Origin of the sequence: Croceicoccus sp. Ery5, from assembly GCF_020985325.1 — a bacterium.
Lineage (GTDB): Bacteria > Pseudomonadota > Alphaproteobacteria > Sphingomonadales > Sphingomonadaceae > Croceicoccus.
In genome coordinates this window covers 1690773-1747408 of the sequence record NZ_CP087587.1, presented here as the reverse complement: position 1 = coordinate 1747408, position 56636 = coordinate 1690773, and the positions used below count along the sequence as shown (strand labels likewise).

General features: G+C 62.6%; 52 protein-coding genes and 1 tRNA gene (2 of these 53 cut by a window edge). 27 read left to right on the top strand and 26 right to left on the bottom strand.

Annotated features, from left to right (window positions below; all coding sequences use genetic code 11):
- Positions 1-519 carry the 5' portion of an alpha/beta fold hydrolase gene (locus LOZ74_RS08085; RefSeq protein WP_230293627.1) on the bottom strand. 318 nt of this gene lie to the left of the window's left edge, so only the first 519 of its 837 coding nucleotides appear in the window; its start codon is at positions 517-519; the stop codon falls past the left edge of the window.
- A gap of 203 nt (positions 520-722) precedes the next feature.
- Between LOZ74_RS08085 and LOZ74_RS08080 the strand changes: the two genes are divergently transcribed.
- Genes LOZ74_RS08080 through LOZ74_RS08065 form a run of 4 tightly spaced genes read left to right on the top strand, consistent with a single transcriptional unit; the run spans position 723 to position 4480 of the window.
- On the top strand, positions 723-1364 hold the full coding sequence (locus LOZ74_RS08080; RefSeq protein ID WP_230293626.1) for a cysteine hydrolase family protein: 642 nt from the start codon (positions 723-725) through the stop codon (positions 1362-1364).
- Complete coding sequence (locus LOZ74_RS08075) at positions 1361-2800, top strand: MmgE/PrpD family protein (protein WP_230293625.1); 1440 nt, start codon at positions 1361-1363, stop codon at positions 2798-2800. The genes LOZ74_RS08080 and LOZ74_RS08075 overlap by 4 nt, the downstream gene beginning before the upstream one ends.
- Positions 2797-3570 carry an SDR family oxidoreductase gene (locus tag LOZ74_RS08070; protein ID WP_230293624.1) on the top strand — a complete coding sequence of 258 codons (774 nt, stop codon included), beginning with the start codon at positions 2797-2799 and terminating at the stop codon, positions 3568-3570. The genes LOZ74_RS08075 and LOZ74_RS08070 overlap by 4 nt, the downstream gene beginning before the upstream one ends.
- Before the next feature lie 4 nt (positions 3571-3574).
- Positions 3575-4480: a polysaccharide deacetylase family protein gene (locus LOZ74_RS08065; RefSeq protein WP_230293623.1), complete on the top strand. Its 906-nt coding sequence runs from the start codon at positions 3575-3577 to the stop codon at positions 4478-4480.
- Here the strand turns inward: LOZ74_RS08065 and LOZ74_RS08060 are convergent.
- On the bottom strand, positions 4477-5817 hold the full coding sequence (locus LOZ74_RS08060; protein WP_230293622.1) for an LLM class flavin-dependent oxidoreductase: 1341 nt from the start codon (positions 5815-5817) through the stop codon (positions 4477-4479). The two genes, LOZ74_RS08065 and LOZ74_RS08060, sit on opposite strands and share 4 nt — an antisense overlap.
- 193 nt (positions 5818-6010) lie before the next feature.
- Here LOZ74_RS08060 and LOZ74_RS08055 point away from each other — a divergent pair, with 193 nt between their 5' ends.
- Together LOZ74_RS08055 and LOZ74_RS08050 are read left to right on the top strand one after the other, a co-directional pair.
- Positions 6011-6856 (top strand): phytanoyl-CoA dioxygenase family protein, encoded by an 846-nt coding sequence (locus tag LOZ74_RS08055; protein WP_230293621.1) that lies wholly within the window; start codon positions 6011-6013, stop codon positions 6854-6856.
- A gap of 44 nt (positions 6857-6900) precedes the next feature.
- Positions 6901-8628 carry a thiamine pyrophosphate-binding protein gene (locus LOZ74_RS08050; RefSeq protein WP_230293620.1) on the top strand — a complete coding sequence of 576 codons (1728 nt, stop codon included), beginning with the start codon at positions 6901-6903 and terminating at the stop codon, positions 8626-8628.
- A 190-nt stretch (positions 8629-8818) separates the two neighbouring features.
- On the opposite strand, the gene LOZ74_RS08045 is transcribed toward LOZ74_RS08050, so the two are convergent.
- A complete protein-coding gene (locus LOZ74_RS08045; protein ID WP_230293619.1) occupies positions 8819-11248 on the bottom strand; it encodes a TonB-dependent receptor in 2430 nt (809 codons plus the stop codon).
- A gap of 399 nt (positions 11249-11647) precedes the next feature.
- Between LOZ74_RS08045 and LOZ74_RS08040 the strand changes: the two genes are divergently transcribed.
- The 8 genes from LOZ74_RS08040 to LOZ74_RS08005 all read left to right on the top strand — a co-directional run bounded on the left by LOZ74_RS08040 (position 11648) and on the right by LOZ74_RS08005 (position 19267).
- The gene (locus tag LOZ74_RS08040; RefSeq protein WP_230293618.1) at positions 11648-12511 is read left to right on the top strand and encodes an alpha/beta fold hydrolase; all 864 of its coding nucleotides are present in this window, start codon (positions 11648-11650) and stop codon (positions 12509-12511) included.
- Positions 12508-13032 carry a carboxymuconolactone decarboxylase family protein gene (locus tag LOZ74_RS08035; RefSeq protein ID WP_230293617.1) on the top strand — a complete coding sequence of 175 codons (525 nt, stop codon included), beginning with the start codon at positions 12508-12510 and terminating at the stop codon, positions 13030-13032. The genes LOZ74_RS08040 and LOZ74_RS08035 overlap by 4 nt, the downstream gene beginning before the upstream one ends.
- Before the next feature lie 118 nt (positions 13033-13150).
- A complete protein-coding gene (locus LOZ74_RS08030) occupies positions 13151-13894 on the top strand; it encodes an arylmalonate decarboxylase (protein WP_230293616.1) in 744 nt (247 codons plus the stop codon).
- Positions 13895-13940: 46 nt separating this feature from the next.
- Complete coding sequence (locus LOZ74_RS08025; RefSeq protein WP_230293615.1) at positions 13941-15089, top strand: NAD(P)/FAD-dependent oxidoreductase; 1149 nt, start codon at positions 13941-13943, stop codon at positions 15087-15089.
- Positions 15086-15934, top strand: a complete 849-nt coding sequence (locus LOZ74_RS08020; RefSeq protein ID WP_230293614.1) for a phytanoyl-CoA dioxygenase family protein — start codon at positions 15086-15088, stop codon at positions 15932-15934. The genes LOZ74_RS08025 and LOZ74_RS08020 overlap by 4 nt, the downstream gene beginning before the upstream one ends.
- Positions 15935-15937: 3 nt before the next feature.
- Complete coding sequence (locus LOZ74_RS08015) at positions 15938-16606, top strand: LLM class flavin-dependent oxidoreductase (RefSeq protein WP_230293613.1); 669 nt, start codon at positions 15938-15940, stop codon at positions 16604-16606.
- On the top strand, positions 16603-17808 hold the full coding sequence (locus LOZ74_RS08010) for an LLM class flavin-dependent oxidoreductase (RefSeq protein WP_230293612.1): 1206 nt from the start codon (positions 16603-16605) through the stop codon (positions 17806-17808). Before LOZ74_RS08015 ends, LOZ74_RS08010 begins: the two co-directional genes overlap by 4 nt.
- 16 nt (positions 17809-17824) lie before the next feature.
- The gene (locus LOZ74_RS08005) at positions 17825-19267 is read left to right on the top strand and encodes an aldehyde dehydrogenase family protein (RefSeq protein WP_230293611.1); all 1443 of its coding nucleotides are present in this window, start codon (positions 17825-17827) and stop codon (positions 19265-19267) included.
- Here LOZ74_RS08005 and LOZ74_RS08000 read toward each other — a convergent pair.
- The gene (locus LOZ74_RS08000; RefSeq protein ID WP_230293610.1) at positions 19257-20054 is read right to left on the bottom strand and encodes an IclR family transcriptional regulator; all 798 of its coding nucleotides are present in this window, start codon (positions 20052-20054) and stop codon (positions 19257-19259) included. The two genes, LOZ74_RS08005 and LOZ74_RS08000, sit on opposite strands and share 11 nt — an antisense overlap.
- 474 nt (positions 20055-20528) lie before the next feature.
- Between LOZ74_RS08000 and LOZ74_RS07995 the strand changes: the two genes are divergently transcribed.
- Positions 20529-21116 (top strand): nitroreductase family protein, encoded by a 588-nt coding sequence (locus LOZ74_RS07995; protein WP_230293609.1) that lies wholly within the window; start codon positions 20529-20531, stop codon positions 21114-21116.
- Positions 21117-21134: 18 nt separating this feature from the next.
- On the opposite strand, the gene LOZ74_RS07990 is transcribed toward LOZ74_RS07995, so the two are convergent.
- Positions 21135-22544: an MFS transporter gene (locus LOZ74_RS07990; protein WP_230293608.1), complete on the bottom strand. Its 1410-nt coding sequence runs from the start codon at positions 22542-22544 to the stop codon at positions 21135-21137.
- On the opposite strand from LOZ74_RS07990, the gene LOZ74_RS07985 reads away from it, so the two are divergent.
- Positions 22486-24240 carry an MFS transporter gene (locus LOZ74_RS07985; RefSeq protein WP_230293607.1) on the top strand — a complete coding sequence of 585 codons (1755 nt, stop codon included), beginning with the start codon at positions 22486-22488 and terminating at the stop codon, positions 24238-24240. The genes LOZ74_RS07990 and LOZ74_RS07985 overlap by 59 nt on opposite strands.
- A 9-nt stretch (positions 24241-24249) precedes the next feature.
- Here the strand turns inward: LOZ74_RS07985 and LOZ74_RS07980 are convergent, their stop codons facing one another.
- Together LOZ74_RS07980 and LOZ74_RS07975 are read right to left on the bottom strand one after the other, a co-directional pair.
- Positions 24250-25068, bottom strand: a complete 819-nt coding sequence (locus tag LOZ74_RS07980) for an alpha/beta fold hydrolase (RefSeq protein ID WP_230293606.1) — start codon at positions 25066-25068, stop codon at positions 24250-24252.
- The gene (locus LOZ74_RS07975; RefSeq protein WP_230293605.1) at positions 25061-26347 is read right to left on the bottom strand and encodes a M24 family metallopeptidase; all 1287 of its coding nucleotides are present in this window, start codon (positions 26345-26347) and stop codon (positions 25061-25063) included. Before LOZ74_RS07975 ends, LOZ74_RS07980 begins: the two co-directional genes overlap by 8 nt.
- Before the next feature lie 159 nt (positions 26348-26506).
- On the opposite strand from LOZ74_RS07975, the gene LOZ74_RS07970 reads away from it, so the two are divergent.
- Positions 26507-27886 carry an LLM class flavin-dependent oxidoreductase gene (locus LOZ74_RS07970; RefSeq protein WP_230293604.1) on the top strand — a complete coding sequence of 460 codons (1380 nt, stop codon included), beginning with the start codon at positions 26507-26509 and terminating at the stop codon, positions 27884-27886.
- 30 nt (positions 27887-27916) lie between these two features.
- Here LOZ74_RS07970 and LOZ74_RS07965 read toward each other — a convergent pair whose 3' ends face one another.
- Genes LOZ74_RS07965 through LOZ74_RS07950 form a run of 4 tightly spaced genes read right to left on the bottom strand, consistent with a single transcriptional unit; the run spans position 27917 to position 31579 of the window.
- Complete coding sequence (locus LOZ74_RS07965) at positions 27917-28789, bottom strand: alpha/beta fold hydrolase (RefSeq protein WP_230293603.1); 873 nt, start codon at positions 28787-28789, stop codon at positions 27917-27919.
- Positions 28756-29880: a class I SAM-dependent methyltransferase gene (locus tag LOZ74_RS07960; protein WP_230293602.1), complete on the bottom strand. Its 1125-nt coding sequence runs from the start codon at positions 29878-29880 to the stop codon at positions 28756-28758. Before LOZ74_RS07960 ends, LOZ74_RS07965 begins: the two co-directional genes overlap by 34 nt.
- A complete protein-coding gene (locus LOZ74_RS07955; RefSeq protein ID WP_230293601.1) occupies positions 29877-30197 on the bottom strand; it encodes a hypothetical protein in 321 nt (106 codons plus the stop codon). The genes LOZ74_RS07960 and LOZ74_RS07955 overlap by 4 nt, the downstream gene beginning before the upstream one ends.
- Positions 30198-30205: 8 nt before the next feature.
- On the bottom strand, positions 30206-31579 hold the full coding sequence (locus tag LOZ74_RS07950; RefSeq protein ID WP_230293600.1) for an MFS transporter: 1374 nt from the start codon (positions 31577-31579) through the stop codon (positions 30206-30208).
- Positions 31580-31844: 265 nt separating this feature from the next.
- On the opposite strand from LOZ74_RS07950, the gene LOZ74_RS07945 reads away from it, so the two are divergent.
- Both LOZ74_RS07945 and LOZ74_RS07940 read left to right on the top strand, forming a co-directional pair.
- Complete coding sequence (locus LOZ74_RS07945; protein WP_230293599.1) at positions 31845-33101, top strand: Xaa-Pro peptidase family protein; 1257 nt, start codon at positions 31845-31847, stop codon at positions 33099-33101.
- 158 nt (positions 33102-33259) lie between these two features.
- On the top strand, positions 33260-35662 hold the full coding sequence (locus LOZ74_RS07940) for a TonB-dependent receptor (protein ID WP_230293598.1): 2403 nt from the start codon (positions 33260-33262) through the stop codon (positions 35660-35662).
- 135 nt (positions 35663-35797) lie between these two features.
- Here the strand turns inward: LOZ74_RS07940 and LOZ74_RS07935 are convergent, their stop codons facing one another.
- The gene (locus LOZ74_RS07935; protein ID WP_230293597.1) at positions 35798-36379 is read right to left on the bottom strand and encodes a hydrolase; all 582 of its coding nucleotides are present in this window, start codon (positions 36377-36379) and stop codon (positions 35798-35800) included.
- 259 nt (positions 36380-36638) lie between these two features.
- On the opposite strand from LOZ74_RS07935, the gene LOZ74_RS07930 reads away from it, so the two are divergent.
- Genes LOZ74_RS07930 through leuD form a run of 3 tightly spaced genes read left to right on the top strand, consistent with a single transcriptional unit; the run spans position 36639 to position 39817 of the window.
- Complete coding sequence (locus LOZ74_RS07930) at positions 36639-37808, top strand: CaiB/BaiF CoA transferase family protein (RefSeq protein ID WP_370638888.1); 1170 nt, start codon at positions 36639-36641, stop codon at positions 37806-37808.
- Between the two features lie 3 nt (positions 37809-37811).
- A complete protein-coding gene (locus tag LOZ74_RS07925) occupies positions 37812-39215 on the top strand; it encodes a 3-isopropylmalate dehydratase large subunit (protein ID WP_230293596.1) in 1404 nt (467 codons plus the stop codon).
- A complete protein-coding gene (gene leuD, locus LOZ74_RS07920; protein ID WP_230293595.1) occupies positions 39212-39817 on the top strand; it encodes a 3-isopropylmalate dehydratase small subunit in 606 nt (201 codons plus the stop codon). Before LOZ74_RS07925 ends, leuD begins: the two co-directional genes overlap by 4 nt.
- Here leuD and LOZ74_RS07915 read toward each other — a convergent pair.
- The 5 genes from LOZ74_RS07915 to LOZ74_RS07895 form a co-directional block, all read right to left on the bottom strand.
- On the bottom strand, positions 39814-40446 hold the full coding sequence (locus LOZ74_RS07915; protein WP_230293594.1) for an isochorismatase family protein: 633 nt from the start codon (positions 40444-40446) through the stop codon (positions 39814-39816). The two genes, leuD and LOZ74_RS07915, sit on opposite strands and share 4 nt — an antisense overlap.
- Positions 40433-41311, bottom strand: coding sequence for an oxaloacetate decarboxylase (locus tag LOZ74_RS07910; protein ID WP_230293593.1), 879 nt, complete (start codon positions 41309-41311; stop codon positions 40433-40435). Before LOZ74_RS07910 ends, LOZ74_RS07915 begins: the two co-directional genes overlap by 14 nt.
- Before the next feature lie 2 nt (positions 41312-41313).
- Positions 41314-42228 carry a polysaccharide deacetylase family protein gene (locus LOZ74_RS07905; RefSeq protein WP_230293592.1) on the bottom strand — a complete coding sequence of 305 codons (915 nt, stop codon included), beginning with the start codon at positions 42226-42228 and terminating at the stop codon, positions 41314-41316.
- A 147-nt stretch (positions 42229-42375) separates the two neighbouring features.
- Positions 42376-42684: a hypothetical protein gene (locus tag LOZ74_RS07900; RefSeq protein ID WP_230293591.1), complete on the bottom strand. Its 309-nt coding sequence runs from the start codon at positions 42682-42684 to the stop codon at positions 42376-42378.
- Positions 42681-43751 carry a class I SAM-dependent methyltransferase gene (locus tag LOZ74_RS07895; RefSeq protein WP_230293590.1) on the bottom strand — a complete coding sequence of 357 codons (1071 nt, stop codon included), beginning with the start codon at positions 43749-43751 and terminating at the stop codon, positions 42681-42683. The genes LOZ74_RS07900 and LOZ74_RS07895 overlap by 4 nt, the downstream gene beginning before the upstream one ends.
- Before the next feature lie 232 nt (positions 43752-43983).
- On the opposite strand from LOZ74_RS07895, the gene LOZ74_RS07890 reads away from it, so the two are divergent.
- Both LOZ74_RS07890 and LOZ74_RS07885 read left to right on the top strand, forming a co-directional pair.
- The gene (locus tag LOZ74_RS07890) at positions 43984-44757 is read left to right on the top strand and encodes an arylmalonate decarboxylase (protein ID WP_230293589.1); all 774 of its coding nucleotides are present in this window, start codon (positions 43984-43986) and stop codon (positions 44755-44757) included.
- Between the two features lie 42 nt (positions 44758-44799).
- On the top strand, positions 44800-46002 hold the full coding sequence (locus LOZ74_RS07885) for an NAD(P)/FAD-dependent oxidoreductase (protein ID WP_230293588.1): 1203 nt from the start codon (positions 44800-44802) through the stop codon (positions 46000-46002).
- An 85-nt stretch (positions 46003-46087) separates the two neighbouring features.
- On the opposite strand, the gene LOZ74_RS07880 is transcribed toward LOZ74_RS07885, so the two are convergent.
- From LOZ74_RS07880 to LOZ74_RS07855, 6 genes are all read right to left on the bottom strand, one after another.
- Positions 46088-46990 (bottom strand): polysaccharide deacetylase family protein, encoded by a 903-nt coding sequence (locus LOZ74_RS07880; RefSeq protein ID WP_230293587.1) that lies wholly within the window; start codon positions 46988-46990, stop codon positions 46088-46090.
- Positions 46987-47907 (bottom strand): polysaccharide deacetylase family protein, encoded by a 921-nt coding sequence (locus LOZ74_RS07875; protein WP_230293586.1) that lies wholly within the window; start codon positions 47905-47907, stop codon positions 46987-46989. Before LOZ74_RS07875 ends, LOZ74_RS07880 begins: the two co-directional genes overlap by 4 nt.
- Positions 47904-48602 (bottom strand): isochorismatase family protein, encoded by a 699-nt coding sequence (locus LOZ74_RS07870; RefSeq protein WP_230293585.1) that lies wholly within the window; start codon positions 48600-48602, stop codon positions 47904-47906. Before LOZ74_RS07870 ends, LOZ74_RS07875 begins: the two co-directional genes overlap by 4 nt.
- Positions 48599-49552, bottom strand: a complete 954-nt coding sequence (locus LOZ74_RS07865; RefSeq protein ID WP_230293584.1) for a hydroxymethylglutaryl-CoA lyase — start codon at positions 49550-49552, stop codon at positions 48599-48601. Before LOZ74_RS07865 ends, LOZ74_RS07870 begins: the two co-directional genes overlap by 4 nt.
- 86 nt (positions 49553-49638) lie before the next feature.
- Positions 49639-50820 (bottom strand): MFS transporter, encoded by a 1182-nt coding sequence (locus tag LOZ74_RS07860; RefSeq protein ID WP_230293583.1) that lies wholly within the window; start codon positions 50818-50820, stop codon positions 49639-49641.
- Positions 50821-50954: 134 nt separating this feature from the next.
- Positions 50955-51758, bottom strand: a complete 804-nt coding sequence (locus LOZ74_RS07855; RefSeq protein WP_230293582.1) for a GntR family transcriptional regulator — start codon at positions 51756-51758, stop codon at positions 50955-50957.
- A gap of 21 nt (positions 51759-51779) precedes the next feature.
- Here LOZ74_RS07855 and LOZ74_RS07850 point away from each other — a divergent pair, with 21 nt between their 5' ends.
- From LOZ74_RS07850 to LOZ74_RS07840, 3 genes are all read left to right on the top strand, one after another.
- Positions 51780-52001 carry a hypothetical protein gene (locus LOZ74_RS07850; RefSeq protein ID WP_230293581.1) on the top strand — a complete coding sequence of 74 codons (222 nt, stop codon included), beginning with the start codon at positions 51780-51782 and terminating at the stop codon, positions 51999-52001.
- On the top strand, positions 51991-53367 hold the full coding sequence (locus LOZ74_RS07845; protein WP_230293580.1) for an FAD-dependent oxidoreductase: 1377 nt from the start codon (positions 51991-51993) through the stop codon (positions 53365-53367). The genes LOZ74_RS07850 and LOZ74_RS07845 overlap by 11 nt, the downstream gene beginning before the upstream one ends.
- Before the next feature lie 177 nt (positions 53368-53544).
- Positions 53545-54414: a helix-turn-helix domain-containing protein gene (locus tag LOZ74_RS07840; protein ID WP_230293579.1), complete on the top strand. Its 870-nt coding sequence runs from the start codon at positions 53545-53547 to the stop codon at positions 54412-54414.
- Between the two features lie 123 nt (positions 54415-54537).
- On the opposite strand, the gene LOZ74_RS07835 is transcribed toward LOZ74_RS07840, so the two are convergent.
- The 3 genes from LOZ74_RS07835 to LOZ74_RS07825 form a co-directional block, all read right to left on the bottom strand.
- Positions 54538-54628, bottom strand: a tRNA-Ser gene (locus LOZ74_RS07835).
- Positions 54629-54725: 97 nt separating this feature from the next.
- Complete coding sequence (locus tag LOZ74_RS07830; protein ID WP_230293578.1) at positions 54726-55724, bottom strand: MarR family transcriptional regulator; 999 nt, start codon at positions 55722-55724, stop codon at positions 54726-54728.
- An 81-nt stretch (positions 55725-55805) separates the two neighbouring features.
- A protein-coding gene (locus LOZ74_RS07825; protein WP_230293844.1) for an adenylosuccinate synthase crosses the window boundary here: on the bottom strand, positions 55806-56636 show its 3' portion. It continues 459 nt past the right edge of the window; the window shows 831 of its 1290 coding nt (coding positions 460-1290); its start codon lies beyond the right edge, outside the window; the stop codon is at positions 55806-55808.

The following is a 56636-nucleotide window of genomic DNA, read 5'->3' as shown; positions in this document are numbered from 1 at the left end:
GAGCGAGGCATTATCCGATGCATCGGGTGCAAGCTGCGCCGCAAGATCGCTCGCCGCGCGCCGTGCCAATGCCCCCCGGTCGAGGGCTTCATATTCTGCCTGCCGTTCGGCCAGAGCGGCGGCATTCACCCGTTTCGCCGGATCGGGCGCGCCTAGCAGCACCAGCGCATCATACCGCTGCGCATCGCGGGCGGCGGCATTGATGGCAACCGAACAGCCCAGCGACCACCCCAGCAGCGTTGCGGACCCGATGCCCAGCGCATCGAGCACTGCCGGCACGTCGCGCGCCCAATGTTCGTGATCGACAGGCGCGTCGTCGGGAACCTGCGTGCCGCCGAAACCGCGCTGGTCATAGGCGATGCAGCGGAACGATCCCGACAGGTTTTCGATCAAGGGCATGAAATGTGCCGCGCGCGATCCGCCGCCATGCAGCATCAGCAGAACCGACCCCTCCCCCGCCTCGATCGCGGGGAAAGTCAGGCCATTGGCGGTGATGCTTCGGCTCTGGATCGTACCCATTCGCCAATGACTACAGCAATGAAACCCCTGACGGGCAAGCGGGCATGCATATTGGTCGGCAGGCGGTCAGCACCGGTTTCCACCCGAAGCGCAGGCCGCCTGTTCGCTATGCGAGCAGAGCCGATTGAGCAGTGCCGCAAACCGCGCGGACTTGCTTTGGATCGGGAAACGCAGCTGCGGCTGCCCGAACGGAGCCTTGGCCCATGCGCCCCTTTCTGACGACGCTGGAACAGCAAGTGGCGCCGCAACATACCGCCTTGCTGGTCATCGACATGCAAAAGGATTTCTGCACCCCCGGTTTCGGGGCGGAAAAGGCCGGGCGCGATCTGGCGCCCGCGCGCCGCGCCACCCCGCAGATCCGCCGCCTGCTGGATGCCGCGCGCGTGGCCGGTGTTACTGTCGCGCATGTCGGTTTCTGGACCCTGCCCGACAATGGCAGCGATTCCGACAGCTGGCTGTGGAAACGGCAGGGAGCGACCGTTTCGTCGCCCACGCTTTGCATCGCAGGCAGCGAAGGCGCCGAATTCATTGGGGAACTGGCCCCCGTTCCCGGCGAGCTGGAAATCCGCAAGCACCGTTACAGCGCCTTTACCGCCACCAACCTCGACCTGCTGCTGCGCGCCCGTGACATTCGCACGCTTGTGGTGACCGGCGTGTCGACCAATGCCTGTGTCGAGACGACGTTCCGCGCAGGCTTTGAACTTGGCTACGGCGTGGTCGTCCCCCCCGAAACCTGCGCTTCATGGAGCCACGAGCTGCACGAAGCATCCCTTGCCAATGTCCGCCACCGGTTCGGCGTCACGCCGCCGGTGGACGAAATCATCGATATCTGGAACCCAAAATGAGCGATACGAAAACGCTGACCTCGGCGATTACCAAATTCATCACCACGACCGGCGAGGATGCGCTGGAGGGCGAACATCTGCGCCTTGCGCGGCGCTGCGTCCTTGACGGGTTGGCAGTATCGCTGGGCGGCAGCCAGCAGCCGGGAATGGCGCCGCTGGGCCGCTATATCCTTACGCTGGGCGGCGCGAAGCAGGGGCGTCCGCTGGGCGCTGCCGGACACAGCCTGCCCGCGCATCTGGCCGCATTGTGGACCGGCACGGCGGGGCACGCGATGGATTGGGACGACACCCAGCTCGCCGAAGGGCCCGGCCGCCCCTATGGCCTGCTGATGCACCCGACCATGCCGCCGCTGGCCGCATCGCTGGCGCTGGTCGATCTGGTCGCGCAGGAAACCGGCAAGCCCGTCAGCGGCGCGCAATTCCTGTCCGCTTTTGCGACCGGATTCGAAGTCGGTTGCAAGATCGCGGAGGCCATCAACCCCGATCACTATATGCGCGGCTTTCACACCAGCGGCACGATCGGTGCCTTTGCGGCAACCGCTGCGGCAGCCAAAATGCTGGGACTGGACGAGGAACAGACTGCCCGCGCCATCGGCATTGCGGCATCGTGTTCGGCAGGCATCCGCGCCAATTTCGGCACGATGACCAAACCGTTCCATGTCGGCCGTGCAGCCGAAAACGGCGTGACCGCCGCGTTGATGGCGCGCGTGGGGTTCTCTGCCAATACCGAGGCGCTCGACGGCAAATGGGGCTATCTCACCATTGCAGGCCCGGGCGGAGAGCCCGAGCTGGTCCGGGACCGGATCGGCGCGCCCTTTACGATGGTGACACCCGGCGTTTCGATCAAACCCTATCCCTCGGGCGTGCTGACGCACCCGTCGATGGATGCGATGAAGTTCCTGATGGAAGAAAAGGGCATTAAGCCGGAGGATATCGAAAGCGTGCTGCTTTCGGCCGGTTCGAACGTGCTTGGCCCGATCCGCTTCCGCATCGCGCGCACCGAGCTTGAGGGCAAGTTCTCATTCGCCTTCCTGCTTGCGGCCATCGCGCTGAAGGGGCGCTGCGGCAAGGACGAGTTCACCGACGAATTCGTCTCCTCGCCCGAAAGCATCGCGATGCAGGAACGGATCGAGACCGAATTCAGCCAGGAGATCGAGGATATGGGCTGGGACCGCATCCGTTCGCGCATTCGCATCACTACCAGCGACGGGACGGTGCACGAACGCTGGGCCGACGAAGCCTATCGCGGAAGCCCGCATAATCCGCTCAGCGATGCCGAGCTTGAGGGCAAGTTTGCCGACAATGCATCGGGCCTGTTGTCGGCCGAGCGTCAGCAGGCGGTATTCGATTTCGTCTGGTCGCTCGAAAAGGCGGAGGATGCCTCGGTCCTGCATGAATTGCTCGACTGGAACGCACTCGATCAGGTGGGAGCATGAACCTCGGCCTAGGTGGACGGACCGCGCTGGTCTTTGGCGGCAGCCGCGGGATCGGCGCCGCCACCGCGCGCGTGCTGCATGACGAAGGTGCCATCGTCGGCATCACCGGCAGCACGGCCGCGTCGGCCGCGCGCCTTGCCGAAACGCTGCCCGGCGCTCTGCCACTCGCTGCGGATCTGACGCAGGAAGGCGATGCGGAAAAGGCCGTGGCTGCGTTTCTGGAGCGCCATGGCCGCATCGATCTTGCGCTGATTTCCGCCGGAGCCGCTCAGGGCGGTGCGTTTTCCGATCTGGAGGACACGGTCTGGCGCAATGCGCTCGACCTGAAATTCATGGGCATGATCCGCGCCATCCGCGCGCTTCTGCCCGCGATGCGGACGCAGCAATCGGGCCGCATACTGGTCGTTGTCGGCAATAACGGAAAGCAGCCCAGCGGGGCGATGCTGCCCGGTTCGGCGGCCAATGCCGCCTGTCTGGCGGTCATCCGCGGGCTGGCCGATCAGGTCGCGGGCGACGGCATTCGCATCAACGCGCTGAACCCCGGCCCAACCCGCACCGACCGTTGGGATGGGCTGGTCGCGCGCATGGCCGCAGCTTCGGGCCGTACAGAGGCCGATGTCGAACGCGAATTGCTGGCCGCGCAGCCGCTGGGCCGGATCGGCACCGCCGACGAAATGGGCAGGCTGGCAGCAATGATGCTGTCCGACGCCGCCGACATGCTGGTCGGCACTTCGATCACCGCCGATGGCGGCGCAACCAAAGGGCTTTGATATCATGTCCACCAATCCGCGCGTTCCGTTCATGCTGTCGTCGGCCCGCAAGCCGCTGGCCGCGCCCGAATGCGGGCGGCTGATCGTGCATGTGGTGGTCAATATCGAGAACTGGCGGTTCGACCACGGCATGCCGCGCAAGCTGTTGCCGGGGCCGCATGGCGTGGAAACCGTGCCCGACATCCCGAATTTCAGCTGGGCCGAATATGGCATGCGTTGCGGCATGCCGCGCCTGTTCGAAACGCTGGGCCGACGCGGCCTGCCGGTCACCTGCGCGTTCAATGCCAGCGTGATCGACAATTACCCCGATCTGGCGGACGCCGTCGCCGAAGCGGGATGGGAATTCATGGGCCACGGCATGCATCAGCGTGCGCTGACGGCCGATGACGGAGAGGCCGAATTGCTGGAAGCGGCCATTGGCAAGATCGCGGATTTCACCGGCAAGCCCGTTGCGGGCTGGCTGGGCCCGGGCCTGCGGCAAAGCGCCGATACGCTCGATCTGCTGGCGGACAACGGCATCCGATATTGCTGCGACTGGGTGCTTGACGATCTGCCTGTCTGGATGAAGACGCATCGGGGCGCGATGGTCGGCGTGCCCTACTCGCTTGAGATCAACGACAGCGTTATCTATGCCGTCGAAAAGCACAGATCTTCGGAAATGCACGACCGGCTCGTCGAAACGCTGACGACCTATGATGCCGAGCTGGAGCGCGGGCCGCGCATTGTGACGCTGGGCCTTCATCCGCATCTGATTGCCGTGCCCCACCGCTTCAGCTGGTTCGAACGCATGCTCGACCTGTTGCAACAGCGCAGCGACACGGTGTTCATGACCGGCAGCGGCATCGCCGACTGGTTCGAGGCGGCAAGCGACCCCGCCGAACGGGACGCTGCCGCCGCCTATACCGTTTAGGCCGCTGCGGGATCGATCCGCGCGGGCCGGTTCAGGCCCAGACGGTCACGCAAGGTGTTACCCTGATATTCGGTGCGAAACAGCCCGCGCCGCTGCAATTCGGGCACGACCAGACGGGCGAAATCGCCCAGCGATCCGGGCAGCATGGCCGAGGATATCGCGAACCCGTCCGCCGCATTTTCGTGAAATGCTTCCTCGATCACATCGGCGACCTGCGTGGCCGAACCGATCACGCGCCAGTGACCGAAACCCGCCGCATAGCGCAGGTACAATTCGCGCAGGCTAAGCCCTTCGTCGCGCGCCTCGGCCAGCAGATTGGCCTGAAACGTCTTCATGCCCTCTGTCTCAGGAATTTCGGGCACCGGCGCGTCGATGTCATAGATCGACAGATCGACATTACCACCCAGAACCGCCGTCAGGATTTGCAGGCCCACCCTGGGGTCGACCAGCGCCTGCAGCGCATCGAATTTGGCCTGCGCCTCGCTTTCGGTTTCGGCAACGAAGGGCACCATGCCGGGCAGGACGCGCACCTGATCGGGATCGCGTCCCGCATCGGCGACGGCGGCCTTGATCGTGGCGTAGAATTCCTTCGCGCCGGGAATGCCGCGCTGCTGGGTAAACACGCAATCTGCCGAACGCGCCGCCAACGCGATGCCCGCGCCCGAAGAACCCGCCTGAAAGATCACCGGATGCCCTTGCGGCGAACGGGCCTCGTTCAGCGGCCCCCTGACCGAAAAATGCTCGCCCTTGTGATGGATGGCGGCAACGCCATCGGGTTGGAAATAGCGTCCGCTCTCCTTGTCGGCAATCAGCGCGCCATCGTCCCAGCTGTCCCATAACTTGCGCACCACATCGACGAATTCGCCGCCGCGCGCATAGCGCATCGCATGATCGTCCTGCGCATCGCGGTTGAAATTCAACGCTTCGGCCGGATTGGCCGAGGTGACGAGGTTCCACCCCGCGCGTCCGCCGCTGATATGATCGAGAGAGGCCATCATGCGCGCGACATGGAATGGCTCGCAATAGGTCGTCGACATGGTGGCGACGAGGCCGATGTCGTTCGTCATCATCGCCATGGCCGACAATGCCGTCATCGGTTCCAGCAGGGCGATCGAATTGGATGTACGCGACAGCTCTTCATTGCTGGCCAGTTTCAGCGCGTAATTATCGGCCAGAAAACACAGATCGAACTTCGCCGCCTCGGCGATTTGCGCCGCCTCGATATATCGCCGGATATTGTAACCGCCGTCCGCGGGGCAATCGGGATGCCGCCAGCCCGCGATATGGCTGCCGGTGGCAGACAGAATGGCTGCAAGGGACAATTGGCGATCGGACATTGGTCAGCTCCTTGGCGCGGCGTTCAATCTGTGCCGCGCCCTGTTTTTCAAACCTTGGCCGCCGGTTGGACAGTCTTCGCACGCTCGTGCTCGCATGCCGGATAGGCTAGAGCAAGCCATGGGCTGGGCGCGGCTTTTCGTCGATTGCAGCGATCCAGTGAATAGCGTCCATGGGTTGCAAGGAGAGCAAACAATGATCGAAGAAACCAGCCGGGGTCCGGTCAGCCTGGTCGATACCGACTGGAGCACGCTCGATCTGGAAGCGCAGGACCTGCATCTGGCGCTGGAAGGCTATGTCGTCGTGCCCGGCCTGCTGAACGGACAGCAGATCGAACAGATCCGCGGCGAGCTGGCCGATCTGCCCATGAACACCGCGCCCTATAGCGAGCATCAGAAATTCGCCAAGACACCGCCCCAGTGGCACAGCGCCGAATTCGCCCGCCAGATCGGCAATCCGCGCCTTGTCCCTTTACTGCAACGGGCGCTTGGCGACGACATCGTGTTCATGCTGGGCCATTACATCACCAGCGGTCCCGGCGTCCCCGGCCTTGCGTTGCATTCCGATTACCAACCCTATGGTTCCAAGCCAAAGGGATGGGAGGAAAGCTCGCCCGCGACATTGCGCGTGCTGATCTATATGGACGATCTGACGCTGGACCGCGCGCCGTTCACCATCGTGCCGCGTTCGCATATCTCGGTCCACGGGGCTGCCAATCCCTATGTCCGCTATGACCATCATGCCGATATGAAAACGATCACGCTGAAGGCGGGCGATGCCATCGTCTTCAACGTCAAGGCCTTTCACGGCACCCATCCCCATCTGGGGAACGAACCGCGCGGCATGCTGGAATATGCCTATCGCGCCGGATGGGCGCGCTGTGCGGGCCCCGTGAACGAGTGGGACGAGGCCGATGTCGCCAATGCCCCTGCCGAGGCGAAGCCGTTTCTGAAACCGCGTAACGGCGGCGATGCCGAAGCCATGCTAGGCACCACGCTGGATGCGCGCGAAGGCGATTATGCCGGTCTGATGCCGGGCTGATCCGCCCTTCCCCCTTTTCTACCGACCAACAAAAAGAGAATGCGATGACCCAGAGCCCGACCGGCGGCGAAGTAATGATCGAGGTGTTCCGCCAATACGGGCTACGCACCGTTTTCTGCCTCGCCGGCGCAGCCCATGCGCCGCTGCTGCGCGATCTTGAACAGACCGATTTCCACATCATCCCCAGCCGACACGAGGCATCGACCGTGGCCGCAGCCGATGGCTTTGCACGCGTCACCGGCCTTCCCGGCGTGGCGATGATCGCGGGGCATCAGGGCATGCCCAATGCGCTGGGCGGCATTCGCACGGCGCAGCTGGCCTGTTCGCCGGTGGTCCTGCTTGCCTCGGTCTCTGAAAGTGCCGAGGAATCCATGGGCGAAGAGACCAATGACGGGCTCGACATGGTGAAGCCCTTCGTCAAATGGGCGCGCACCGTTCACGATGCGAACCGGCTGGAAGAATTCCTGAACGCCGCATTCCATCAGGCACTGTCGGGCCGCCCCGGTGTCGCGGTGCTGGGTATCCCCACCCATCTGGAGGGCGAGGCCGTCGATCTGGCCAAGCGCATTCCCAGCAGGAAGCTGCCCGTCGCGGCCCCGCAGCCTGCCGGCGAAATGATCGCCGGTCTGGCCGATGCGCTGGCCAAGGCAAAACGCCCGTTGATCCTTGCCGGAACCGGTGCTGCGCTGTCCGGCGCGGGGGCGGCATTGCGCGAACTGGCGCATGCTTGCGACATTCCGGTATTCGGCCATGCGTTGGGGCGCGGTCTGGTGCCCGAGGACATGGTCCATGGCTTCCCGTGGGCGCTGTCTCAGGTCGCCGCGCAAAAGGCCGATCTGGTCATCGCCGTCGGTATCCGCCTGCAACAACGGATCGGCTTCGGCATGGCGCCCCGCTTTGCCGAGGACGCCGTTTTCGCCCAGATCGACATCGACGCGGGCGAGATTGGCCGGACGCGGACCGTGGAATTGCCCATTCAGGGCGATGCCAAAGCGGGCGTCGAAATGCTGAATGCCGAATTGGCGCGTCGCGGCGCGCCTTCGTTCGGGACCGGCTGGGTCAATGACGCACTGGCCGAACGGCTGGAGCGCGTGGCGGGTCTGGGTCGCGACAATTCGCGCCCGCTGCATCCCTTTGCCATTGCGCGGACCCTAATGGACAAGATCCCCGAAGACACGATCTTTGTCGCGGATGGTGCCGATGTCTATAACTGGATGTCCGCCGAAATGCGCATGCGTTCGGAACGCTGCTATCTCGACCATTATCCGCTGGGTTCGATGGGTATCGGTACGCCGCTGGCCATTGGCGCAGCGGCAGGCGCGCGCCAGCAGGCAGAGGACAGCGGCAACGCCCGGCGCAAGGTCGTGCTGGTCACGGGTGACGGGTCTTTCGGATTCTATCCGGCAGAGTTCAATTCGGCCGTGATCGCGGGTCTGGAACTGACCTGCATCATTTCGAACGACGGCAATTGGGGAACCGAGCGCAATGCCCTGCTGACACGTCTGGGCACCACGGTGAACTGCGTTATCGGCCAATGCGACTATCACCTTGTCGCACAGGGCTTTGGCGCAGTGGGCGAAAAAGTCGAAACGGCGCAGGAACTGGCCGATGCAGTCGATCGCGCGCTGGCGCACAAGGGGGCCACGGTCCTCAACGTCATCACCGATCCCGACGCGGGCGAGGAACGCAAGACCGATCCACGCCTGCGCATGGTGACGTTCGAGGATTTGAAATCCAGCCTCAACGCCCATCATTCGATGGATCTTCGCTAAAACACGGCCCGCCACTCGGCGGGCCTTCATCAAACCAGACGAAAGCCGGCTCCCCCACATGGGTGGAGCCGGCTTTTTCGTGCCGCAAACCGGTCCGTGCTGCGGCCCCGCGAATACACAACCAAAGGAAAAGGCCCCTCCTGCCGCTATGGCAGGAAGGGCCCGTTCCCGTGATGCGGAGATGTCCGGATCAGAAGTTGAACATCAACCTTGCACCCAGTTCGCGGGCGATCGTCGGGGGCGTAAAGATCTTGCGCCCGTTCGGACCCGAGGTCGTGAACGCAATCGGATCGAGCTGGCGATTATCGGTGATGTTCTTGCCGTAGAGCTCGAACGTCAGGCCCTCGGCCAAGTCGGTACCGGCACGCAGGTTGATCTTGAGCGCGCCGTCGATCTTGTTGAACTCCTGGTTCTCGGCGTAGAACGAGCCGCGATACAGGAAGTCGCTGCGGACATAGCTTTCGTGGCCCGCCACGTCGCCATGCACCGTCAGGTTCAGGTTACCGCTCCATTCCGACACGCCTTTGGGGCGATAGCCGTCGGAAACGACCGCCAGAGTGCCCGACCCCAGCACCGCAGATTCGAACGAGCTGCGCGCCGCGTAGTCAAGCAGTTCGGCATCCACCCACAACAGGCCGGCACCGATGTTCAGCCAGTCGGTGGGCGTGGCAAAGCCCTCGAACTCGATACCCTTGTACTCGGACGCGCCGGGCAATGCGTAGGAGGTGGTCTGCGTACCGGCCAGAACCGTCGTCCGGAAAACCTGATTGTCCCACTTCATGTAGAAACCGGCCAGCGAGAAGGTTGCCCAGTCAAGCTGCTGCTTCCACCCGAGTTCATAGGACGTGTTGGTCTGCGGCGGGGTAAAATCGCCGAAAGCGTCGGGATCGGGGATCAATTCGGGATCCAGCCCGTGCACGACGGCGGCATTGGTCTGTTCCCCGATCAGCGCACTGCGCGACCAGCTAGCATAGATCGTGGTATCGAGCGCGGGCTTCCACGTGACGATCGCGCGGGGCATGAATTTCTTCATCGAATTGCCCGACTGATAGGTCACCGACGGGCTGTCGGTCGGCAGCGTCGGGTCGCCATTGATGTCCACGAACAGCTTGTCATGCACCCAGCGGCCTTCGCCCGAAATCGTCAGCGTATCGGTCAGGTCCAGATCGACCGCGCCGAACAGCGAGAACGATTTGGTGTCCTGGAAGTTGACCGTCAGCACAGGGCCGGTCGCGCCATTGCGATAGTCCTGCTTGTAATGCGTCGCGCCGAACATATAGCGGAACGCCTGCTCCTGCGGCGACGCAAAGCGTGCCTCGGCATAGGTTTCCTTGATCCAGGTCTGGTAACCGCGCGGCAGCACGCTGCCATCGGCGCTAAGCCCGAAATACTGGTCGAAGGAATAGCTCGATCCGAACATGGTGCGCGATGCGATCCACGACACCGAATGGCCGCTGTCGAACGTATAGTCGCCGTTCATCTGGCCGCGCCACGTCTTGTGGTGGCCACCGAAACGGCCCGGCATATCGGGCAAAAGGCTCAGCCCGTCCATCAGCGCATTGCCTTCATAGCTGGCGCTGGGATCGCCGCCGACCGAATTTTCGGCCGTGGGATAGAGCGAGATCGGGGTCAGGATGTTGGAATCCTTGCCCTCCGGAAAATGGCCGCAGAACGATCCATAGGGAAGCTGCGACAGATCGGTGGTGAACGGGGTGCGTTCGCCCGTGGCCGTATTGATATATTCGCCGCTGACCGTGCGATCGCATTCGCCCGCCGGAACGGTCGAATCGATGCTGACATTCAGATAGGTGTCGGTCGCATCGACGTAATAGCCGCTGAACTTCAGGTTCAGATTATCGACCGGCTCGACCGTGAAGGTCGCGCCGACCTGCGTCTTGTCCTGACGGTTCAGTGCTTCGCCGTCGCCATATTCGAAATCGCCGCCCGAACGCGCGCGGACGAAGTTGAAGCGCAAACCTGCACGGTCGCCCAGCGGCGTTCCGGCAGCCAGCGCGATCTTGAAGCTGTCGTCATCCGAAGGCGAATACATCAGCTCGCCGTTCATTTCGGTATAATCGCTGGCCTGCGCGGGGATGTAGTTCACCGCACCCGCGAAAGTGTTGCGACCGAAGTAAGCCGTCTGCGGCCCCTTGATCACTTCGACCCGCTCCAGATCTTCCAGCGTCAGAATGCCCGCGCCCGCGCCCAGAAATGATCCGTCATAGAAGATCGCGCCGACCTGGTTCGATGCGCTGCTCAGCTGCTGGCGGATGCCGCGGAAGGTGATGTTGGGGTTGGAACCCGGGCTGTCCGTGCCGGCCGCTGCCTGCTGGAAGTCGAGTCCGGGAACATAGTTCGACAATTCGACCGGATTGGCGATATCGGCCTGCTGCAACGATTCCTGGCTGAATGCCGAGACCGCGACCGGAATATCGATCAGCTTTTCCTCACGCGCACGGGCCGTGACGATGATGTCGCCTGCCGAAGCCGTGCCTGCCTGTTCGTCAGCCGCCTCTGCATCCTGTGCATAGGCCGGAGCGGCTGCCCCCATGACGAGCCCCAGCACCGAAGCAGCCGCAAGGGCCTTGCTTTTCGCGTTGCTATTCCTGTGAAACTTCATGTCCAAAGATCCCCGCTTCTAAACGGCCGTTCGCCCGATCCCGCTGATCGCCAGAACGACGGTATGTGTATCTCCCTGGCCCGGACGGTCACTCGGCAAGAGTGCCCCCGGTCGCGATGCAACATTCCTGTCACGCGGTTTCGAAGCGATGGGTTTTCGGTCGGCTATTCGCTAACCGATCAGAAATGGTGTCCTTTGCGTATTCCGGATTTGACCGACAGAAGCATAGTAGCAGGATCAAATATCTATAAAAATGTTGTTTTTTGCAAAAGCGCACACCGCGAAAAGATTTTTCTGTATCCAATTCCTCCGGCGCCGACGCGGAGAATGATCGCCCAACGGTCACGCGGCATCACCGCCATGATCACCCGATGGTGAGTCTCTAGTCGTGAGGGGGCCATGAAGGACCATCCGATCTTGCAAGACATGCCCGCAGCCGCGCGGCGATCGCTCCGTCCGGAATCGCTTTTTGTCGATACAGGGCGCGCGGTCATTCATTACCTTGACGAGGGCGCGCATTCTTACCTGTCCACTCTGGTCGTCCTGTCCGCGCAATGGCTGGGCGCGAATGCGTTCGATGGTCTTGCATTCGGGCTTCGCGATCGCTGCCGCGTGATCCGCGTCGACCTGCCCGGGCACGGGCTGGCAGGCCCTTTTACCAATGGCGACTATTCGGCGCGCGCCTATGCGGATGCCGTGCTGGCCGTTCTGAACGCATGCGGCGCGAATAATGTCGTTCTGGTAGGGCAGTCGCATAGCGGAATTCCGGCAGTCCTTGCCGCATTGGATGAGCCGACACGCATAAAGGGCCTGATCCTTGCCACGAGCAGCGGCCTGCCACGCGGCGATGCGCGCCCTCCCGGCGGTCAGGTGGGCGAACAGCCTGCAGATCCGCGCTGGATGGCGGACAAGCTGCGCACATTGATGCGCCGCGACCACGATCCGGCGTGGCTGGCCGATCTGGCCGAAGAGCTGGCCGCGCATCACCGACTGCCATGGCGCGCACGCGAAGCGGCATTGCGCGCGGCCGCATATGACAATAGCCTGCTGGCGCAATTGCTTCCACGCCTGTCGACACCGGGCATCACCCTTTGGTCCAGCCATTCGACCTATCTGCCGGTCACCATGGCAGAGCGCATCGCCACCCTCTGGCCGGGCTGCATAGGTAGCGGGAACATCGACGACACCGGACATCTGCTGCTGGCCGACGCTCCTGCCGATGGGGCGCGGGCGGTCCTTTCCTTCATGGAGCAAATCGCATGACCCGTTTTCCCGCCATCGCCGAACAGGATCGCGACGCCGACCAGCAGCGCATGGCGGACAAGGCGACGCACGGCGGCCCCTTCCCAGTCTTTCAGCAGGCCCCGCTGGTGTGGGAGGCATTGCAGGAATTGCGCCAATGCCTCGCGCGGTCGACCACTCTCTCGCGCGCCGAGCGGGAAGCCGCGATGCTGGCCATCGCGCGGCACTGGCGGTCGAGCGCGGGATTTGCCGCCCATGCAAAGCTGGCGCGCGACGCAGGGCTCGACGACGATCTGATCCTCTCTCTGGCTAAAGGAGAAGCTTCGCTCGCCAAGGCCGACAGACGCTTGCAGGCCATCGTCGCCATGGTCTTTGCCTTGCTGCGAACCGGCCAGCTGACCGACAGCCAGTTCGAAGCCGCGCAAGACGCGCTGGGCAAGCGCGGTATGGTCGAACTGGTCGGCTTGACGGGCTTTTTCACCACGACCTGCCTTGCGCTCAATCTGGGCGCGATCGGCGACAGCACGGTCGATTTCGGCTGAGCCGCGATGCAGGCTGTCCCGCAGCAATCCCATATTCGCTAAGCGAGCAAAGCTGAAGCTGTTGCAGCCCTATCCCCTCGCCCGCGCCAATCCGGCATCGAGCACTAAGGGGATTGCAATGGTAGACTTGCTAGGTTGGCGGAGCATCATCGGCATCGTGATGCCGTCGACGAATACTTCGGTTCAGCCCGAATGCGACGATCTGCGCCCGCGCGGCGTGACCAATCACATCGCGCGGATCTCGATACCGGAACGCAAGATCGATTCCGAAGACAGCTTCGCCGCCCATGTCGAATCCATGCGGTCCGGCATCGGTCCGGCCGTGGATCAGGTGATGACCTGCCAGCCACAGCACCTGATCATGGGCGTGGCGCTGGAAGCATTCTGGGGCGGCGTCGACAAGGCCGAGGAATTGCGCAAATCGCTGGAGGACCGCGCCGGTGTCGGCGTATCCATGGGTTCGGATGCCCTGCGCGCCGCGTTGAGCTGCTTCGGATCGAAGCGGCTGGCCGTGCTGACCCCCCATCAGCCGCGCGGTGACGAGGTGGTGCGCCATTATCTGGAAGACGCAGGGTTCGAAGTCGTCCGGCTGAAGGGTCTGAAGTGCAAAACCCCGCGCATGATCGCGCACACCACCGAAGAGGATGTGCGCGAAGCCTATCGCGAGCTTGATGGCGACGATGTCGATACGATCGTTCAGGTCGGCACCAATCTTGCCGGCATGCGGGTTTCGGCAGAAGCCGAACGCTGGCTGGGCAAGCCGGTGCTGTCGATGAACATGCTGACCTATTGGAACGCGCTGCGCCGCCTTGGCATCGAAGACCGCATCCATGGCTATGGCCGACTGCTGGAAGAATTCTGATATGGCGCGCCGTCCTGTAATTATCGCGGGCGCCGGCCCGACCGGCATGAGCACTGCGCTGTTCCTGATCGAACGTCATGGCATTCCCGTTCTTGTGCTGGAACGCGACGGCGGTGAATTCACCGATCCGCGTGCCGCCACCTATCATCCGCCCACGCTGGAGATGCTGGCCCCCCTGGGCGTGACCGACGAGCTGATGCGACAGGGTATCGTCGCCGCCCATTGGCAACGCCGCGACCGGACCGAAGGGCTGATCGCCGAATTCGATCTGGGCCTGCTGGCCGACCAGACCGAATTTCCGTTCCGCCTGCAATGCGAACAGCACAAGCTGGTCAAGATCCTGCGCGACAAGCTGAAAGACAATCCGCTGTTCGAGCTCCATCTGGACGAGCCGGTGACCGGCATCGAAAATGGCGACGACGGCGTGACCGTCACCACAAGCAAGGGCCGGTACGAGGCCGACTGGCTGGTCGGCACCGACGGTGGCCGTTCGGTGGTGCGCAAGTCGCAACCGTTCGAGTTCGAGGGTTTCACCTATCCCGAGCGGTTTCTGGTGATCACCAGCAATTTCGATTTCCAGACATTGGGGTTTGCTTTTTCCAACTATGTCTCTGACCCGGTCGAATGGTGCGCGGTCTTCAAGGTGCCGGGCGAAGCGCCCCCGGGCGTGTGGCGCACCGTGTTCCCGACCGACCCCGAAGAGGACGAGGCCGTTCTGACCGATTTCGGCCGCGCGCGCGAACGGCTGGAGGGGCTGATCGGCAAGGACAAGCAATTCGATATCGTCCACACCAACCTGTACAGCGTGAACCAGCGCGTCGCGCACAGCTTTCGGCACAAGCGCGTACTGATCGCGGGCGATGCGGCGCATCTGAACAATCCGTTGGGCGGAATGGGCATGAATTTCGGCATCCACGATGCCGAAAACCTGTCGCGCGCTCTGGCCGCGTGGAGCGAAACGGGCGACACTGCCCCGCTGGACCTGTATGACAGGCAGCGCCGCTATGCGGCCAAGAAATTCCTGCAGTCGATGACCATCGGCAACAAGGAATCGCTTGAACAGAAAGACGCCGATCTGGCCGGCAAGGAACGCGCCAAGTTCCGCGGCCTTGCCGCCGATCCGCAAGCGGCCCGCGCCTTTCTGATGAAAACCGCGATGATCGAGGGGCTGAGAGAAGCGAACGGATTGACATGACCAGCCACGAAGCACCCTCTCCCTTGCGCGACAGATGCATCGGCATGACGCGGCCGGAACAGATCCGGCAGCTGGAAACCGAAGGGTTTCTCGTCATGGAAAACGCGATCTCGGCCAGCGATATCGCCGCATTGAAGGCAGAGTTCGAAACCCTGCCAATGCGTCCGTCGTTCTTCACCGACAAGCCTGCCTTTGCCAAGGTGCCGCCGCACACGCACGGGCCCGAGGCAGCGCGGCTGATCGGTAACGAAAAGGTGCTTTCCTTCGCGCGCGACCTGATGGGGCCAGAGCTGGTGTTCATGCACAGCTTCTATATCCTCAGCCACCCCGGCGCGCCCGAACTGGACTATCATACCGATTTCCAGCCCTTCGGATCGACCTATTCGCAATGGCTCGAATCCTGCCCGCTGCGGCTGCGCGTTCTCTATTATCTCGACGATACCGGCGAGGATCGCTCGGCGCTCAAAATCGTACCGCGATCGCATATTTGCTGGCATTCCGATGCGCAGCCCTATCGGCGGTATAATCGCATGCCCCATGCGGTGACCCTGCCGCTGAAGGCTGGCGACGCGTTCATTTTCGCCACCCGCCTGTTCCACGGCGTGGGTCCCAATACGACCGAACAGACGCGCGGCATGATCGAGATCGATTACCGCCCGCTTTGGGCGCGCCCTTATGGCCCCGTACCCAACTGGTCGTCCGAACAATTGCAGCATGTGCCGTCCGAATTGCTGCCGATGGTGGCCGACCGCAACCGGTTCGATTTTCATTGGGAATTCGATACCGAACGCAAGGGGGTCGACGACGATGCACCGGGCCTGTCGCCCGAACGCTGGGGGGATTGAGCCATGGGTCAGATCACACCGACAGTTCTGTGGCCGCAGGACGTGCAAAGCGAAACGCTGGTCGAATGGATCGCCGCGATCGAACGCATGGACGGAGCCGGCTGGCCCCTTGTGCTGGTCGGCAATTGCAATGAAGTCGACCCGCTCGACGGCTTGGCAATGGCAGCATTCTGCGCGGCGCGGACGCGGCAGATCGGGCTGTGCGCGTCGGTCAATGCGTCCACTGTCGAACCCTATACGCTGGCCCGCGGTCTGGCGACGCTGGACTTCATGAGCGGCGGACGCGCCGCATGGCGGATCGAGGCAGGCTCTGACGAGGCACGGACGCTGGAACTGGTCGCCACCGTGCGCGAGCTTTTTGCCAGCTGGCAGGAAGATGCGCTGGAAAGCGATGCCGACAATGGCCTGATGTCGAACCCCGACAAGGTTCGCGCCATCCACCACGAAGGCGAATATTTCCAGGTCGAAGGCCCGCTCAACATGCCGCGCCCGCCGCAGGGCAACGTGCCCCTTATCGCGTTGAGCGACGAAGGCGCCATTGCAGCCGCGGCCGATCTGGTGCTGAACCCGCAAACCTTGTGGAAGGTGAAGCTGGCCGAACTGCCCGCCGCGCCCGCGCGCCTCTCCCGCCCCTCCGGCCAGTCCATCCTCGAACGATTCCCCGAAGCATGAGCAATTCACGCAATATCGCCCTTGGCCTGTTCGTTCTTGGGCATGGCCATAATGTGGGATCGTGGCGTGCATCGCCGACCCCCGCACAAGACCTGCTGACGCTGGATTATTACCGCTCGCTGGCGCGCGAGGCGGAACGCGCCGCGATGGACATGGTGTTTTTCGCCGAAATTCTCTATTCCTACGAGCTGGACGGCAGGCACGAAGGGGCGCTGGCCTTTCCCACGCTCGACCCGCTGGTGCTGATCCCGGCCCTTGCCGCGGTGACCGAACGGATCGGCTTCGTCGGCACCTATTCCACGACCTATACCGATATGCGCGCCACGGCGACAAAGCTGGCGACGATCGACCGTCTGAGCGCGGGCCGCATCGGCTGGAACATCGTGACCACCGGTGCCGACCGCGCGGCAGCCAATTTCTCTACCCGGGAGCATCCGGGGAAGGAGGAACGCTATCGCCGCGCGCTCGGCTATGTCGAAGATGCGCGCGCCCTGTGGCAATCGCTGCCGCCCATGCCGCAGGGAGAGCCCGTGCGCGTGCAGGCCGGCATGTCGCCTGCGGGCAAGGATTTCGCGGCCCGCGTGGCCGAAGTGATGTTTACCATCGCCAAGGAGCGCGAGAAGGCGACTGCCTTCCGCGATGAATTGCGGGGGCTGGTCGCCGGTGTCGGCCGTGATCCCGACCAGCTGCGCATCATGCCCGGCGTTGCCCCCATTCTGGGCGGGACCGAGGCCGAGGCGAAAGCGAACGAGGAACGCTATCTCGAACTGCTGCATCCCCGTATCCAGCTGGCGATGCTGGGCGACCAGTTCGGCATCGATTTCAGCCGGTACCGGATGGAGGACCCGCTGCCGATGGACGACATCCGGCAGGCGCCCAAGGTGTTGAGCGGCATGCGCGATCCCGATCGTTTGATCGGCGAGGATGGCGTTATTCCCACCCTGGGCGACTATCTGCGCCGCCAGGCCAAGGTGCGCGCGCATCACAGCTTTGTCGGCACACCCGAACAACTCGCCGATTTCATGGACGAATGGTCGGCAGCGCAGGCCTGCGACGGGTTCAACCTGATGTTCCCGCTGCAGTCCGAGGGGCTTGCCGCTTTTGCGAGCGAGGTTACCCCGATCCTGCAGAAACGGGGGCTTGTGCGCCGCCATTACACCACCGATACGCTGCGCGGCCATTTGGGCCTGCGCCACCCCTGATCAAGGTTCACGACCCATGGAATATATCACCTGCCCGATGCTGATTGGCGGCGAGCTGACCTATGGCTCGGGCGGCGAATGGATCGAATCGATCGATCCTTCGACCGAAGAGCCGCTGGGCCGCGCACCTGCCGGCACTGCCGGGGACGTCAATGCCGCCGTCGCCGCCGCGAAATCGGCGCAGCATGCATGGGCCGAAACCACGATCTGGGAACGGCGCGATATGCTGCGCCAGCTTGCCGCCGCCGTGCGCGAACGGGCAGAAGACGTCGCACGGCTGGAAGCAGCCGACGGGGGCAATACCATTGCCAATCTGGGCAACGATCTGTTCAAATCGGCCAACCAGTTCGAATATTTCGCGGGCCTAATTTCCGAGATCAAGGGCGAGACGATGAACACGCTCTCGTCCGGCATGCATATGAGCTGGCGGGTGCCCTATGGCGTGGTCGGGCGGATCGTGCCGTTCAACCATCCCTTCATGTTCGCCACGGCCAGCTGCGCCGCACCGCTCGCGGCGGGCAATTGCGTCGTGCTGAAAACACCCGAAACCAGCCCGCTGAGCGCAGGGATCTTTGCCGAGATCTGCGCACGCGTCCTTCCCGCGGGCGTCGTCAATATCGTGTCGGGCTATGGCCTGCCGGTGGGCGATACCATTGCGCGCCACGCCGATGTCCGCCGGATCGGCTTTACCGGTTCGGTACGCACCGGCCTTGCGATCCAGCGCGCCGCTGCCGAAAGCGCTATCAAGCATGTCACGCTGGAACTGGGCGGCAAGAACCCGCTGATCGTTTTTCCCGACGCCGATCCGGTCAAGGCGGCCGATGCCGCGATCGCGGGCATGAATTTCGCATGGGCGGGGCAAAGCTGCGGCTCTACCAGCCGGGTGCTGGTGCACGAATCCCTGCGCGCCAAAGTAACCGAGCGACTGGTCGAACGGATGCAGGCGATCCGGGTCGGCAATGCCAGCGATCCCGCGTCCGACATGGGCCCGCTCAATTCCGCGGCCCACCGCGACAGGGTTCAGGCGCTGGTCGATATCGGCAAGCGCGAAGCAACTCTGCTGATGGGCGGTAACCGGCCAGAAGGCGCGCAGTTCGACCGCGGCTTCTTTATGGCCCCAACCCTGTTCACCGATGTCACCGCCGATATGACCATCGCGCGCGAGGAAGCATTCGGCCCCGTGATCACCATCCAGTCATGGACTGACGAGGATGCGATGATCGCCATGGCCAACGGCACCGAATTCGGCCTGACCGCATCGCTCTTTACCAATGACATCACCAAGGCGCTGCGCACGGCCGCCGCTGTCGAAAGCGGCGTCACCAATATCAATGGTGCGCGCATGCACTTCGTCGGCGCGCCATTCGGCGGCATCCGCAACAGCGGGCTTGGCGGGGAAGAGTGTCTCGAAGAGCTGCTGAGCTATACCGAGACACGCTCCGTCCACATCACGCTCTAAGTTCGGAGGCCGCGCCCTTGTCGGCGCGATCGCGGGCGGTATCGCCCGATGCTTCCGCCAGCTTGACCGTAATGGCGCGCGCCGCCCGGTTCAGGTCGGGCAGGTAACGCTCGATCGCGGTTTCCTGCTTCATCGAGACCGAAAAGAACACCAGAGTCAGCGCGCCGCAGATTTCGCCCTCGCTGAAAATCGGCACTGCGATGGAGCTGGTGCGCCCGGGCGTGTTGGTGAAACGGTTATAGCCGCGCAGCACATAGCCCTGCGCGCGCACGGTTTCCGAAAACTCGGGGTCGCGCAGCCGTTCGATGATCAGCGGATCGCTCGCATTGTCGAGGCCTGCTGCGGCATCCAGCCACGCCTGGCGCTGCTCTTCATCGCTATAGGCAAGCACCACATGGCCCGATGCGCATTCGATCAGCGGGAATGCGGCGCCGGGCTGGTAATTGGTCAGCGCCATGGGCGAAGCCGAATGGGTGCAATCGCGCACCAGCATATGCTGCCCCACGCGCGTCGTCAGCGACACCGGCCAGAAATGCTTGGCCGTCAGCGATTCCAGCTTCGGCCGCGCGATCCCGACGAGATCGTTGTGATCCTTATACCCTTGCGACAGCGTGTTCACGAAGGCCGTCGGCCTGTAATATTTGCGGCTCGGCTCCCGCTCCAGCATGCCTTCGTCGATCAGTGTGTTCACAATGCGGCAAGTGGTGGGATAGGGAATGCCGACCGCTTTCGATATCTGCATCATCGAAAGGGCTTCGGCCTGATTGACCACACGCAGAACCGTCATGGCCCTGCCGATGGAACGAATATGAGCGTTTTCCATGTCAACATCCCTGAACCGTCACTATTTGTTACAGCAAGGTTTCATGGATGGGCCGATGCGCTGAGAAAAATTTGCCTGACTATCCGCCAGGCGAATAGTTTTTTGGGAACCGGGCTCCATATGATGGACCCAATTCGGCACAGACATCCCAAGAATCGACAATAAATCGTTTTGTATCAGCCTATTAAGCAAATTCTCAATTGGGTTCACTCTGTTTCCGATCCTTTTCGCAGTTGCACAATCGATCTTGCCACCCGGCGACCGAAAATTACGGCGGTGCGCGCAAAAATAACCTTGATACAAACCCTTACCGCCCCGGCGAGTCGCAAACCCGTTTTCCGCCTGTCGACAAATCGGCAGAACAGGCATGCACCGCCCAGCTTTTCCGACGCAGATGGCCCGATCTCCATCGCGTCTCCAATCCGGCAAGGACTGAACATGACAAATCGCACCTCCGCCCTTCCCGTCGATCCCCTTTTCCTCGATCGCTGGTCGCCCCGGTCTTTCGACGGCAGCGCGATGAAACGCGACCAGCTTATGACCATCCTAGAAGCGGGCCGCTGGGCGCCTTCCGCTTTCAACTATCAGCCGTGGCGGTTCCTGTTCAGCATGCGCGGCGATGCGCATTGGGGCGAATTCCTGAACCTGCTGATCCCGTTCAACGCGGGATGGGCCCGCGACGCCAGCGCGCTGGTCTTTGTCGTCTCGGACGAAAAAATGCGTAGCGAGCGGGGCGACAAGCCTTCGCACAGCCATAGTTTCGACGCAGGCAGCGCATGGGGCTTTATGGCCCTGCAAGCGCACAAAATGGGTTTTGCCACCCATGGAATGACCGGTCTGGAATTCGACAAATGCGCCGAAGGGCTCGCCCTGCCCGACGGTTTCCGCGTCGAAGCCGCATTCGTCGTTGGCCTTCAGGGCGATGCCGCCCTGCTGCCAGAGGGTCTGCGCGAACGCGAATTGCCCAGCGACCGCAAGCCGCTGGACCAGATTGCCATGAACGGGCCGTTCAGCAAACCGGACTGAACCCGAACGGCTGGGCGGTCAGGCGCCGGAACGGCCGCTCATGGTCGCTCCGGCATCGTCGGCCAGTCGCATGAACCATGGCATTGATGCCAGCGATACTCCCGCCAGAACGAAAAATGCCGCCGAGACAGCCGCGCCCTGATCGGCGGTAAAGCGGCCCAGCAAATTGACCGAAAGCGTGGCGATCGCGATACCGAAGCTTTGCGCCAGTTGCTGGCTGATGCTGGAAATCGTCGATGCGGCCGAAAATTCCGCCTTGGGCAGACCCGAAAAGCTGAGCACCGATAGCGAAATCAGCTGCATCGACCGCAGGATGCCCTGAACGAACAGTACGGCGAAAATCACATAGCTTGCCGTTTCCTTTGCGAAAAACCCGCATGCCGCCACGCTAAGCGCGACGCCGACCGAATTCGCGGTCAGAAATGCACGGAAACCCGCCTTGCGCAGCGCCCAGGTGGTCATGGCCCGCCCCGTCAGCGATCCCAGTGCCAATGCAAGGATAAGCCCGCCTGCCTCTGCCGCGGTCATGCCGAACCGCAGCTGGAAAAGCAGTGCCAGCAGGAACGGCGTCGCCCCCGTCAGCGTGCGGACCCACATGCCGCCGATATTGGCGGTCCGCACCAGCACATGGCGGAACGGCGCAAGGCTGAGCACCGGATTGCGGCTGCGCCGTTCATGCATACGATAGATCGCAAACAGCAACAGGCCCGAGCCTGTAACGATGGTGGCGAACAGCCAGTCGGCCTGCATGCCGCCCAGTGCCCCGACGCCGACCGCCACTGCCGCCAGTCCGGCCATGAGCAGGAGGGAACCGGTAAAATCGAACGGATCGCGATGCGCGGCAGGCACGGCCGCAATTTGCCGCAAGACCATCGCAAAGCCCAGCATCGCCAGCGGCACCATCACCAGAAACAGCCAGCGCCACGACCCGGCCGTCACCAGCAAACCCGCCACCGGTGGGCCGATTACCGGCCCAAGCAGCAATGGCATGGTCAGCGCGGCCATGGCCTCGACGAATTTCGTCTCGTCCGTCGCGCCCAGCACGATGACGCGCCCGACCGGCAGCATCATGGCACCCGCCGCCCCCTGAAATACGCGCGCGGCCAGCAACATGCCGGTGTTCACGGCCAGCCCGCAGGCCAGCGCTGCCGCACCGAACAGAACCAGCGCGGCAAGGAACAGGCGGCGCGCACCCAGCCGGTCCACCGCCCAACCGCACAGCGGAAGCGCCGCCGTGGCTCCGGCGATATAGGCGATGATCACGCTGTCATAGGACAGCGGATCGCCGCCGAATTCGCGGGCGATATCGGGTATGGCCACTGCCACCGAGCTGAGGTCGAAGGCCTGCACGAAACAGGCGCAGCCGACGATGGTCGCGGGCGATGTCAGCCGCCCGGCGATTGCGCGCCAATCGATCCTGTTACGCAAGCGCGATGCCCTGTCAGGTGATGACCTGTCCGATGATGATCTGTCCGGTGATGACCTGTCCGGTGCGGCCTGCCCCTCGTCGCTCAATAATTCCTCCACCCCATGGGAATATGGGCTGGGTAGGCTGAACGGGCCATACCACCATGGCGCAGCGCGGGAATTCTCGCACCGCGAACATGATTGGCCATGCGGACTATCGGCGGCAGCCGTTTGCCATATTGTCGGCAACAGTCACTGCGCATCCCGCATCGCGGGCCGCGCCAAGCCGGGAACGACGATTATCGTGCAGCCAACCGACGCCCAGAATTCGGCCGAAACCGCGCCTGCCAAAAAGCAGGCGGAAGAAAAGCTGCCATTCCTGTTGTGTACGGGATTTGGCGTGGGATCGCTGGGCATCGCGACCATGTTGAACGTGCCGACGGTGTTCTTTCCGGTACTGATGACGACGGTTCTGGGGCAATCGGCCGCACTGGCGGGCGCCTTGCTGACCATTTCCAAGCTTTACGACATTCTGGCCGATATCGCGATTGGCGTCGCCAGCGACCGGACCAAAAGCCGGATGGGCCGCCGCCGCCCCTATCTGGCGGCAGGCGCGATCATCGGCGCCGCGTCGCTGGTGATGGTGTTCATCCCGCCCGCAATCACCGGTTGGGCGCTGACCGCCTATATGGCCGTGGCGCTGATCATCTATTCGACCGGCTATTCGCTGTTCGCCGTGCCCTATGTAGCGATGGCGGGCGAGATGACCGACGGCTACCACGAACGCACTCGATTGCTGTCGTTCCGCACGTTCTTTATCGCCATCGGCCAGTTGCTGGCGGCGGCGGGCATGGCGGCTCTGGTCGATTGGGGCGGCGGCGGTGCGCAGGGCTATGCCCTGCTGGGCGCGGCATCGGGCACCATCGTCTTTACCACCATGATGCTGTCGTTCATCGGCACGCGCAATGCGCGCAAGGTGGAATGGGTCGAGGCAAAAGGCCCCCGTCCGCCCCGCATGGAGCAAGTGAAGACCATCATCGGCAACACGCCCTTCATGCAGTTGATGGGCGCCAAGACGTTCCTTTATCTCGCCATTTCGATCATCAGCACCACCAAGTTGCTGTTCCTTCTGAACGTGCTGAAGGTCGGATATGAAGGGCTGGTGCATCTGACGATGTCGCAGAACATCGTCGCCATGCTGATCGTGCCGTTCTGGACCTGGGCGGGTCGCAAGTTCGGCAAGACGCGCAGCTATCAGGCCGCGATCCTGATCCTCAGCTCGCTTTATGCCAGCTATTATTTCACGTCAGAGGGCATCACCGTGCTGGAACTGTGGATTCGGGGCGCGGTAAACGGCATTGCGGCATCGGGCGTGACATTGATGGGCATTTCGATGCTGCCCGATGTGATGGAATTCGACCGCAAGCGCACCGGCGCGCGTCGCGAAGGTGTGTTTTCCAGCATCTATGCCTTTATGGAAAAGGTCGCCTTTGCCATCGGCCCCGGCCTGATGGGCGTGCTGTTCGCAGTGGCCGGTTTCGTGCCCAGCACCGGCGGCCAGATCGTCGAGCAATCGGCAAGCGCGGTGCATGCCCTCTATGCCGGTATCGCGATCATTCCGGCCCTACTGACGCTGACCAGCTTCATGATCATGACCCGCTATCGCCTGAACGAACAGGCGCTGGCCGACATGCCCGAATATACCGCGCAGGCCTGACCGGTTCGATCAGCCGAGGAAATCCTCGACGATACCGGCCAGAAGTTCGGTATCCAGATCGAACATGCCATGCGCCAATTCGGGCAATTCGCGCACATTGGCGCGCGGCAATAGGGGATAGGCGCGGCGGCTCTGTTCATACAGGTCGTCGCCCACATTCACCAGCATCGCCGGATGGGTCAGTCGGGGCAAGGCCGCGAACAGGTCGTAAGCATAGACCGCGCCATAACCTGCCGCCGTATCCACGGCGCGCAGGTTCTCTGTTACCGAGCGGTGGAGCCATGCGGCATCGACGCGCGGATCGCACATGCTGCCCACCAGATCCCACATCCGCTGGATATGGCTGCCGTCGCGGGCGGGCTGCGGCCATTGCGGCAGCAGCGCCAGTTTCTCCGCGCGCTGGCCGGCATCATACATCGGCAGCGAGAAAAAGATGACCCGCCGGACCCGATCGGGAGCGCCCAGCGCCATCTGGCACGATGTGACCGAACCGGTGTGATAACCCGCCACATCGACCGGCCCCATATCGATCAGCCCTTGTGCGACCAGATGATCGGCCAGCGCCAGATTGGCATCCGCGAAATCGGCAATCGCGGGCATGTCCGGCAATGGGTCCGACGCGCCGTAACCGGGCGTATCGGGTGCGATAACCACCCGCCCCGCGCGCGCCAGCCTGCGCATGAAACGTTCATAGATCCACCCGCTCTTGGGCGTGGGATGGAGCAGAAAGAGCGGGGGGTGCATGCCCCCCCGCTCTCCCGCGATGCGATAATGGATCTGGCCGTTACCGTAACCGGCATAGGCCCGGCGGCTGGCCGGATCAGCCATAGACAGGCCCCTCATAGGGGATAGCGGGCCGGACCCGCAGCGATACGTCGCAATTGGTCAGTGGCTCCACCCCGTCGGCGGTGACGAGGATCTGGTCCTCCACATGCATATTGCCCCAGCCGATCTCGTAATAGGGCATGTCGAGCGAGAAGATCATGTTCTCCTCGAACACGAACTCGCCATTGCCGCCGGGAAGGACGGGGCCGATCGGAATCTTGTGATCCGAATGTTCCAGCCCGATCGAATGCGGCGTTGCAAAAAAGAACCCTTCAAACCCTGCGCCGCGCACTGCATCGACCACCGCAGCCGTCGCCTCCGCACCGGTGACGCCGGGGCGGATGGTGTCGAGCAAGGCCTGACAGCCGATCTTGACTGCCTCGACACGCTGCAGCACATCCTCGCGCGGGGTGCCGACCACCGCCACGCGGCCCAGATCGCCGTGATAGTTCTGATATTCGCACAAGCCGTCGAAGGTGATCGTCTCACCTTCCAGCACGCCGCCCATGTTATTATTGGTGCCATGCTGGCCGGTGGCGAGATAGAGGCCGCGACCGCCCCGCTTGGCAATCTCGACATTATAGATCGTTTCAAGCTCCATGCGGGGCATGCCCACGCGGATGGAATCGATGACGGCTTCCAGCGCTTCCTCGTTCATCGTCGCGACCTTGCGCATCAATTCGATTTCGCGCGGGGTTTTGACCATCCGGATCTCGCGGAACAATGTCGTCGCATCGGAAATCTGCACGCCCGGCATGCCGATTTCGTGCAGCCAGCCCCCGATACGCGGATCGTCGGACCCGATGCGCGCATTTTCCAGACCGGCATCGGTAATGCCCATCTTCAACGCATATAGCGCGTTCACCGCTGCCTTGCCCTTATGCGCTTCCATATAGGCAAGATATTCCTCGTCGCGCGGGCTCAGCGTGTTGTGGCTGATCGGCCATTTCATGCCATAGGCGACGGCTTCGGGATCTTCGACATCGGGGTCGAAATCGCGCCGGTCCTGATAGACCGGATGGACATAGGGGATGCGGTTTTCCATCCAGGTCGCATCGGGCTTGTGAAAAAAGCGGAGATGTTCGACCCCCGTCACGATCAGCGCGGCAGGCTTGGCCGGATCGCGCGGAAGCAGTGCGTAATTATAGAACGGACGCCGCATCCGCATCAGCGCGCCCCAGTAATCCGACAGATAATAGACATTGATCGGGGCGACGGCGATCAGCGCGTCCAGCCCTTCCCGATCCATGATCCTGTTGGCACGTTCGCGGTTGAGAAGCATGTTGCGGCACTCCGTTTTCTGTTCGCCGCAACATTAGGCACGCGCTGCGCGAATGCATCCCGGCGAAGTGCCATGTAATTGCACTGCGATCATCGCAGGGTGCGAAAGCAGCAACACGGACCCGTCTGGGCTAGGACTGATGCGGAAAGGACGACAGCCATGACCAAAACAACAAAGCCGCGCCGCATGCATCTGTTCTCTATGCCGATGGGGGCTGGCGGCCATCTGGCCGGATGGCGCCATCCCGGCGCCGATGCGGCGTCGCTGATGACGCTGGGCTATTGGCAAAAGATCGCCGCGCTGTCGCAGCAGGGCTGTTTCGATGCGATGTTCATTGCGGATTCGCAAGGGTTCCGCCCCATTGCCGGTGCCGATGCGTTCAGCCGCACCGATGCGATCCGGCTCGATCCGCTGGTCCTGCTGGGCGCGCTGTCGGCAACGACCAGCGGGCTTGGCCTGATCGCCACGATCTCGACCAGCTATAACGAGCCCTATGCCATCGCCCGCAGGCTTTCGACGCTGGATCATCTGTCGGACGGACGCGCGGGCTGGAACGTCGTCACTTCCACCAGCGAGAACGAGGCGCATAATTTCGGCCGCGACAGCCATTTCGGCCATGCCGAACGCTATGAACGGGCCGAGGAATCGATCGCGGTCTGCCGCGGCCTGTGGGACGGCTGGGAAGATGGTGCGGTGCTGGCCGATGCGGCGCGGGGACAGTTCCTCGATCCTGCAAGAGTCAACGGGCTGTTCCACAAGGGAAAACATTTTTCGGTCGCAGGGCCGCTGACGCTGGGCCGGTCGCCGCAAGGCCATCCCCTGGTCGTGCAGGCAGGCGCGTCGGAACAGGGGCTGGACCTTGCCGCGCGCAGTGCCGATGCGGTGTTCACTTCACATCCCACGATGGATAGCTGCATCGCGTTCTACAACGATCTGAAGCAGCGCGTCGCCGCCGCCGGACGCGATCCCGACAGCCTGCGTATCCTGACCGCGATCCAGCCCGTTCCCGCGGGTAGCGATGCCGAAGGGCAGCACGAGGCGGAGATGATGAACGATGCCATCCCGGTCGAGCTGGGCCTGTCCTATCTGTCGACCGCGCTGGGCGGGATCGATTTCACCGGCTATGATCTCGACGGCCCTCTTCCCGAATTGCCACCCAGCAACGCATCGCAGGGGACGCGCAACCGTATCATCGACATGGGCAAGCGCGGGATGAAACTGGGCGAGATTGCCATTGCCATTGCCGCCACGCGCACGTCGCGACCCTTGGCCGGCACGGCGACGACCATCGCGGACGAGCTGGAAAAATGGTTCGATGCGGGGGCCTGCGACGGCTTTGTCATTGCGCCGCCTGCCATGCCGGTCATGCTGGAACGCTTTGTGGAATCGGTCGTGCCCGAACTGCAAAAGCGCGGGCGGGTGCGTACCGCCTATGAAGGGGTGACATTGCGCGACAATCTGGGGCTCCCCCGCCCGCAATCGCGCTATACCGCCGATCCCTCGTTGCGGCAGGAGCCGGAGATCTGGCAGCGCGGTTGATCCGCGCTGCCACCCGAACGAGGGAAGCGGTCAGAGAAAGGCGAAAATCCCCGCTGCCTTGCCGGCAGGGCCCGCCGCTACCTCGATGCTGCGCGCATCGGGCATGGCGGCAACGAAATCCTGCACCCGAGCGCGCAGCGTCGGCAGTTCGGCAACCGAATCCAGAAATCCGGTCCGTTTCGAAAGCAGGGGCAACCGCTCGGTCGCGCGATAGGCAAAGGCGGCGCGATAGGATTTATGATAGCTGGTGACGCTTTTCAGCAATTCGATCACCCGCTCGTGCATTTCCTCAGCCCCCGGAACCGCACGGGTCATCAGCCGGTGTTCGGGATCGCGCAGGAAATAGGGGTAATGCATTGCCTGATCGCGGATAAAGTTGAACGCCCAGATCAGATGGCGGCCATATTCGTCCGGTTCGATCGCGGGCGCGTATCTTTCCAGCAGCAAGGCGCGCATCTCCGGCTCGTAATCGCCGATACCGTCGAATAGCACCGCATCAACGCGCGCGGCATGGGCGATGCCCAGTTCCGCCGCGATCCGCGCGCCGGTATGCGTGCCATAGACCGGCGCATGATCGATCCCCAGCGCCGTCATGAACTCGGCCACCCGGTCGGCATACCATGCGATATCGGGCGTTTCGACTGCGGGTTCGACGCTGTCGCCATTACCCAGCGTGTCAGGCGCGATCAGCCGCCGTTCGGGCGCCAGCGCCGCCAGCGCCGCCATCAATCCCTCCAACCCGCGCGAAGAGCCCGGCGAAGCATGCAGCATGATCAGCGGCGCGCCATCGGCTGGTCCGACATGCCGGTAATGGACAAGCCCTGCCCCGATCCGCGCAAATCCACGGTCGATCAAAACGCTCTCGCCCGTCATTGCGGCTTGCGCCCCGATGCGACGAACCATGAACGGAACACGCCCTTGCTCTCGGTTCCAAAGCCATTGTTGGCCGGAACAGCCTCTCCGACGGCATCCTGATAACCGGCCATTACATCGACGAACCCTGCCGCACGCAGCAGGTTTTCGTAATCCGCGCTGATCGCGCTGCGCCAGTTGGGTTCGTTATTGTAGTCCAGCTCGATCTCGCCGCGGATCTGCGTCCACAGCGGCACGCTGTCATAGCGTTGCGGCACTTCCAGATGGGCCACGATACCACCGGGTTTCAGCAGGCGCAGCGATTCCGCCATGATCGCGCCCAGCGCGTCGGGGCTGGTTTCGTGCAGCATCACGCTGGAACAGACACAGTCGAAGCTGGCGTCGGGGAAAGGCGCGTGTTCGGCATCCCCCTGCACGAAATGCACCGCGACACCCAGCGCCGAAGCGCGCGCCTGCGCATATCGGAGCACCGATCCGCCCACATCAAGGCCGTAAACGTCACTGTCGGGAAACGTCCTGGCCAGCGGAACAGCCGATGCGCCCACGCCGCAGCCCAGTTCGATCAGGCTGGCCGGCTGCATATCGGGCCACCGCGCCAGCAGATGTGACGCCAGCGTCCATCCGCGTCCGTCGTTCAGGAAACCGCCGTTGCGGCCCAGCATATAGACCGCCCCGCCCCGATCCATCAGCGCACCCTGCGTCACATCGCCGCGATCATGTGCATAGCCGCCGGGCATCAGATGGACGTCCCTGTCCTCCAGATAGGCGGGCTGCACCATGTCGGGATCAAGCGTCAGCGAGCCCAGCAATTCGATCGACGCCGCCTCACTGGCAAGGCTGTCCGCCTGCCGCCCGACGCTCACGCCCACGCAATCCCATAACAGATCCTGCGCCGCGCGGCGCAGTCCCAGATAGCCCGAGAAGCCCGACAGCTCGCGCAATCTGGCATAGGTTTCCGCCGCCCGGTCGTTGTGCCCCGCTCCGGGGTCGAGCGCATCGGCAGCCGCGCTTTCGAACGGCTCGATCTCGCCTGCGATATAGCCTTTGAGATCGCGGACGAACAGCTGTTCGGCGGTTTCGTCGTGATTGGCGACAGGCAGCATGGAATGGGTACCGCTCATTGCAAATCTCCCTCGACTTCGGAGCTAACGGCCAGTTCGGCATCGCGGGCAGCGCCGTCCCGTACGGGTTTCATCACCTTGGCGATGATGCGCTGGCGGATCGCGTCGCGTTCGGCCTGCGCGCCTGCATCGGGGCGGAAATCCTCGACCGCGCTGCCGGTAATCGTGCCGCCGTCTGCCAGCACTCGCTCCAACGTATCGACCCTCTCGCGCAGAACGGCCAGTTCGCTGGTCAGGGCCACCACCATACCCAGCAGCCGGTCGTCGGCCTCGCTCATATTCGGGATCGGCAGGCGGCGTTTATAGGGTTTGTCCATGTCGCTCCTCAGCCTTCCGCGGGCGCTTCGCCGCGCAGGGTCATGTCCCGCTCGTTCAGCGGATAGAATTGCATCACGAACACGCTGAGCACGAGAAAGCCGGTCGAAAACACGCAATAGCATAGCGCTATGCCCAGAATGGCGCTCTCCGGCTGTTTGACGATCTGCCCGCCCGAAGCCTCGATATATCCGAACAGGCCCAGAATGATGCCGGTCAGCGATGCACCGATGGCCTGACCCAGCTTTTCGACCATGATATAAAGGCCCGCAAAGCTCCCCTCGATCCGGTCGCCGGTGCGGCGGCGCTGGAATTCCATCGTATCGGGCAGCATCGACTGGCTGATCATCACGATACCGCCATTGCCAAGTCCCGCCAGCAGGCCGATGCCGATGATCATCCAGCCCGGCGGCTGCTTGGTCAGCAGGAACCACAACAGCCAGACGCAGGCCGTGAATATGCCCCCTGCCGTATAGGCCTGCCGCTTGCCGAAACGCCGCGCCAGCCACAGCCAGAACGGTTGCGCGACAACCGTGCCGATGGTCAGCGTCAGATAGATCGTGCCCAGCCATTCGTCGGTCATGCCCAGCCGCCGCTGCACGAAAAACGGCGCCGAAGCGGTATGCAGCGCCGCCGCGCTCAGCAACATAAGCTTGGCTGCCTGCAGGATGACGAAGGGCCTGTTCTTCATCGCCATGCGCATCTGCTGGCGATAGGGGACATGGCTGGCGCGATCGACCTCTTGCATGCGTGCCTGCCGCGTCATGAAGAAACACGCCATCAATACGCCAAAGACAAACAGTCCGATGATCACTGCCATGATCCGGTGGCCTGCCAGCCCCCCGCCGAAATAGGCAATCAGGCTGGCCGTCGCGAAACCGCCCATCATATTGCCGAGCGAACCGTTGATCACGCGAAAGCTCATCAGCCGGGACCGTTCATGCGGATTGTCGGTCATCTCCGCAGGCATCGCCATATAGGGGACCGCGAAAATGGCATAGGCGGTCGCATGCAGGATCAGCATGCCCGCCAGCATGAATGTCGCCGTCGTGGTGTTTTCGACCACGGGCACGTTGAACACCAGCATGAATACCAGCCCGCAGGCAAAGGCCCCCGCGAAAAGGAACGGCCGCCTGCGGCCCCAGCGCGATCGTGTGCGGTCGGACAGAGTGCCGATGATCGGATCGGCAACGGCATCATACAGCTTGGCAGCAGCAAAGATCGTGCCCGCCACTTCGGCAGGAACCGCCATGAAATCGGTCATGAAACGCAGCAACAAATAGCTGCCGACCATATAGGCCGTTACGCCCAGCGTCCCCAGGCTCCATCCGATCGACAGCGACAGCGGCAGCTTACCGCCCTTTCGGCCGTCGCCACGATGCATACCGTCCGGCTGGTCCGCGACTGCGCCGTATTCCATAACCCGATTACCTGTCATTACCGCCTTGTGCCCGTCCGCCCATGTTCCACGCATAGGCAGATCGCGCATTTATCGCACTGCGAATACGGGGCCGGTTGCGGTTTCGCCTTGCACCCGCAGGCCGATTACACGCACCCTTCCGGCAAACAAAACGCCCGCCTGCCAAGGATGGGCGCGCCTTGGCCGCCAACACGCACAAACACGTAAACCATAACGAAAGTCATCCGCCATGTTGCTCAACCGCGAACGCGCCAATCTAGTCATGGACCGTCACGGGCTCGACGGGCTGGTCGCCGCGTTCAAGGAAAACATCTATTACCTCTCCGACTATTGGGGATCGATGTTCCTGATGTCGCGCAATTACACCTTGTTCGCCGTGCTGCCGCGCGATGAAAGCAAGCCGGCATCGCTGATCATGCCGGGCACGGGTGTCTATCATCTGGAACACGTGCCGACGTGGATGCCCAATGTGGCAACCTATATCACCCGCATCGACCCGCGTAAGATACCCGAGCGGGACTTCGAATTCACGACCGAGGAAGTGGACGAGGACGTTCCCCTAACCCCCTTCCCCCGCCGCGAAGGCGCGGTTCTGGCCGAACGGGACAAACAATTGCTGAACCGTTATGCGATGCATCGCGGCGGGGCGCAGATCACGGCAAGCCGCGCGCTGGCCAATGCATTGAAAGAGGCCGGTCTGGAAAAGGCGCGGCTGGGCTTCGACGATCCACGCGTGCTGGGCTGGATGCACGATCTGGGGCTCGACGGATTGCAGGGGCTCGACGCGCTCAACATCTTCAAGGAAATCCGCATGGTCAAAAGCCCGGCGGAGATCGAGCTGATCCGCAAGGCGGGCCAGATGGGCGAGCGCGTTCTGAACGCAGTGATCGACCGCATGGAAGTTGGCATGCCGCTTGACCATCTGGCCGATCTCCACGCCGAAATCGCCGCGCGCGAGGGTGGGCGTTCGGAATGGATCATCGCCAATATTCGCGGACTTGCCACCGGCAATGTCGAGGCGAACGAGCTGATCAAGCTGGATAGCGTGACGAGTTACAAGCAATATCGCGGCGATGTCGGGCGATCGGTCTATTTCGGAACCCCGACGGACGAGATGCTGCGCAGGTTCGACGCCGTTACCCGCGCCTTGCAGATCGCATATGACAATATCCGCCCGGGGGTGACCTTCAAGGAAATCTCGGCCCTCACGTTAAAGGCCGTGCATGACGAAGGCTTTCCCGGCTTCGTCATCGCGGGTCCGCATTCGGTGGGGCTGGAACATACCGACCACCCCGTTTCGGTCGGCGCGCAAATGCCCGGCCATCACCCGCTGGCGTTCGAGGAGAACATGGTCTTCACCCTCGACATGCCCTATCACGAGTTCGGATGGGGCACGACGCATGTCGAGGACATGATCATCGTGCGCAAAGACGGGTGCGAGCCGATCACATCGATGGATACCGCACTGCGCGTGAAGCAACCCTGATTTCCGGCACATCGGCCATTGGGCGGCGATCAAGCGCGACCATGATCGCCACGCGATAAAAATTCTATCGCCTGGCGACAGTTTTCCGCAAATCGCCTGTCAAAACCCCGGCCGATCGCATTCCTTTGTTGCAGTTCAATGAAGCTGCGGAGGGCTTGATGAAAACCGTAAGACAGCATGATGAGGGCTTTGAAATGATACGACCGCGCGTTCGCAAGGCGAAAGCCGCTCTGGCCATAGGCTGCGCGACCGGCACGCTGATGATGATGACGGCGCCTGCTCTGGCGCAGGACGCCGCCGCCACAGAGGAAACGGCGGCAAGCGCCGATGCGGGTCTTGGCGAAATCCTGGTCACCGCGCGCAAGCGTCAGGAAAGCATCCTCGACGTTCCCGTCGCCATCACCGCGCTCAGCGGAGAAGCTCTGCAGGAACGCGGCATCAAGGGCTTCAACGAACTCAACGATTTCGTCCCCGGCCTGCGCTATCAGAACAGTTCCGCCAACCGGAACGACCGCGGTTTCCAGACCTTCTCGATGCGCGGCATGTATCCCGGCGATTCCCCGAACCGTCAGGGCGTTACCGTTTTCGTCGACGGCGTGGCCATCCCCTCGGGCGCGATCCCCGGCATGTCCGACATCGAACGCGTCGAAGTCGTGAAGGGCCCGCAAAGCGCCTATTTCGGCCGTTCCACCTTTGCCGGCGCGATCAGCTTTACCACGCGTGCGCCCTCGCTCTATGAATTCAGCGGCCACGCCGACATGTCCTATTCGGGATATGGCACGGTCGAAGGCAATGTGAGCGTCGAAGCGCCCATCGTCGAAGGCGTGCTCGGCGCGCGGCTGGGCGGTTATTATTACTCCACCGATGGCTATTACGACAATGTCGGCTATCCGGGCCGCGCCGGTTCGCGCGAAACGCGCTCGGCCTCGCTGTCGCTGAATTTCCAGCCCAGCGACGATCTGAATATCCGCCTTTACGGCAATGTCTGGCAGGATTCCGACGGAGCATCGGCACAGGCGCTGCTGGCAGAGGATTTCTATAACTGCAATCCGGGCGGAACGGGCCGTGCGGTCGACGGCAATAATTATATTTGCGGCGCGGTCAGCAGCGTTCCCGAACAATGGATTTCGCAGAATACGGTGCTGGGCGGGCTGACCGACTACACCGTCATTTCCGACAATGGCGACCTGCCCAATCCGCTGCCCTATGATTTCATCGATCATCTGGGTCTGGAACGCGAAGCCTATCAGATCATCGGCTCGTTCACCTATGACATTGGCGACTATCAGCTGTCGGGGAACTTTGGAAAGAACAGCAACGACTGGGCCGCGCTGACCGAAACCTATAACCGGGCCGATCCCAGCTATTTCCGTGCCATCTATCTCCCCTATAACATCGACAATCATTCGGCCGAGCTGCGCTTCGGATCGAACAGCAGCAGCCCGCTGCAATGGATGATCGGTGCCAATTACTACTGGGAAGACATCTTCTTCGGCACGCGCGGATATATCAACGGCACCGCGCTGAACCTTGGCCAGCCGACCCACTACAAGGCCGAAACGATCGGCGTGTTCGGATCGGTCAATTACGATATCGGCGATCTGGTCACGCTGGCTGCCGAGGGCCGGTTCCAGTGGGACACGGTGAACCATTACAACTCGGCCGCAGCGGCGGAAGATACGTTCGATTCCTTCAGCCCGCGCCTGATCGCCACCTTCCACGCTACCGACGATATCGACATCTATGCATCGTGGTCGCGCGGCACGCGTCCCGGCACGTTCAATACGGCATTCTATTCGCTGCCCGCAGACGTGATCGATGCCGTGCAGGCGGTTCAGGAAGTGCCTTTCGCGGTTCCCGAAGAAAAGCTGACCAATTATGAAATGGGTGTGAAGGGCCAGTTCTTCGACCGGCGCCTGCGCCTGATGCTGGCAGCCTATTACATGGAATGGCGCGGCCGCCAGATTAACCAGAACATCCCCTATATCACGGTGGATGACGAAGGGCTGGAATCCCAGCAGACCGTGACCGTAACGCTCGCCAATGGCGCGACCGACCTCTACGGGATCGAGCTGGAAGGTGCGCTGGAAGTCACGCCCGAACTGACGTTCGAAGGCACCTTCAACTGGGCGGCAAGCGAGATTGTCTATACCGACTGCGCCGAATGCGTGTTCATCACGGGAGAGCGCAATCCGGTCGGCAATATGATGCAGCGTTCGCCGGAATTCAGCGGCTCGGCATCGGCGACATACCGCCGTCCGGTGTTCGACGACTGGGACGGGTTCCTGCGCGCCGACTATACCTATACCGGCAAGATGTACGCGACCGAGGCTAATCTGGCCAATACCGGCGCGGCCAATCGCGTGAACCTGCGGGCGGGTATCAACAACCCGACCTATGGCATCGAGCTGTTCGTCATCAACCTGTTCGACGACGATACGCCGACCAATATCCTGCGCAGTTCCAACCCGCGGCTTGCCGATGGCGAAGGGCAGAACACGCTGATCGTCTCTCCGCCCCAGCCGTTGACGCTGGGCATCAAGGGTTCGATCAACTTCTGACCGGGGCGGGGATCGGCACCGGCGTCACGGGATCGGACGCCGGTGCCATGGTCTTTGCGAGCCGGTCGGGCGGGCACGAAAAAGGGGCGGCACTGCAATTGCGGTGCCGCCCCGTTCGTTTGCGCCCGCCGGTCGTCAGCCGGGCTGCAGCATGTCCTCGACCGCCTCGGTCGACCGGACGAAGCCAAGCCGCGGGAAGATCGCCGCGACGGGAAAGCGGTGCATGTCGGCGGTAAAACTACCCATCGCATCCTCGGCAAACACCAGCGTGTAATGCCGCTCCCACGCATCGCGCGCGGTCGATTCCACGCCCATATTGGTCGCGATCCCGCATAGCACCAGCGTATCGATACCCCTGCGGCGCAATTGCAGATCAAGCTCGGTTCCGTAAAACGCGCCCCATTGGCGCTTTACGATGCGCAAATCGCCGTCTTGCACGTCAAGCGCTTCGTCGAACTGCGCGAAATTCGCCGCAGGCCCGTCGGGCGCGCGCTGGGCGGGCATGTCGCACGGGCGGTCGGGCGCATCGCAAAACCCCTTGTGCCAATCGACGCTGACCTGCACCACCAGCCCGCCCGCAGCGCGAAAGCGGCGGGCCAGCCTGTTCGAACGCGCGATGATTTCCGCCGCGCCGTGCGGCACATAGCTGCCTGCGGTGATGCCCTGTTGCAGATCGACGATTACCAGCGCGCTGCGGCGCGGGTCGAGAGTTTCCATAAGCCTTCTCGCTTTCTTTCATGGCCGGAAGTGTAAGGGAAAACCCCACACTATCCGACACGCCCCGCAATCCGGAAAAGCCGATGACGGGATTATCGCACGATGATCAATATGCCGCTGGCCAGACCATATTCGCCTGTCGGCCATTCGGACCTTCGCACGGGAATACAGCTGGCAGCGATGGCATTGCGGTCTTGTTGACGCAAGTTTATTGTACTATACATATATCAAATTAATCAGTGACCGGATGGGATCGAAATTGGCCGACAACACCCCTGCAACCGACGATAATCCTACGCCGCTCAGCGGTATCAGGATTATCGAATTCACCCATATGGTGATGGGACCGTCGATCGGCGTGATCCTGGGGGATCTGGGCGCCGATGTGATCAAGGTCGAACCGCCGCGCGGCGATCGAACGCGCGACCTGCTGGGTTCGGGATCGGGCTATTTCCCGATGTTCAACCGGAACAAGCGCAGCATCTGTCTTGACCTCAAGGACGAAACCGATCTGGCGACCGCGCAGCAACTGTGCGCCGACGCCGATGTGGTGATCGAAAATTTCCGCCCCGGCACGCTCGAGCGGCTCGGTCTCGGCTATCGGAAACTGTCCGCCGACAATCCCGGCCTGATCTATTGCTCGGCCAAGGGATTTCTGACCGGCCCTTATGAAAACCGCACCGCGCTCGACGAAGTGACGCAGATGATGGGCGGGCTGGCTTACATGACGGGCCCTCCGGGTCGTCCGCTGCGGGCGGGATCGTCGGTGGTGGACATCACCGGCGGCATGTTCGGCGTGATCGGCGTTCTCGCCGCGCTGGAACAGCGGCACCGGACCGGCAAGGGCAGCGAGGTCAAATGCAGCCTGTACGAGACGACTGCCTTTCTGGTCGGCCAGCATATCGCGCAAAAGGCGGTGACCGGCGCCGCCGCGCAGCCGATGCCGGTGCGTATCTCTGCATGGGCCATCTACGACGTGTTCGAAACCGCGGACGAAGGCGAACAGCTATTCGTCGGCGTGGTCAGCGACGGCCAGTGGAAGGTTTTCTGCAAGGAATTCGAGCTCGACGACTTTGCAAAGAACGAGGCATGGGCCGAAAACAACGAACGGGTGAAGGCCCGCGACCAGATCATTCCGCGCATCCAGCAATTGTTCAAATCGCAGCCCCGCGCCGCGCTGGTGGCGAAGCTGGAAAAATGCGGCCTGCCCTTTGCTCCCATCGTGCGCCCTGACGAGCTGGTCGACGACCCGCACCTTAATGCCGCGGGCGGGCTGGTCGATCTGCACCTGTCGGACGGTACGCAGGTCCGCCTGCCTTCCCTCCCTCTCGAATTCGATGGTAAACGACCGGGCGTGTTGCACGATCTGCCTGCCATCGACGAACATGGCGATACCATCCGCGCCGGACTTGCAGGACGCGCTCGCTAAACCATGGCCGCGACGCTTTTCTCCAAGCTTTGGGATATTCACGAGATTTGCGGTCTGGGCGGACGCGTCAGCCTGATCCAGATCGACCGCATCCTGCTGCATGAACGCACCGGCGGCGTTGCGCTGATGTCGCTGGAGGATGCGGGCCGCGCGGTGCGCGATCCCTCGCGCGTATTCGTGACGATGGATCATGTGGTCGACACGTTGCCGGGCCGAACCGACCGGACCATCATGCCCACGGGACGCGATTTCATCGTCGCTACGCGCGAAGCGGCAAAGCGCGCCGGTGCCCGCCTGTTCGACATTGGCGATATACGGCAGGGCATCGTCCATGTGATCTCGCCCGAAAACGCCATCGTCCTGCCCGGCGTCACGCTGGTCTGTCCCGACAGTCACACCTGCACGCAGGGCGCGTTCGGCGCACTTGCATGGGGCATCGGGTCGAGCGAGGCCGAACATGCGCTCGCCACCAATACGCTGCGCGTGACCCGGCCGCGCCAGATGCGCATCAATGTGAACGGCCGCCTGCATGACGGGGTGACGGCCAAGGATCTGGCGCTGGCGATCATTGCCCGTCTGGGATCGGCCGGGGCGCAAGGCTTCATCGTCGAATATGCGGGCGAGGCGATTACCGCATTGTCGATCGAAGAGCGTATGACCCTGTGCAACATGGCGACCGAGCTGGCCGCATTCAGCGCCCTGATCGCCCCCGACGACAAGACCATCGCATGGCTGAAGGACCGACCCTTCGCGCCCAAAGGCGAGGCATGGGACCGCGCGGCTGCCGACTGGCAAGCGCTGGCGACTGAGGACGGGGCAACATTCGACGTCGAGCATGATTTCGACGCCGCCGATATCGGCCCGATGATCAGCTGGGGCACCGCGCCGCAACAATCGGTGTCGCTGAATGGCCGTGTCCCCGCTGACATTGACGGGCAAACGAATGAGGCGGACGGCCGCGCGCGCGACTATATGGACGTAAGGTCCGGCGATGCGCTGACCGGCCTGCCGATCGATGCCGCCTTTATCGGATCGTGCACCAATGCCCGCCTGTCCGACCTGCGCGCCGCCGCCGCCCTGTTGAAGGGACGAAAAATCGCCCATGGCGTCAAGGCAATCTGCGTCCCCGGATCGGGTCAGGTGAAAGCCGCTGCCGAAGCGGAAGGGCTCGACCGCATATTCCTCGACGCGGGGTTCGAATGGCGCGAACCGGGTTGTTCGATGTGTTTCTTCGCAGGCGGCGAAAGTTTTGGCGAAAAAGAGCGCGTGATAAGCACGACCAATCGCAATTTCGAAAACCGGCAGGGCCCAAAGACCCGCACCCATATCGCATCGCCCGCGACGGTCGCCGCCTCGGCGATCGCGGGCCATATCGCGGACCCGCGCCAGACGGGAGGGCGCGCATGACCCCGCTGACCAAAGTATCATCGGTCGCAGTCGCGCTGATCCGCGACAATATCGATACCGATATCATCATCCCCTCGCGCGAGATGCGGTCGGTCAGCAAGAAGGGGCTGGGCGACGGATTATTCGCCAACTGGCGCTATACCGATGCCGCGGCCCGCATTCCCGATCCCGATTTCGCGCTTAACCGGCCAAAGGCCGAAGGCGCGCAGATCCTGTTGGGCGGCCGCAATTTCGGCAGCGGGTCAAGCCGCGAGCACGCAGTCTGGGCGCTGGACGAATTTGGCTTTCGCGTCGTGATCGCGGAAAGCTTCAGCCCGATCTTCTATGGCAATTGCATCCGCAACGGCCTGCTGCCGGTCGTGATGGACCCTACCCCGCTGGCAAGGGACGGTTTGCTGATCGAAGTCGACCTTCCCGCCCAGCAGGTCCGCGCCGGCGGCGGGGCATGGTCGTTCGACATCGATGCCGAACATAAGGACATCCTTGTCAAAGGGCTGGACCCCATCGGCATGACGCTGGAACTGGACGCCCAGATCCGTGCGCATCAGCTCCGCGACAATGCAGCACGTCCGTGGGCATGGGACGTGCTGCAACAGGACTAGCGGGTCAGCAATTCCATCGCGGATTCTGCCGACACCACTTCGCCGATCTTGGCCTGAATATCGAACAGATTGCCTTCATGCGGCCGCGGATCGCGGTCTGCGCACCCGTCAGCCACCACCAGAGGCACAAAGCCGTGGCATAACGCGTCCAGCGCGGTCGCGCGGATGCAGCCGGACGTCGAATAGCCACAGATCAGCACCGTATCGACACCCTGCGCCGCCAGCATCGGTGCCAGCGATGTCCCGAAAAAGGCCGATGGATAATGCTTGGACAGCACGCTGTCGCCAGCCCGTGGCCCCAGTTCCGCCGGAAAGGCCCCCAGCGGCGACCCCTTGATAAAATGCTTCAGCGCTGGAACCTTGCGGAAGAACATCCCGCCTTCGCGGCCGTCGGGCGAATATTCGACATTGGTCAGTACCACCGCCACGCCATTCTCCCGCGCCGCCTCGGCCAGCCTGACCGTTATGGCCAGCGCCTCTTCACCCTTTGCGTATAAAGGAGAGGCCGGGTCCAGATAGGCCATCACCATATCGACCACGATCAGCGCACATTTGCCGCCCGCCGCCAGACCGCCGCCAAAACCGGCCGCCGCATAATCGCTTTCCAGCGCGGGTTCATTCGCCGCCATATTGATTTCCCCGTTCGATCAGCGGCCCTGCCCGCATCAGATCGTTCATCGCACGCAAGTCCACCATCTGCGGATCGAGCGCGCTTGTGCTGCCGCTGGCGCGCAATTCGGCCAGCCCGTTGCGCCCTTGCGCCACCAGAAGATGCATCAAAAGCAGCGGGTGAAGCGCCACTTTGACACCAAGCCGCGCCAGATCGCCTTCGCTTCGCGTAGGGCTGACCCCGCCTTCGACCAGATTATGGACCAGCCCGATCCGCCCGCCAAAGCGTTGCGCGACGAGTGCCAGTTCTTCCATGGTCCGTGGCCCCTCGACAAAGGCCAGATCGGCCCCTGCGTCGATGAAGCGCTCTACCCGCTCCAGCGCAGCCTCCACTCCCAGCACGCCCAAGGCATCGGTGCGCGCGACGATCAGCGTATCGCGCCGCGCGTCGAGCGCCGCCGCTATGCGCCCGACCGCCTCCGCTTCACCGACGACACTCTTGCCGGCCAGATGGCCGCAGCGCTTGGGGAATGTCTGGTCCTCGATCACCAGTGCGCTGGCCCCCGCCCGTTCGGCCGATGCCACGAACCGTTGCAAGGTCAGCGCATTGCCAAAGCCGGTATCGCCATCGACGATCAGCGGCAGATCGCTGGCATCGCGCATCCGCGCCACCGTGTCGCAGATACGATCGGGCGTAATATAGCCCAGATCAGGCAGGCCGAGCGCCGCCACGGACAGCGCGGCGCCCGAAACGAAACCCGCCCCGAAACCGGCTTCTTCCACCAGTTTCAGGGTCAGCACGTCCCAGCATCCGGGCACCGACAACAGCCCGCCGCCCAGCCGTTCCGAAAGGGCGGCGACATGCGAAGCGGCAGGCCGCGCCATGATCAGCCCAATTGCCCGGGAATATGGCTTTCATGGTTTTGCAAATACCAGTCCGCGATTTCCTCACGCGTGGCCCACCATACGCCGGGCAGCGACTTGGCATGTTCGATGAATTCGCGGATCGCCCGCACCCGATGTGCACGGCCCGACACATGGGGGTGCAGGCCCACATTCATGATGCGGCCCGTGGTCGCGCCTTCGTCATACAGCACATCCAGTTCCTCGATCAGAGCGTCGCGGAACTGGTCGGTGGTGAAGTTCTTGCGCGTGATAAAGGTGAAATCGTTGATTTCATTGGAATAGGGCACCGACACGATCGGCCCGTTGGGGGTGCGCAGCATGAACGGCTGATCGTCATTCATAATATCGCAGTAATAGGTGCAGCCCTGTTCGGCGAGGATATCGGCCGTCCGCATCGTGCCGCGCAGCGACGACGACAGCCAGCCCTTGGCCTTGCGCCCCGTGAATTTCTCGAACTGTTCAAGGCTGCGCAGCACGACCTCGCGCTCTTTGGCGGGGTCTTGCGCGAAACCGGTCAGCAACTCGCCCTGCTCCCAGTTATGCGCCAGCAATTCCCAGCCCCGTTCCAGCACTGCATCGGTCATCGCCTTGCGGCGTTCGAAAGTGACGGCATTGGTGGTGCAACTGGCCGGAACGCCCATATGGTCGAACAGGTCGAACAGCCGCCAGATGCCCACGCGCTGCCCATATTCGCGCCAGGTGAAATTGGGGAAATCGGCGGTATGGCCCGGCAGGATATCGGGCAGGATCGACGGCCCGCCCGCGTAATAGGGTTTGTCCGTATCCTTGGTCAGGTCCCACGTTTCCAGATTGAACGTCAGGATCAACGCGACACGCGCCCCGTTCGGCCATTTCAACGCATTGCGTTGCGGAAGGGGGACGTAATCATATTCCATTGCTGTTCCTGCCTTTCGGGTTGCGTATCCGCCGGCGCGATTTGCCACGGGTCTTCATTCGCCATGATCCCTGCCTGCACAAGGGCACAGCCAGGACGCGGGCAATGATCGCATGGCGATAATGTCGGGGCCTGAACCGCCTGCCACCTAACCTGCTTTCAGAGCGACGAGGAGATTGCCAAGTATCTGCTCGCGCCTTTCGTTCAGCCTTGCTTCGGTCGCTTCGTCGGGCTGGAAACGGTCGATTTCCGCAACATCGATGCCTTTCGAAGCCAGCACCGCCTCGGTGACGATCTGACGGTCGGCGACCACCCATAATTCGCGGGCCAATGCGATCACTGCCTCGGCCACATCGTCGATGCGCGTTTCGGGCAGTATTTGCCGATCGCCCGTGATGTCCCTGCCCTGTTGTCCGTCCGCGTATTTTGTTTGGCCGGTCATTGTCTCGTCGGTCATTTTCCGGCCTCCATTGCCGCTTTGGCGGCGGGCTTGCGGCCATAGATGATATAGGGGTCCGCTCCCGCGCGCGGGTGCCATCCGCGCACATCGACAAAGCCGGCGGCTTGCGCCATCGGCACCATATCGAGCCTTGCGGTCGATCGCCAGAACGGCTCTCCGCCCCAGCGCGCCAGCCAGTCGAAGCGCCACGCCGTCATCCGGTCCAGCGTATGGGTGCGCGCGATATCGGCCATGATCATGTCGCCGCCGGGTTCCAGCACGCGAAACGCCTCGGCAAAAATCGCCTGGATCGATTTGACCGGCATTTCGTGATGGATCGCATAGGCCGTGACCAGATCGAAACTGTCATCGGCAAACATCGGCATATCCTCGCCGATGGCGGTGTGCAGGTTCCAGTCGAACCCCTTTTCATTGCCGACGCGCTGCGCCTGTTCCAGCATGCGCAGCGACGGGTCCACGCCCGTCAGCTTCGCATGGGGAAAGACCTCTGCAATGGCCAGCGTATGGTGGCCCGACGACGTTCCGATTTCCAAAATACGGCGGTAATCGGCGCGAGGCAGGCTGTGCAGCACGGTGCGGCGATTGGCATAGACATCGCCGGGGAAGACTTTCGAGACATATTTGCGGTGCACGATCTCGCCATGCACAAAGCCGTTGTAATCGCCCCCGTCCCAACCGCCATGGGTGCGGTGGAACCAGATTTTGGACCAGTAATCGGGCGCGGCGAAATCATGGTGAGTCAGCGTCGTCGCCCCTTCGCGCAGGCGTTCGATTTCGGGGACGATTTCCCCGCGCAGTTCATCGAAGGCCTGCACGGCGGCAAGGCCATGCTGTTTGGCGGTCCATTCCCCCAGCAACGCGCGCGCCTCGAAAACCGGCGATCCGGCCAGCGCCTTGTCAATCACGCGGTGCCGCTCATCCATGTCATCGGGCAGGGTGTCGGCACTGACACCCTTGTCGGCCAGCTCGCGCTCGGCCCGCATTTGCAATCGCCCTGCGGCCAAACGGACGGCAACTTCGAAATCCATCAGGGCGCGGCCGCGCTGGCGAAGGGTGAAATTCACAATGGCTCTCCTTCCTGTCGCATCGGCAAATCGTCCCGTTTTTCAACGGACATGACACGCTGACTCCCCTGCGGGACGTTACCATGCAGCGCCTCTATCGCGTTTTTGGCAATCGGTTTTGCGCTTCACGGATCGGTGATCGCCTGTCGATCATGCGACCCCACCATGCTCGCCCGCTGCGTTCGGGACCGATAGGCCATGGATCAGCCGAAAGTAAAAGAAGGCCGGTTCAATGGATATGCCCAACGGCGCAGACCAGTCACCCGACAATCTAGGTTTCCGCAAATTGTTCGGCGTGCTGGGTCCGTCGACCAATACAATTGTGCAGCCCGAATTCGATGCGATGCGTCCATACGGGGTGACGAACCATTACAGCCGCATCATCGTCGACGATGCGCAGGCAGTCTCGGACGAGACTTTCATGGCGGGCACGCAAGAAATTGACAGCAATACCGCCGCCGCCGTGCGCGGGGTGATGACGTGCCGGCCCGATTACCTTGTCATGGGGATGAGCGCGGTCACATTCTACGGCGGGGCCGAGGGTGGACGCCGCTGGCGCGAGAATATCGAATCGATCGCGGGCGTCGGCGTATCGACCGGTGCCGAAGCCGTCGTCGCCGCGCTGAAAGCCTATGGCCATATCGGCAAGGTCGCCTTCGTATCACCCTATTGGCCCAGCGCGAACGAGCAGGTGCGTAACTATCTGTCCGATCACGGTTATGAAACCGTGCGTGACGTGGCCTTGCAATGCCGGTCGTGGACCCGGATCGCACAGGTTTCCCCGGCGCGCCTACGCGAGGCGTTTCACACGTTGGAGGGCGACGATGTCGACGCGCTGATCCAGGTGGGCACCAATCTGTGCACCGCGCACTTCGCCGCGGCCGCCGAATTGTGGCTGGGCAAGCCCGTGATCGCCATCAACACCGCGACATATTGGCACGCGCTGCGCGCCAACGGGATCGCGGACAAGATCTCCGGCTTCGGCCGGCTCCTCACCGATTTCTGACGCGCCGCTGCGCGCGCATATTCTGCTATTTCAGGGGACTTCATGAATACCACCCGCAGGACACAGGTCGTCGTGGCAGGCGCAGGGCCGGTCGGCAGCGTCGCCGCGGCCTATCTGGCGCAACAGGGCATCGATGTCGTCCTGTGCGAAACGGGGCATGACTGTGCGCAGGATCTGCGCGCATCGACGTTTCACCCGCCGACGCTGGAAATGCTGGACGAGCTGGGCGTAACGTCCAAACTGATCGAGATGGGTCTGAAAGCGCCGGTCTATCACTGGCGCGACCGCAAAAGCGGCGAAGTGCTGAGCTTCGACCTCTCCGAAATCTCCGACGTCACGCGCTATCCGTTCCGCATCCAGTGCGAGCAATATCACCTCGCCCGCATGCTCTCTTCCCGGCTGGAGGAAGAGCAGCAGGCCGAAGTGCTGTTCGGCCACCGCGTCACCTTCTTCGAGCAGGATGCCGACGGCGTCGACGTCCATGTCGAAACCGCCATCGGTATCGAGAAGATCCGCGCCGATTACCTGATCGGGGCCGACGGCGCGAATTCGCTGGTGCGCAAATGGCTGGGCATCGAATTCGACGGTTTCACCTATCCGGAACGCTTCCTGACCCTGTCGACCGAATATCCGATCGATCAGGCGATGCCGGGCCTCGCCTATGTGAACTATGTCTCCGACCCGCAGGAATGGCTGGTCCTGCTGCGCGTCCCGTCGGTCTGGCGCGTACTGGTCCCTGCCGATGAAGAGGACGAGAAATTCCTGCTGTCCGATGCCAAGAAGAACCAGGTCTTCGACGGCATCATGGGCGATGGCGCGCAGGTCGAAACGCAGCACCGCACGATCTATCGCGTGCACCAGCGCGTGGCGAAGAAGTTCAATCATGGCCGCGTGCTGCTGGTGGGCGATTCCGCGCATCTCAACAATCCGCTGGGCGGGTTCGGGATGAACAGCGGCATCCATGACGCGTTCAACCTGTGTTCGAAACTGGTCGAAGTGATCAAAGAAGGCGCCGATGCCGCTTTGCTGGAAAAATTCGATCGCCAGCGGCGCAAGGTCACGTTCGATTTCACCCAGCGCCAGACCATGGAAAACATGGAAATCATGCGTGCCGGTCAGGGCGAAGCGCACAAGAAGCGCCGCGAAGCCATGGAATCGCTGGCCGGTGATGACGAAAAGCGTCGCCGCTATCTGCTGCGGCAAGCGATGTTCGAAAGCCTTGAACAGGCTGCGTCGATCGACTGATGCAGCCGCTTACGGGGTCGCGCCACCTCCCTCATTCCGGCGCGGCCCCGTATTAATCCTATAAAAATCCGGCGAAAGGCGGCGCCTAGATCGCTGCGGCCAGTTCGCCCGCCGTTACGAATACGGTATCGGGCTGATCCTTCAGCCAGCCGAGCAGGCTTTCGAACGCGCCCATGCGGAACGGCAGGCCCATCACATAGGGCGTGACATGCAGCGGCAGCACGCGGGGATTGCCCTCGCCCGCCAGCCAGCCAAACGCATCCTGCATCTGTTCGACATAGCTGTCCGCCGAATGCTGCTGCGTGACGATGATCTGCCGGTCGGACAGTTCGTGATTATATGGTACCGCCGCCAGCCTGCCCGCGGGCGTCGTCTGCCAATAGGGCAAATCGTCGTTCACCCAGTCGAGCGCATAGTCGAAACCCTCTTCCACCAGCAGGCGCGGCGTGTTGAAGCTTTGTGAGCGCGCGAGCGACATCCAGCCCTTTGGCGCATGGCCGATGGCGGCAGCCAGCGTGTCGCGCGACTGCACGATCAACGCGCGTTCGGCATCCTCGGACAAGGTGCTGTCGATCGTGCCGTCCATATCGGTCGAATGGGCGACAATCTCGTGCCCTGCGGCCAGTATGTCGGCGATGATGGTTGGATAGCGTTCGGCAATCGCGGCATTGACGGCGACCGTCGCCGTTGCCCCCACTTTCGCGAAAGCGTCGAGCAAGCGGTAAAAGCCCACCCGCGTGCCATATTCGCGCGCGGTATAATGGCGATAGTCGGGATAGGCCGTCTGCATATGGCCCGGCGCCTTGAACGGCGCATCCCCCGGAACGATCGGAAACCATTCCAGACTGACCAGCAGGGCCACGCCCATCTTCGCCCCGCCCGGTAATGACAGCGGAGCGCGCTGGTGAATATTCGACCATTCGTAAAGATCGTGGTCCATGCCCTTACGACGCATGGGGTATCGGGTATAGGCGGGGTCCAGGCTCATGCCTTTTCTCCAGCATATTGCGCGGCATCGGCGGCGGCCGCGTCATAGGCGCCGGTGGCCATGAAATGATCGGCGATATCGCCGCTGCGCGTGATCCATGCGCGCCCGTCGGCTGCGATATGGCGCAGAACTTCCTCAAACGGGCCGATGCGATGCGGCTGTCCGATCAGATAGGCGTGCAGCGGAATACACATCACCGTGCCGCCTTCTTCGGCCAGCCGGTCATATTGCCGGATCAGCGTATCGGCATATTCGCGCGGGCTCATATTATAGACGAAAAATCCGTAATGGTCGTTCACCTCGAGGCTGTAGGGCATCGAGATCAGCCTGCCCGATTTCACATGCACCGGGTTCGGCCTGTCGTCGTGATACAGGTCGCAAGTATAGGACAGGCCGTATTCGGCAATCAGGTCCAGCGTGCGCGGCGTATGCGTCAGCGCGGGGGCCAGCCAGCCCTTGATCGTCTGGCCGGTCGCCTCGCGCACGGTGCGGATCGAATCCTCGATGATCGCGCGCTCCTGCGCCTCGTCCATGCCATAGGAATAGCGCGTGTTGTAAATGCCGTGGCTGAAGAATTCCCATCCGCGCGCATCGGCGTCGGCGATGATATCGGGCATATGCTGGCACATGGCGACCGACAGGCTGACCGACCCGGGAAAGCCGTGCTTTGTCATCACGTCGGCCATGCGCCAATGCGCGACGCGGTTGCCGTAATCGCGATGGCCATAGCCGACGACATCGGGATGCGGCCTTGCCCATGATTTGCGATGCGGGTTCGCGGGCGGGTCGATTTCATAGAATTCCAGATTGGGCGAAACCCAGACGGCGACCTTCTTGCCATCCGGCCATTCCAGCGGCGGACGGTTCTTCCACGGGCGGAAATCATACAGCCCCGGATCGCGCTCGCCTTCCCTCACGAGTTTGCTCCGAACCAGTCGATCACATCCTGCACGGGCACGACATCGGCATATTTCAGCTGAAGATCGGTGAGATTGGCATAGTGATAGCTTTCATGCTTGTCGGCGCATGTCTCGATCGGAACGATGGTGCGATAACCGCGGCTGAGCGAATCCACCGCCGTCGCGCGGATGCAGCCCGATGTAGAGCCGCCGGTGACCACGACCGTATCGACCTGATGCCACACCAGCAGGCTTTGCAGCGGCGTTTCGAAAAACGCGCTGGGCATGCGCTTGGTATAGATGGCGTCGACGCCGTAATCGATCTCGCAGCGCGCATCGAATTCGTGGCGGCGGCTGTCGTATTTGATGTTTTGCAGACTGTCGGGCGTATCGGTACGCGTGCCCCACACGCCCGCATCGGCCGCGCTGTCCATATAGGCGACATGCGTCCAGATCACGGGCATACCCGCCTTGCGCGCAAGGGCAGAGATCGTATTGGCATATTCGATCTGGCGCGGATCGGTTTCATACGCCGTCTTGAACTCTTCAAGATTGGTATAGGCGTTCTGGAAATCGACATTCACAATGGCGAGCTTCTTGCCGAATCCGAACTTGGCGCGGGCCGGATTGGCCATCACATCCTCGAATATCTGCTTCGCGGTGCGCCCGTCGCTTACCATGCGGGTCCCGGCCATTTTCGTGCCCTGTGTCATGCGTTTTCCTTTTGTGTTTCGCTGGCCGCACGCTCTGCCTCCCAGCCTTTCGGCAATCCGGCATCGGCCACAAAGCCGTAAAGCGGTTCATCGGGCAAGGCGTCTGCCACGATCCTGCGCGATGCGAGCAAGCCATCGATCGAGATGCCGGTTTCGAAACCCATGGACTGGAGCATGAACACCAGATCCTCGGTCACGATATTGCCGCTGGCGCCGGGCGCGAACGGGCAGCCGCCCAGCCCCCCTTGCGAGGCATCGAAGGTGGTGATGCCCGCGTCGATACCCGCGACCACATTGGCAAGGCCCAGACCGCGCGTATTATGAAGATGCAGCCCCTGCACTGCCGCATCGCCCACTTCGCCGCGCACCAGTTTCACAAGGCGCTTGACTTCGCCCGGCGTGGCATAGCCGGTGGTGTCCGACAGGCCTACCTCGTCGCAGCCCGCTTCCATCAGCCGCGTGGCGAGCGAAAGAATCTGGGCATCGGGTATCATGCCTTCCAGCGTGCAGCCGAACACGGTCGACAGGCTGCCTTCGAAATGGGGGCGTTGGTCTTCGGGCAGTTCGCGGATCATCGCGGCGACGCCTGCGACTTCCTCGATCACCTGGTCATGCGTCTTGCGCAGATTGGCAAGGCTGTGCGCTTCCGACACCGAAAGCGGCAGCGTCAGCTTGTGCGCGCCCGCCCTGAGCGCGTTTTCCGCCCCGCGCCGGTTGGGCACCAGCGCCGCCACGGTCAGTCCGGCATGGCCGCGCGCATAGTCGACGATCTCGGCCGTGTCCGCCAGTTGCGGGATCAGCTTGGGCGGAACGAAGCTGCCGACCTCGATCTCTTTCACGCCTGCAGCGACCAGCGCGTCGATCCACGCCTTTTTGGCTGCGGTCGGCATGGTCGCCTTCACGTTTTGCAGTCCGTCGCGCGGGCCGACTTCGCTTACCAGAATTTCCATGGGCCGATACGACTCCGAATGCCTCTATTTGTCCTATACATATACCAAATGAAGCCGGACGCAAGCCGATGGCCGGCCCCGCGCAGCTATGCGCGATATTTGCCAAGGGTCGCGATTGCCGCCACCACGGCCAGCAGCATCACCGCGGACAGGGCGAGAATGAAGTCGTAGTCGCCAGTCAGGTCGACGCTCCACCCGAACAGCAAGGGACCGAATGCCGCGCCAAGACAAAAGAAGCCGAGCACGAGCCCGTACGATGCGCCCAGATTGTCCATCCGCACATAGCGCCCCGTCAGATAGGCCAGCATATCGACCTCTGCCCCCGCGGCGACGCCCAGCATGAGCGCGGCAAGGAACACCGGCCCGCCATATAGCAGGATGGCGCTGGCAATGACCGGAGACAGCAGCAGGATTGCTGCCACAAAGGGCGCGTGGAACCGGTCGAACAAAACGCCCGCGATGATGCGCGTGGCCAGTACCGCAACGCCCAGTTGCGCCGCGATCCCCGCTGCCAACGCCATATCCATTCCGCCGTCGATCAGCATTGGCACCAGATGCACGATCAGCCCCGCGACGATCGCACCCAGCAGCAGCGCGACCGCCAGCAGGGTCAGCGACTGGCGGTTCCGCTCGAAATGGCCGCGCGGCCTTGGCGCTTCGTCCGCAGTGGTCACCATTCTCTCGCGCGGGGTCAGCAGGCTGACCGGCAGGCCCACGACCAGCACGATGGCCGCCATCGCCATAACCGCCACGCGCCAGCCATGTGCCGCGATCACCGGCCCCAGCAGCATCGGCGACAGGATCGAGGCTACGCCCGTTCCCACCAGCATAAGGCCCAGGGCCAGCCCGCGCCCCGCATCGAACCGCATGGAAACAACCCGCGCCCAGATCGCGGGAGTCGTACCGCAACCGGCAATCGACACCAGCAGCCACAATCCATACCACGACCAGACCGAAGGCCCCGTTAGCGATAATGCGTAAAAGGCAGGCGGTGTCAGCAGGAAGCTGACGATGGCCACGGGCCGCGCCCCGAAGCGGTCGGCCAGCCTGCCGACGACAGGTGCGGACAGGAAAATTCCCAATTGCTCGAACGTCGCCGCGCCCGAAACCGCCGCGCGGCTCCACCCATATTCCGCCTGCAAGGGCGCAACAAACAGGCCCAGCGAATAAAAGCCGATCCCCGTCATGCCGACACTGATCGCCAGACCGGCCAGCAGCACGACCTGCCAACTGTCTGCAAACTCACGGCCGACACCGCTCTTCGTCATTCCGGTTCCCTTGATGCGTCCCAATCGGTTCATGGCGATATTCGTACAAGCAGGCCGGACAGGCGCTGACCGAATGCCGCTTCGTTCGACAGGCGAATATTTGCGGGGGCCGAACAGGCACCCCCGCTCTGCCCTCAGCCGAATTCGGGTGTGAACTGTCCGGTTTCGTGCATATCGAGCGACAGGCGATAGCGGTCCGCCCGGTAATAGGCATTGGTCACCAGCACGGTCGCGCCATCGTCATTCTCGATCCGGCGTTCGACATGCAGAACCGCTGCGCGCGGCTCGATCTGCAGCATCGAGGCAAGCTCGGGATCGGCGTTCATTGCCTCGATCGTCTGCACTGCCCCGCCGATATGCATCCCGGTCTCGCGCAATAGCGACAGGATCGGCGTGCCGGTCAGCGTTTCGGGCGTGATCCGCACGCCAAGCCCGCTGCGCATATGGCTGATGATCGCGCCCAGCGGCGCGCCCTTGGTCGACCGCAACCGCACCGCGCGCACCACCGGCTCATCCTCCGAAACACCCAGCTTTGCGGCAATCGCCGCCTCGGCCGGTCCGGTGGTGACTTCCAGCACCTTCACATCGGTATTGTGACCAAAGGCAATCAGGGACTCGACCGCCTGATCGACCGGCGCGTCGATAGTCTTGTTCGGTTCGCGATAGATTACGCGCGTCCCCAGACGACGGCGCCGTTCGACATAGCCGCGCAGCGCCAGCTCGTCCAAAGCGCGTCGGGCAGTGATGCGCGATACGCGATAGGCCTCGCCAAGCTCCATCTCGGTCGGCATGGGCGACCCGAAAGGACGCGCGCCGCGCGCGATTTCGTCCCGCAGGGTCAGATAGATCTGGTGATAGAGCGGTATCGCCGCGTCGCGCGCCAGATTGTCACCCTGGTCCGGCTTGACCCTGTCTGCGGATTGCTTGCTGGCTGGCAACGATTGTGTCCCCTGTTCGATATGGCGGATGAAATTGTGATGCTCCGCCGCGCCAATGTCTATCGCCCTGCGCACGCCCGCTGGATAAATCCGCCAGGCGATCAGATGGCAAACTATGCCCTGCATGCGCCAAAGCTGCTTGCCAGAGCGTTTTTATGTCTTGCACATATAGCAAATATGCAAAGCCAGGCAGAGCGCTTCTCCCTGTTTCTCAACGCATTTGGAGCATCCGATGAACGATAACACGATGCACATCCCGCTGGCGGTGATCGGCGCGGGGGCAACCGGCCTTTGCGCGGCATTGGCTGCGGCCGATGCCGGGGTCGAGGTGCTGGTGATCGAACGCGACGGCACGCCGCTGGGCTCGACCGCCATGTCGACGGGACTGATCCCTGCGTCGGGAACGCCCGAACAGGCCGCCGCGGGCATCTCCGACAGTCCTGCAATTTTCGCCACTGATATCACGCGCAAGACCAAGGGCACCGCCGATCCGGCCATGGCACTCAATCTTGCAAGGGAATCGCCCGATACGATCGCGTGGATGCGCGACAGCCATGGCATTCCGCTCGAACTCGTCGGCGGCTTTACCTATCCGGGCCATTCGGTCCAGCGCATGTATGGCACCCCTACGCGTTCGGGCGGCGAGCTGATCGCCAGCCTGCAATCCGCCGCCGAGGATGCAGGCGTCATGATCCTGACCGATGCGACCGTCACCGCGCTGGGCACCGACGGCGACCGGGTCACATCGCTGACCGTCACGCGCCCCGACGGCGCGGTCGAGGAGATTTCCTGCGACGCCGTCGTCCTCGCTTGCTCGGGATTTGCCGGCAACCCCGATCTGGTCGCGCGCTATATACCCGAAATCGCGGACGCCATCGTCCACGGCCATCCCGGCAACAAGGGGGATGCGCTGATCTGGGGCGAGCAACTGGGCGCGGCCATTGCCGATATCGGCTCCTATCAGGGGCATGGCGGGCTGGCGGTCGGGCATGGCATTCCCATTCTCTGGCCGCTGATCATGGAAGGCGGGTTTCAGGTCAATCTGGAGGGCAGGCGTTTTTCCAACGAGGCATCGGGCTATTCGGAACAAGCCGCCAAGGTGATTGCCCAGACCGATCGGGTCGCATGGTCGATCTTCGATGCGCGGCTGCACGAGCTGATGTCGCAGTTCGAGGACTACCGCGATGCGATTTCGGCCAATGCGGTCGTCACGGCGGAAAGCGTCGAAGCGCTGGCGGAAAAGACCCGCCTGCCCGCGGCTGCGCTGGCCGACACGATAGCAGAGGTTGCCGCCTTGACCCGTGGCGAAGGTGAGGACCGGTTCGGCCGCGATTTCACCGGCAAGCCCGAACTGGCCGCTCCGTTCTACGCCGCCAAGGTCACAGGGGTTCTTTTCCATACGCAGGGCGGGCTGGTCGTCGACGATGACGCCCGCGTTCTGAAACCTGACGGTAGCGGATTTCCCAACCTGTTTGCCGGTGGCGGCGCGGCGCGCGGCGTCTCGGGCGACGGGGCCGACGGCTATATGGCGGGAAACGGTCTTTTGACCGCGACCACGCTGGGCAAGCTGGCCGGACGCGCGGCTGCCAGGCAGATCAATAACGGCTGAACCTTGGGCGACTCTGATCGCACAGTGACAATTCGGCGATCACGCACAGCGATTTGAGTCTACCGATTTTTACCAATAGGTATGATTTTACAGAGAGTTACCTCTATTTTGTATTGATATTGAAACAAATAGAGTTTCGCCATATGCTTTGATCGAACAGCGATAGGAAACCTGATCATGGCATCACGGGCAGCAATCCCGCTTCAAACGCGCAGGGACGCCGGACCGGACCAAAAAACCGGACCCGGCCATAGCGCAGATCAAGGCGCGGACGATAACGATCGCGGCATACCGATCCGGTCGATCAGCAGGGCCATTTCGGTCCTGCAGGTCGTGAACAGCCAAAGTTCGCTTACCATGACCGAAATCGCGGCAAGTTCGGGCGTGCCCTATCCCACCGCATGCCGCATCGTGAAGACGCTGGTGTGCGAAGGCCTGCTGGAGCGGGAGGACAAGTCCAAACGCTATCGCCCGACGGCCAAGGTCCGCAGCCTTGCCAGCGGTTATGACAATGCCTCCAAACTGGTCGAGGTTGCCCGCCCGTTGATGGAAGAGCTGACGATGCGTGTCGGCTGGCCCATCACCCTGACCACCCATGTCGGCGGATCGATGGTGATCGGCGCATCGACCCATGCAATGACATCGCTGACCTTCAACGATTACCAGCCCGGCTATGCCATGCCGGTGCTGGAATGTTCGGCGGGCCTCGTTTATCTAGCCAACTGCCAGAAACACGTGCGCGACGCGGTGATGAACCAGCTGCGCCGATTTGGCGACGAGGATACGCGCCACATGGTCGAACTGGCGATCGAAGGCGGCCTGCTGCACACGATCAAGTCCGACGGCTATGCCACGCGCAGCTTTGTCCAGCATACGCGCAATCCGGGTAAGACATCGTCGATTGCCGTGCCGATCATGCATGACGACCAGATCGACGGCGCACTGACCGTGGCGTTCTTTTCCAGCACGATCGAACTGCGTCTGGCCGTCAAGGAACTGATGCCCGAATTACGCCAGTGCGCGAGCGAGATTTCCAAGCTGCTTTAGGGCAAATCGCCGGTTCGATTGGTCTGGTGGCGGACGTCGGAGGGTTCGTCAGGCCTAACTGCCTATTCGTTAGATCCAACCGCTGCGTAAGCAGCATTGCACGACAGTGGCCGACGAAGAGTCTGGCGGAGCGGGAGGGATTCGAACCCTCGATACGGGGTTACCGTATACACACTTTCCAGGCGTGCGCCTTCGACCACTCGGCCACCGCTCCGCTTGCCTGTCCCGTTGGGGAAACGCGCCCTAACCCCCGCGCTGCAATTGTGCAAGGCACCAGATGCGCAAAGATGCGAATGCGCCGGAATTCCCGCCTAGATCGCCGCGACAGAGGGGCCGATCCGCACGAAAAAGGCGCACATCGCCTGTTCAGCGCCCTTGCTGAGCCGGATGATCGCACGGCGACGGTCAGCCGGATCGGGCAGGCGTTCGAACAGCCCCGCATCGGTCATCTGGCCGATCCAGCGCAGCGCTGTCGTCGCCGGAACGCCCGACGCGATGCACAGGCTGGAAACGCAAACGTCGCGCCCCTCGGCCCGCGCCGCCGTCAGGTCGAGCAACATGTCCCATGCAGGATCCGCGAATAACTCGCCTTCAAAGAAATTCGCACGCAATTGCCGCTGCCGGATAATTTCGCGCAGCAAGGCGGCAGGCGGCAAATCGTTCTGTGCAAACGCCCCCTTCCCGCTGACCGGCAATTCAGCCGCCGGCTTGTCCGCGACGGGGCGCGCCATATAGGCGAAAGACGGCGAACGCAGCTGTTCCGCCGGAGCCGCCTCACCCGGCACGCCGCCAAGCTTGCGCGCGAGCGAGTGAACCTGTTCCGTAAGGCGGACGAGAGCGAGATGATCCTCACGCGCCAGTTCATGGACCGAACGCCCCGGCAGACGCGCCAGCGCATAGCCGATCGCCAGCGCATATTCGGCAGGCGACGGATCGATAAGGAATTGCACATCCCCGCAATCCATCGCGCCGAAAACCGCATCGATACCGCCAACCGTCGTGGAGACGACAAGCTGTGTCCCGCTATGCGCGGCCCGGGCATCAAGCCGCGCAAGTGCCGCCAGGAATTCGGCACCGGGAACAGGAATATCGATGACGACGATGTCGCCCAGGACAAACGCATCGTCGGACAACAACCGGTCAAGCGGCTCCGCCTGACGGATCATCAGCCCCGCCTCTAACAGCTGGTCGACCAGACCGGCGCGGATGCGTGCCCTGTCCGACAGAACCGAAACCGGCACCGATGCCCTGTCGGCATCGCCGCGCATGTCTTCTGCATCGTCGAATACGAAAGGCTGGGCGATCTGCATGATTCGGTTGCTCCCCTGTAACAAGGAACAACTAAGGAACATTACGGAAACATGTCAAGATGTTCCGCTGATGTTCCGCAATCAGTCCATAAAGGGATCACGCACCAATATCGTATCCTCCCGTTCCGGACTGGTCGAAACCAGTGCTACGGGCGTTTCGATAAGCTCTTGAACTCGCTGGATATATTTGATCGCCTGAGCGGGCAGATCGGCCCAGCTGCGCGCACCTGCGGTGGTCCCGCTCCAGCCTTCGAATTCTTCGTAGATCGGCTCGACCCGCGCCTGTTCCTGCGCGTGGGAAGGCAGATAATCGAGGATCTTGCCGTCGAGGCGATAGCCGGTGCAAATCCGCACCGTGTCAAAACCGTCAAGCACGTCGAGTTTCGTCAGCGCAATGCCGGTCACGCCCGAAATCGCGCAAGCCTGCCGCACCAGCACCGCATCGAACCAGCCACAGCGGCGCTTGCGCCCCGTCACCGTGCCGAATTCATGCCCGCGCTCGCCCAGCTTCTGGCCGGTCGCATCGTCCAGCTCGGTCGGGAACGGCCCCGAACCGACGCGGGTGGTATAGGCCTTGACGATGCCCAAAACGAAACCGCTGGCCGCGGGCCCCAGACCCGACCCGCTGGCAGCCGTCCCGCTGACCGTGTTCGAACTGGTCACAAACGGATAGGTCCCGTGATCGACGTCAAGCAGCACGCCCTGCGCGCCCTCGAACAGGATCTTGGCGCCCGCCTTGCGCACCTTGTTCAGCCGTTTCCACACGGGCTGCGCGAATTGCAGCACATAGGGCGCAATCTCGCGCAGATCGGCGAGCAGTTTCTCGCGGTCCACCGGCTCTTCCCCGAAACCGGCGCGAAGGGCGTTGTGATGCGCGCACAGCCGGTCGATCTGGGGGTCGAGCGAATCCAG

What these genes read in the sequence shown, in the direction of transcription:
- LOZ74_RS07890 (WP_230293589.1), top strand. Translation starts at nt 43,984, where the DNA reads ATGGATATGCCCAACGGCGCAGACCAGTCACCCGACAATCTAGGTTTC.
- LOZ74_RS07905 (WP_230293592.1), bottom strand. Translation starts at nt 42,228, where the DNA reads ATGGAATATGATTACGTCCCCCTTCCGCAACGCAATGCGTTGAAATGG.
- LOZ74_RS07915 (WP_230293594.1), bottom strand. Translation starts at nt 40,446, where the DNA reads ATGGCGGCGAATGAACCCGCGCTGGAAAGCGATTATGCGGCGGCCGGT.
- LOZ74_RS08040 (WP_230293618.1), top strand. Translation starts at nt 11,648, where the DNA reads ATGAAGGACCATCCGATCTTGCAAGACATGCCCGCAGCCGCGCGGCGA.
- LOZ74_RS07985 (WP_230293607.1), top strand. Translation starts at nt 22,486, where the DNA reads ATGGTCGCGGGCGATGTCAGCCGCCCGGCGATTGCGCGCCAATCGATC.
- LOZ74_RS08015 (WP_230293613.1), top strand. Translation starts at nt 15,938, where the DNA reads ATGGGTCAGATCACACCGACAGTTCTGTGGCCGCAGGACGTGCAAAGC.
- LOZ74_RS08000 (WP_230293610.1), bottom strand. Translation starts at nt 20,054, where the DNA reads ATGACGGTTCTGCGTGTGGTCAATCAGGCCGAAGCCCTTTCGATGATG.
- LOZ74_RS07900 (WP_230293591.1), bottom strand. Translation starts at nt 42,684, where the DNA reads ATGACCGACGAGACAATGACCGGCCAAACAAAATACGCGGACGGACAA.
- leuD (WP_230293595.1), top strand. Translation starts at nt 39,212, where the DNA reads ATGACCCCGCTGACCAAAGTATCATCGGTCGCAGTCGCGCTGATCCGC.
- LOZ74_RS07995 (WP_230293609.1), top strand. Translation starts at nt 20,529, where the DNA reads ATGACAAATCGCACCTCCGCCCTTCCCGTCGATCCCCTTTTCCTCGAT.
- LOZ74_RS07955 (WP_230293601.1), bottom strand. Translation starts at nt 30,197, where the DNA reads ATGGACAAACCCTATAAACGCCGCCTGCCGATCCCGAATATGAGCGAG.
- LOZ74_RS08035 (WP_230293617.1), top strand. Translation starts at nt 12,508, where the DNA reads ATGACCCGTTTTCCCGCCATCGCCGAACAGGATCGCGACGCCGACCAG.
- LOZ74_RS08070 (WP_230293624.1), top strand. Translation starts at nt 2,797, where the DNA reads ATGAACCTCGGCCTAGGTGGACGGACCGCGCTGGTCTTTGGCGGCAGC.
- LOZ74_RS07880 (WP_230293587.1), bottom strand. Translation starts at nt 46,990, where the DNA reads ATGAGCCTGGACCCCGCCTATACCCGATACCCCATGCGTCGTAAGGGC.
- LOZ74_RS08065 (WP_230293623.1), top strand. Translation starts at nt 3,575, where the DNA reads ATGTCCACCAATCCGCGCGTTCCGTTCATGCTGTCGTCGGCCCGCAAG.
- LOZ74_RS07885 (WP_230293588.1), top strand. Translation starts at nt 44,800, where the DNA reads ATGAATACCACCCGCAGGACACAGGTCGTCGTGGCAGGCGCAGGGCCG.
- LOZ74_RS07870 (WP_230293585.1), bottom strand. Translation starts at nt 48,602, where the DNA reads ATGACACAGGGCACGAAAATGGCCGGGACCCGCATGGTAAGCGACGGG.
- LOZ74_RS07960 (WP_230293602.1), bottom strand. Translation starts at nt 29,880, where the DNA reads ATGAGCGGTACCCATTCCATGCTGCCTGTCGCCAATCACGACGAAACC.
- LOZ74_RS07940 (WP_230293598.1), top strand. Translation starts at nt 33,260, where the DNA reads ATGAAAACCGTAAGACAGCATGATGAGGGCTTTGAAATGATACGACCG.
- LOZ74_RS08030 (WP_230293616.1), top strand. Translation starts at nt 13,151, where the DNA reads ATGGTAGACTTGCTAGGTTGGCGGAGCATCATCGGCATCGTGATGCCG.
- LOZ74_RS07830 (WP_230293578.1), bottom strand. Translation starts at nt 55,724, where the DNA reads ATGCAGATCGCCCAGCCTTTCGTATTCGACGATGCAGAAGACATGCGC.
- LOZ74_RS07860 (WP_230293583.1), bottom strand. Translation starts at nt 50,820, where the DNA reads ATGACGAAGAGCGGTGTCGGCCGTGAGTTTGCAGACAGTTGGCAGGTC.
- LOZ74_RS08060 (WP_230293622.1), bottom strand. Translation starts at nt 5,817, where the DNA reads ATGTCCGATCGCCAATTGTCCCTTGCAGCCATTCTGTCTGCCACCGGC.
- LOZ74_RS08050 (WP_230293620.1), top strand. Translation starts at nt 6,901, where the DNA reads ATGACCCAGAGCCCGACCGGCGGCGAAGTAATGATCGAGGTGTTCCGC.
- LOZ74_RS07970 (WP_230293604.1), top strand. Translation starts at nt 26,507, where the DNA reads ATGACCAAAACAACAAAGCCGCGCCGCATGCATCTGTTCTCTATGCCG.
- LOZ74_RS07850 (WP_230293581.1), top strand. Translation starts at nt 51,780, where the DNA reads ATGGCGGATGAAATTGTGATGCTCCGCCGCGCCAATGTCTATCGCCCT.
- LOZ74_RS07975 (WP_230293605.1), bottom strand. Translation starts at nt 26,347, where the DNA reads ATGCTTCTCAACCGCGAACGTGCCAACAGGATCATGGATCGGGAAGGG.
- LOZ74_RS07965 (WP_230293603.1), bottom strand. Translation starts at nt 28,789, where the DNA reads ATGGTTCGTCGCATCGGGGCGCAAGCCGCAATGACGGGCGAGAGCGTT.
- LOZ74_RS07935 (WP_230293597.1), bottom strand. Translation starts at nt 36,379, where the DNA reads ATGGAAACTCTCGACCCGCGCCGCAGCGCGCTGGTAATCGTCGATCTG.
- LOZ74_RS08025 (WP_230293615.1), top strand. Translation starts at nt 13,941, where the DNA reads ATGAGCACTGCGCTGTTCCTGATCGAACGTCATGGCATTCCCGTTCTT.
- LOZ74_RS07980 (WP_230293606.1), bottom strand. Translation starts at nt 25,068, where the DNA reads ATGGCTGATCCGGCCAGCCGCCGGGCCTATGCCGGTTACGGTAACGGC.
- LOZ74_RS08005 (WP_230293611.1), top strand. Translation starts at nt 17,825, where the DNA reads ATGGAATATATCACCTGCCCGATGCTGATTGGCGGCGAGCTGACCTAT.
- LOZ74_RS07865 (WP_230293584.1), bottom strand. Translation starts at nt 49,552, where the DNA reads ATGGAAATTCTGGTAAGCGAAGTCGGCCCGCGCGACGGACTGCAAAAC.
- LOZ74_RS08080 (WP_230293626.1), top strand. Translation starts at nt 723, where the DNA reads ATGCGCCCCTTTCTGACGACGCTGGAACAGCAAGTGGCGCCGCAACAT.
- LOZ74_RS08055 (WP_230293621.1), top strand. Translation starts at nt 6,011, where the DNA reads ATGATCGAAGAAACCAGCCGGGGTCCGGTCAGCCTGGTCGATACCGAC.
- LOZ74_RS07950 (WP_230293600.1), bottom strand. Translation starts at nt 31,579, where the DNA reads ATGCATCGTGGCGACGGCCGAAAGGGCGGTAAGCTGCCGCTGTCGCTG.
- LOZ74_RS08020 (WP_230293614.1), top strand. Translation starts at nt 15,086, where the DNA reads ATGACCAGCCACGAAGCACCCTCTCCCTTGCGCGACAGATGCATCGGC.
- LOZ74_RS07945 (WP_230293599.1), top strand. Translation starts at nt 31,845, where the DNA reads ATGTTGCTCAACCGCGAACGCGCCAATCTAGTCATGGACCGTCACGGG.
- LOZ74_RS07840 (WP_230293579.1), top strand. Translation starts at nt 53,545, where the DNA reads ATGGCATCACGGGCAGCAATCCCGCTTCAAACGCGCAGGGACGCCGGA.
- LOZ74_RS08045 (WP_230293619.1), bottom strand. Translation starts at nt 11,248, where the DNA reads ATGAAGTTTCACAGGAATAGCAACGCGAAAAGCAAGGCCCTTGCGGCT.
- LOZ74_RS07845 (WP_230293580.1), top strand. Translation starts at nt 51,991, where the DNA reads ATGAACGATAACACGATGCACATCCCGCTGGCGGTGATCGGCGCGGGG.
- LOZ74_RS08075 (WP_230293625.1), top strand. Translation starts at nt 1,361, where the DNA reads ATGAGCGATACGAAAACGCTGACCTCGGCGATTACCAAATTCATCACC.
- LOZ74_RS07910 (WP_230293593.1), bottom strand. Translation starts at nt 41,311, where the DNA reads ATGGCGCGGCCTGCCGCTTCGCATGTCGCCGCCCTTTCGGAACGGCTG.
- LOZ74_RS08010 (WP_230293612.1), top strand. Translation starts at nt 16,603, where the DNA reads ATGAGCAATTCACGCAATATCGCCCTTGGCCTGTTCGTTCTTGGGCAT.
- LOZ74_RS07925 (WP_230293596.1), top strand. Translation starts at nt 37,812, where the DNA reads ATGGCCGCGACGCTTTTCTCCAAGCTTTGGGATATTCACGAGATTTGC.